This is a genomic window from Agromyces sp. CF514 (genome assembly GCF_900113185.1).
Lineage (GTDB): Bacteria > Actinomycetota > Actinomycetes > Actinomycetales > Microbacteriaceae > Agromyces.
Genome location: NZ_FOZD01000001.1, coordinates 627,500 through 685,170, shown reverse-complemented (window position 1 = coordinate 685,170; position 57,671 = coordinate 627,500). Strand labels below are relative to the sequence as shown.

At 71.0% G+C, this 57,671-nt stretch carries 49 protein-coding genes (2 of these 49 running past the window's edge); 15 read left to right on the top strand and 34 right to left on the bottom strand.

Annotated elements, in window-relative coordinates; all coding sequences use genetic code 11:
- The 6 genes from BM342_RS03020 to BM342_RS02995 form a co-directional block, all read right to left on the bottom strand.
- Positions 1-225, bottom strand: partial view of a TadE/TadG family type IV pilus assembly protein gene (locus BM342_RS03020; protein ID WP_092964028.1) — the 5' end (the start) only. The gene continues 255 nt to the left of window position 1, outside the view; the window shows 225 of its 480 coding nt (coding positions 1-225); it begins with the start codon at positions 223-225; its stop codon lies off the left edge, out of view.
- A 101-nt stretch (positions 226-326) separates the two neighbouring features.
- Positions 327-518 carry a Flp family type IVb pilin gene (locus BM342_RS03015; protein WP_092964027.1) on the bottom strand — a complete coding sequence of 64 codons (192 nt, stop codon included), beginning with the start codon at positions 516-518 and terminating at the stop codon, positions 327-329.
- Positions 519-746: 228 nt separating this feature from the next.
- Positions 747-1,403: a prepilin peptidase gene (locus tag BM342_RS03010; protein ID WP_177232036.1), complete on the bottom strand. Its 657-nt coding sequence runs from the start codon at positions 1,401-1,403 to the stop codon at positions 747-749.
- A 128-nt stretch (positions 1,404-1,531) separates the two neighbouring features.
- The gene (locus BM342_RS03005) at positions 1,532-2,911 is read right to left on the bottom strand and encodes an FAD-dependent oxidoreductase (protein WP_092964025.1); all 1,380 of its coding nucleotides are present in this window, start codon (positions 2,909-2,911) and stop codon (positions 1,532-1,534) included.
- A gap of 67 nt (positions 2,912-2,978) precedes the next feature.
- The gene (locus tag BM342_RS03000; protein ID WP_092964024.1) at positions 2,979-4,103 is read right to left on the bottom strand and encodes a polyprenyl synthetase family protein; all 1,125 of its coding nucleotides are present in this window, start codon (positions 4,101-4,103) and stop codon (positions 2,979-2,981) included.
- Between the two features lie 102 nt (positions 4,104-4,205).
- Positions 4,206-4,913 carry a class I SAM-dependent methyltransferase gene (locus BM342_RS02995; protein WP_092964023.1) on the bottom strand — a complete coding sequence of 236 codons (708 nt, stop codon included), beginning with the start codon at positions 4,911-4,913 and terminating at the stop codon, positions 4,206-4,208.
- A 188-nt stretch (positions 4,914-5,101) separates the two neighbouring features.
- Here BM342_RS02995 and BM342_RS02990 point away from each other — a divergent pair, with 188 nt between their 5' ends.
- Together BM342_RS02990 and BM342_RS02985 are read left to right on the top strand one after the other, a co-directional pair.
- On the top strand, positions 5,102-5,386 hold the full coding sequence (locus BM342_RS02990; RefSeq protein ID WP_092964022.1) for a DUF427 domain-containing protein: 285 nt from the start codon (positions 5,102-5,104) through the stop codon (positions 5,384-5,386).
- A gap of 46 nt (positions 5,387-5,432) precedes the next feature.
- Entirely contained in the window at positions 5,433-6,746 is a 1,314-nt protein-coding gene (locus BM342_RS02985) for an isochorismate synthase (RefSeq protein WP_177232035.1), read from the top strand.
- A gap of 24 nt (positions 6,747-6,770) precedes the next feature.
- On the opposite strand, the gene BM342_RS02980 is transcribed toward BM342_RS02985, so the two are convergent.
- The 3 genes from BM342_RS02980 to BM342_RS02970 form a co-directional block, all read right to left on the bottom strand.
- On the bottom strand, positions 6,771-7,625 hold the full coding sequence (locus tag BM342_RS02980) for a polyphosphate kinase 2 family protein (RefSeq protein WP_092964021.1): 855 nt from the start codon (positions 7,623-7,625) through the stop codon (positions 6,771-6,773).
- A gap of 148 nt (positions 7,626-7,773) precedes the next feature.
- Positions 7,774-9,567 carry a 2-succinyl-5-enolpyruvyl-6-hydroxy-3-cyclohexene-1-carboxylic-acid synthase gene (gene menD / locus BM342_RS02975; RefSeq protein WP_092964020.1) on the bottom strand — a complete coding sequence of 598 codons (1,794 nt, stop codon included), beginning with the start codon at positions 9,565-9,567 and terminating at the stop codon, positions 7,774-7,776.
- The gene (locus BM342_RS02970; protein WP_092964019.1) at positions 9,560-9,994 is read right to left on the bottom strand and encodes a PLDc N-terminal domain-containing protein; all 435 of its coding nucleotides are present in this window, start codon (positions 9,992-9,994) and stop codon (positions 9,560-9,562) included. Before BM342_RS02970 ends, menD begins: the two co-directional genes overlap by 8 nt.
- Positions 9,995-10,067: 73 nt before the next feature.
- Between BM342_RS02970 and BM342_RS02965 the strand changes: the two genes are divergently transcribed.
- Positions 10,068-10,391: a DUF4229 domain-containing protein gene (locus tag BM342_RS02965; RefSeq protein WP_255368477.1), complete on the top strand. Its 324-nt coding sequence runs from the start codon at positions 10,068-10,070 to the stop codon at positions 10,389-10,391.
- A 39-nt stretch (positions 10,392-10,430) separates the two neighbouring features.
- On the opposite strand, the gene BM342_RS02960 is transcribed toward BM342_RS02965, so the two are convergent.
- From BM342_RS02960 to BM342_RS02950, 3 genes are all read right to left on the bottom strand, one after another.
- Positions 10,431-11,453, bottom strand: coding sequence for a 1,4-dihydroxy-2-naphthoate polyprenyltransferase (locus tag BM342_RS02960; protein ID WP_092964018.1), 1,023 nt, complete (start codon positions 11,451-11,453; stop codon positions 10,431-10,433).
- A gap of 70 nt (positions 11,454-11,523) precedes the next feature.
- Positions 11,524-12,729, bottom strand: a complete 1,206-nt coding sequence (locus BM342_RS02955) for an AMP-binding protein (protein WP_092964017.1) — start codon at positions 12,727-12,729, stop codon at positions 11,524-11,526.
- 43 nt (positions 12,730-12,772) lie between these two features.
- Positions 12,773-13,699, bottom strand: a complete 927-nt coding sequence (locus BM342_RS02950) for a 1,4-dihydroxy-2-naphthoyl-CoA synthase (protein WP_092964016.1) — start codon at positions 13,697-13,699, stop codon at positions 12,773-12,775.
- Between the two features lie 81 nt (positions 13,700-13,780).
- On the opposite strand from BM342_RS02950, the gene BM342_RS02945 reads away from it, so the two are divergent.
- Positions 13,781-14,338, top strand: coding sequence for a hypothetical protein (locus BM342_RS02945; protein WP_092964015.1), 558 nt, complete (start codon positions 13,781-13,783; stop codon positions 14,336-14,338).
- 22 nt (positions 14,339-14,360) lie between these two features.
- Positions 14,361-17,558 carry an ATP-binding cassette domain-containing protein gene (locus BM342_RS02940; protein ID WP_092964014.1) on the top strand — a complete coding sequence of 1,066 codons (3,198 nt, stop codon included), beginning with the start codon at positions 14,361-14,363 and terminating at the stop codon, positions 17,556-17,558.
- On the opposite strand, the gene BM342_RS02935 is transcribed toward BM342_RS02940, so the two are convergent.
- The 3 genes from BM342_RS02935 to BM342_RS02925 form a co-directional block, all read right to left on the bottom strand.
- Positions 17,536-18,843 (bottom strand): hemolysin family protein, encoded by a 1,308-nt coding sequence (locus BM342_RS02935; RefSeq protein WP_092964013.1) that lies wholly within the window; start codon positions 18,841-18,843, stop codon positions 17,536-17,538. The genes BM342_RS02940 and BM342_RS02935 overlap by 23 nt on opposite strands.
- Positions 18,843-19,931, bottom strand: a complete 1,089-nt coding sequence (locus BM342_RS02930; RefSeq protein ID WP_143109737.1) for a TerC family protein — start codon at positions 19,929-19,931, stop codon at positions 18,843-18,845. Before BM342_RS02930 ends, BM342_RS02935 begins: the two co-directional genes overlap by 1 nt.
- A 193-nt stretch (positions 19,932-20,124) precedes the next feature.
- Entirely contained in the window at positions 20,125-23,712 is a 3,588-nt protein-coding gene (locus BM342_RS02925; protein WP_369823148.1) for a methionine synthase, read from the bottom strand.
- A gap of 170 nt (positions 23,713-23,882) precedes the next feature.
- On the opposite strand from BM342_RS02925, the gene BM342_RS02920 reads away from it, so the two are divergent.
- Entirely contained in the window at positions 23,883-24,866 is a 984-nt protein-coding gene (locus BM342_RS02920; protein WP_092964011.1) for an o-succinylbenzoate synthase, read from the top strand.
- Positions 24,867-25,018: 152 nt separating this feature from the next.
- A complete protein-coding gene (locus BM342_RS02915) occupies positions 25,019-25,663 on the top strand; it encodes a hypothetical protein (protein WP_092964010.1) in 645 nt (214 codons plus the stop codon).
- 52 nt (positions 25,664-25,715) lie between these two features.
- On the opposite strand, the gene BM342_RS02910 is transcribed toward BM342_RS02915, so the two are convergent.
- Positions 25,716-25,991 (bottom strand): hypothetical protein, encoded by a 276-nt coding sequence (locus BM342_RS02910; RefSeq protein ID WP_092964009.1) that lies wholly within the window; start codon positions 25,989-25,991, stop codon positions 25,716-25,718.
- A 79-nt stretch (positions 25,992-26,070) separates the two neighbouring features.
- On the opposite strand from BM342_RS02910, the gene BM342_RS02905 reads away from it, so the two are divergent.
- Positions 26,071-26,520 (top strand): MarR family winged helix-turn-helix transcriptional regulator, encoded by a 450-nt coding sequence (locus tag BM342_RS02905; protein WP_092966431.1) that lies wholly within the window; start codon positions 26,071-26,073, stop codon positions 26,518-26,520.
- 92 nt (positions 26,521-26,612) lie between these two features.
- Here the strand turns inward: BM342_RS02905 and pulA are convergent, their stop codons facing one another.
- Entirely contained in the window at positions 26,613-32,666 is a 6,054-nt protein-coding gene (gene pulA, locus BM342_RS02900) for a pullulanase-type alpha-1,6-glucosidase (protein WP_092966428.1), read from the bottom strand.
- A gap of 223 nt (positions 32,667-32,889) precedes the next feature.
- Between pulA and BM342_RS02895 the strand changes: the two genes are divergently transcribed.
- The gene (locus tag BM342_RS02895; RefSeq protein ID WP_092964008.1) at positions 32,890-35,001 is read left to right on the top strand and encodes a carbohydrate binding domain-containing protein; all 2,112 of its coding nucleotides are present in this window, start codon (positions 32,890-32,892) and stop codon (positions 34,999-35,001) included.
- Between the two features lie 99 nt (positions 35,002-35,100).
- Here BM342_RS02895 and BM342_RS02890 read toward each other — a convergent pair whose 3' ends face one another.
- The 7 genes from BM342_RS02890 to BM342_RS02860 form a co-directional block, all read right to left on the bottom strand.
- On the bottom strand, positions 35,101-35,295 hold the full coding sequence (locus tag BM342_RS02890; protein WP_092964007.1) for a hypothetical protein: 195 nt from the start codon (positions 35,293-35,295) through the stop codon (positions 35,101-35,103).
- A 141-nt stretch (positions 35,296-35,436) separates the two neighbouring features.
- A complete protein-coding gene (locus BM342_RS02885; RefSeq protein WP_092964006.1) occupies positions 35,437-38,004 on the bottom strand; it encodes an ATP-binding protein in 2,568 nt (855 codons plus the stop codon).
- 111 nt (positions 38,005-38,115) lie between these two features.
- Entirely contained in the window at positions 38,116-39,150 is a 1,035-nt protein-coding gene (gene ccsB / locus BM342_RS02880) for a c-type cytochrome biogenesis protein CcsB (RefSeq protein ID WP_092966426.1), read from the bottom strand.
- A 52-nt stretch (positions 39,151-39,202) separates the two neighbouring features.
- A complete protein-coding gene (locus tag BM342_RS02875; RefSeq protein ID WP_092964005.1) occupies positions 39,203-40,972 on the bottom strand; it encodes a cytochrome c biogenesis protein ResB in 1,770 nt (589 codons plus the stop codon).
- A complete protein-coding gene (locus BM342_RS02870; protein ID WP_092964004.1) occupies positions 40,956-41,711 on the bottom strand; it encodes a cytochrome c biogenesis CcdA family protein in 756 nt (251 codons plus the stop codon). The genes BM342_RS02875 and BM342_RS02870 overlap by 17 nt, the downstream gene beginning before the upstream one ends.
- Position 41,712: 1 nt before the next feature.
- Positions 41,713-42,363 carry a TlpA family protein disulfide reductase gene (locus BM342_RS02865; RefSeq protein ID WP_092966424.1) on the bottom strand — a complete coding sequence of 217 codons (651 nt, stop codon included), beginning with the start codon at positions 42,361-42,363 and terminating at the stop codon, positions 41,713-41,715.
- Positions 42,363-43,007 (bottom strand): histidine phosphatase family protein, encoded by a 645-nt coding sequence (locus BM342_RS02860; protein WP_092964003.1) that lies wholly within the window; start codon positions 43,005-43,007, stop codon positions 42,363-42,365. The genes BM342_RS02865 and BM342_RS02860 overlap by 1 nt, the downstream gene beginning before the upstream one ends.
- 157 nt (positions 43,008-43,164) lie before the next feature.
- On the opposite strand from BM342_RS02860, the gene aspS reads away from it, so the two are divergent.
- Positions 43,165-44,523 (top strand): aspartate--tRNA(Asn) ligase, encoded by a 1,359-nt coding sequence (aspS, locus tag BM342_RS02855; protein WP_092964002.1) that lies wholly within the window; start codon positions 43,165-43,167, stop codon positions 44,521-44,523.
- 61 nt (positions 44,524-44,584) lie between these two features.
- Here aspS and BM342_RS02850 read toward each other — a convergent pair whose 3' ends face one another.
- The 6 genes from BM342_RS02850 to BM342_RS02825 form a co-directional block, all read right to left on the bottom strand.
- Positions 44,585-46,249 carry a SulP family inorganic anion transporter gene (locus tag BM342_RS02850; protein WP_092964001.1) on the bottom strand — a complete coding sequence of 555 codons (1,665 nt, stop codon included), beginning with the start codon at positions 46,247-46,249 and terminating at the stop codon, positions 44,585-44,587.
- Positions 46,246-47,178 carry an HAD family hydrolase gene (locus tag BM342_RS02845; protein ID WP_092964000.1) on the bottom strand — a complete coding sequence of 311 codons (933 nt, stop codon included), beginning with the start codon at positions 47,176-47,178 and terminating at the stop codon, positions 46,246-46,248. The genes BM342_RS02850 and BM342_RS02845 overlap by 4 nt, the downstream gene beginning before the upstream one ends.
- A 65-nt stretch (positions 47,179-47,243) precedes the next feature.
- Positions 47,244-49,580 carry an arylsulfatase gene (locus tag BM342_RS02840; RefSeq protein ID WP_092963999.1) on the bottom strand — a complete coding sequence of 779 codons (2,337 nt, stop codon included), beginning with the start codon at positions 49,578-49,580 and terminating at the stop codon, positions 47,244-47,246.
- 149 nt (positions 49,581-49,729) lie between these two features.
- The gene (locus BM342_RS02835; protein ID WP_255368475.1) at positions 49,730-50,578 is read right to left on the bottom strand and encodes a TRIC cation channel family protein; all 849 of its coding nucleotides are present in this window, start codon (positions 50,576-50,578) and stop codon (positions 49,730-49,732) included.
- A gap of 180 nt (positions 50,579-50,758) precedes the next feature.
- Positions 50,759-51,028 carry a glutaredoxin family protein gene (locus BM342_RS02830; protein WP_092963998.1) on the bottom strand — a complete coding sequence of 90 codons (270 nt, stop codon included), beginning with the start codon at positions 51,026-51,028 and terminating at the stop codon, positions 50,759-50,761.
- Between the two features lie 77 nt (positions 51,029-51,105).
- Positions 51,106-51,204 carry a 30S ribosomal protein bS22 gene (locus tag BM342_RS02825; protein ID WP_003792170.1) on the bottom strand — a complete coding sequence of 33 codons (99 nt, stop codon included), beginning with the start codon at positions 51,202-51,204 and terminating at the stop codon, positions 51,106-51,108.
- 118 nt (positions 51,205-51,322) lie between these two features.
- Between BM342_RS02825 and BM342_RS02820 the strand changes: the two genes are divergently transcribed.
- A complete protein-coding gene (locus BM342_RS02820) occupies positions 51,323-51,832 on the top strand; it encodes a GNAT family N-acetyltransferase (RefSeq protein ID WP_092963997.1) in 510 nt (169 codons plus the stop codon).
- Between the two features lie 172 nt (positions 51,833-52,004).
- Here the strand turns inward: BM342_RS02820 and BM342_RS02815 are convergent, their stop codons facing one another.
- Positions 52,005-52,298 (bottom strand): GIY-YIG nuclease family protein, encoded by a 294-nt coding sequence (locus tag BM342_RS02815; RefSeq protein ID WP_092963996.1) that lies wholly within the window; start codon positions 52,296-52,298, stop codon positions 52,005-52,007.
- A 109-nt stretch (positions 52,299-52,407) separates the two neighbouring features.
- On the bottom strand, positions 52,408-52,848 hold the full coding sequence (locus BM342_RS02810) for an ArsR/SmtB family transcription factor (protein ID WP_092963995.1): 441 nt from the start codon (positions 52,846-52,848) through the stop codon (positions 52,408-52,410).
- A 73-nt stretch (positions 52,849-52,921) separates the two neighbouring features.
- Between BM342_RS02810 and BM342_RS02805 the strand changes: the two genes are divergently transcribed.
- Together BM342_RS02805 and BM342_RS02800 are read left to right on the top strand one after the other, a co-directional pair.
- Positions 52,922-54,367: a TrkH family potassium uptake protein gene (locus BM342_RS02805; protein WP_218154888.1), complete on the top strand. Its 1,446-nt coding sequence runs from the start codon at positions 52,922-52,924 to the stop codon at positions 54,365-54,367.
- Complete coding sequence (locus BM342_RS02800; RefSeq protein ID WP_092963993.1) at positions 54,360-55,028, top strand: potassium channel family protein; 669 nt, start codon at positions 54,360-54,362, stop codon at positions 55,026-55,028. Before BM342_RS02805 ends, BM342_RS02800 begins: the two co-directional genes overlap by 8 nt.
- Positions 55,029-55,077: 49 nt before the next feature.
- Here the strand turns inward: BM342_RS02800 and BM342_RS02795 are convergent, their stop codons facing one another.
- Positions 55,078-55,473, bottom strand: coding sequence for a hypothetical protein (locus BM342_RS02795; RefSeq protein WP_092963992.1), 396 nt, complete (start codon positions 55,471-55,473; stop codon positions 55,078-55,080).
- A 67-nt stretch (positions 55,474-55,540) separates the two neighbouring features.
- Between BM342_RS02795 and rlmC the strand changes: the two genes are divergently transcribed.
- Positions 55,541-56,692, top strand: coding sequence for a 23S rRNA (uracil(747)-C(5))-methyltransferase RlmC (rlmC, locus tag BM342_RS02790; RefSeq protein WP_092963991.1), 1,152 nt, complete (start codon positions 55,541-55,543; stop codon positions 56,690-56,692).
- Between the two features lie 126 nt (positions 56,693-56,818).
- A complete protein-coding gene (locus BM342_RS02785; RefSeq protein WP_092963990.1) occupies positions 56,819-57,526 on the top strand; it encodes a flavin reductase family protein in 708 nt (235 codons plus the stop codon).
- Positions 57,527-57,570: 44 nt separating this feature from the next.
- Here BM342_RS02785 and BM342_RS02780 read toward each other — a convergent pair whose 3' ends face one another.
- A protein-coding gene (locus BM342_RS02780; protein WP_143109736.1) for a DUF6596 domain-containing protein crosses the window boundary here: on the bottom strand, positions 57,571-57,671 show its end. 1,234 nt of this gene lie beyond the right edge of the window; the window shows 101 of its 1,335 coding nt (coding positions 1,235-1,335); the start codon falls outside the window, past its right edge; the stop codon is at positions 57,571-57,573.

Here is a 57,671-nt window from a genome sequence, read left to right as displayed (position 1 = left end):
GTCGTGTTCGTGCACCGCGTAGTAGCGGGCCGACTCGCGTGCGGCGTTCGACAGCGACACCTGCTGGTTGAAGATCCAGCCGAAGTCGATGATGCCGAAGAGCAGCGCCATCAACGGGATGACGACGAGCGCGAACTCGACGGCCGCGGCGCCGCGCTCACCGGCGCGACCGCGGGCACGGTCGTCGACGCCGGGGCGGGCGAGGCGCAGGGGGGTGGTGCGCACGATGCATCCTTCGGGTCTGGATGGCTGGGGCGGGGCGGAGCACGGCCGGGTGCCGTACCGCCCGGTGGCCCGACTGGTCAGGGCCACCGGGGGCTGGGGAGTTACGGCGCCTTGATGTCGCCGGCGACGCCGTTGAACATGGTCTGCAGGTTGCCGCCCAGGAGGGTGACGCCGGCGATGATCGCAACGGCGATGAGCGAGACGATGAGTCCGTACTCGACGGCGGTGGCGCCGACTTCTTCGGAGCGGAGGGAGTTGATGCGCGCCTGGATGCGCGAGTATGCCTTCAGCATGGTGGTGTGTCCTTCGGGTTCGGACCGTCGCAACCCAGCGACGGTGGTGGGGTTGACTCCCTGATCCGGAGATCAAGTGGGATCGACCGTAAGTCGCTTGGATGCGAACGCATATTCCCCACAAGAGGGGGTCCGCATTAAGGGGGACCTCCTGTGGGGGCCAACCGCGCATCCGGCCGTAATTGGCCGGTCCGGCGCGAAATCCACCCGCGATGCAGGCGAGGCGTCTCAGCCCGCGATGAGCAGTGCGACCAGCGCGCCGGCGAGCATCGAGGGCCCGAATGGGATCGATCCGCGCAGCGTGACCCGCCTCGTTGCAAGGCCGATCAGGGCCAGCACGCCGCCGATCACGAACGCCCCGAGCAGGCCGTAGAGCCACGTCTGGAGCCCGAACCAGCCCAGCAGCATGCCCAGCGGGGCCGCGAGTTTCACGTCGCCCATGCCCATCGACGACGGCGAGATGAGGGCGAGCACGAAGTACACGGCGAACATGCCTGTCCCTCCTGCGAGGGCCTGGAGCGGTCCCTGCCAGTTTCCCCCGAGCACGGCCGCGAGCAGCAGGAGCCCGGCCGTCACCGCCCCGAACCACCCGATCACGACGTTGGGCAGGCGTCGCTCGATCACGTCGACGACGCCGAGCACGGCGGATGCCGCGGCGAACGCCAGCAGCGCCGGCAGCTCGGCCGTCTGCCAGAACCGCCAGGTCAGCAGGCCGAATCCGGCGGCGGCGACCGCCGCGCAGGCGATGCGAAGCGTCGAGCGGCGGACCGACCGTCCGCGCTCCGTGACGAGCACGTGCGCAGACCACCGCGCGAGCGGCCACCAGCCGAGCACCGCGCCGACGAGTGCGGCGACGGCGACGGCGAGCGGCTCGGCGATGATCACAGGCTGCACACTAGTCGGTCGCGCCGCCGCGGCACGCGACGCTGCACAGCCGCGCCGTCACGCCCGGGCAGTCGCCTGCGCGAGCTGCGACTCGGCCGCAGCACGCGCCGAGGCCGCACGGACCCCGATCAGACCTCGCCGCGCGAGACCTGCACCATGTCGTCGCGGGGCACGACCTTGATGCGCACGCGACCCTCGGCCTCGCCGAGCGAGCGCTCGTGCTGGTCGAGGCGGTGCCATCCGTCGAGGTCGGTGTAGGCGATGCCGCGGGCGTCGAGCATCTCGAGCACCGACTCCTCGGAGGGCCACTCGGGGGTCCACCAGTTGCCGAGGTCGTTGATGACGTGCTTGATCGTCTCCATGGCGTCGGACTTCGTGTGCCCGATGAGGCCGACGGGCCCGCGCTTGATCCAGCCGGTCGCGTAGACGCCGTACATCTGCCGCGCCTCGCCCGTCTCGGGGTCTCGCGTGAGCACCTGTCCCTCGTGGTTCGGGATCACGCCGAACTGCTCGTCGAACGGCACGCCGGGAAGCGGCGAACCGAAGTACCCGACCGCGCGGTAGACGGCTTGGACCGGCAGTTCGCGGATCTCGCCGGTTCCGACGACGCCGCCCGCGCCGTCGGATCGCGTGCGCTCCCACCGGATCGCGCCGACGCGCCCGGTGCCGTCGTCGACGATCTCGAGCGGCTTGGCGAAGAAGTGCAGGTGGAGGCGCCGCGTCGCCTCGCCGACCTCGCGCCGACGCCACTGCTGCAGCACCTTGTCGATGACGAAGACCTGCTTGTTGCCTGCGACGGCCGCATGTGCGGCGTCGTCGTAGTCGAAGTCCTCGTCGTGGACGATCATGTCGACGTCGCGCAGCTCGCCGAGCTCGCGCAGCTCGAGGGGCGTGAACTTGACCGACGTCGGCCCGCGTCGCCCGAACACGTGCACGTCGGTCACGGGCGAGGCCGAGAGGCCGGCCGCGACGTTGTCGGGGATCTCGGTGACCATGAGGTCCTCGACGTGCTTCGCGAGCATGCGGGAGACGTCGAGCGCGACGTTGCCGTTGCCGATCACCGCGACCGACTCGGCCTCGAGCGGCCAGGTGCGGGGCACGTCTGGGTGCCCGTCGAACCAGCTCACGAACTCCGCGGCGCCGTAGGAGCCCTGAAGCTCGGCGCCCGGCACCCTGAGCGAGGCGTCCTCGACCGCACCGGTCGCGAAGATGACCGCGTTGTAGTGGCGCTTGAGGTCGTCGAGCGTGATATCGACGCCGAAGCGCACGTTGCCGAAGATGCGGATGTCGCCCCGGTCGAGCACCTCGCGCAGGGCCGTGATGATGCCCTTGATGCGCGGGTGGTCGGGCGCCACGCCGTACCGCACCAGCCCGTACGGGGCCGGCAGGTGGTCGAACAGGTCGATCGAGACGTCGAAGTTGCGCTCGGCCTTCAGCAGGATGTCGGCGGCGTAGATGCCGGCCGGCCCTGCGCCGACGATCGCGAGCCGAAGCTTGGTCCTGGTCACGTGCTCGATCCTCCCCGATTCGAACTCCGGATGCCCGAAGCGCCCCCGCGCGCGCCGGAATCGCGCCTCAGCTGGCCCGGTCGACGACCGTCTCGGCGAAGCGCACGAGCGCCTTCTTCACGGTGCCCTCCGGCAGCGGCGCGAGCGCCGCGACGGCCTCGCGCGCCCAGCGGTGCGCCTCGTCGAGCGTCGCCATGGTCGCCTCGTGCTCGCGGAGCTCGGCGACGATCGCGTCGACGGTCTCGCGCGAGGGCACGATGCGCGACGCGAGCGTGTTGGTGTCGTGCGGGTCACCGGCGTCGGCGGGGTCGATCAGCACCCGCACGTCGCGCTCGATGCGGCGCAGCAGGTCGGCCGACGCGGCATCGGTCTTCGCCATTTCGGCCAGGCGCAGCACCGGAAGCGTCACGACTCCCGCGCGCAGGTCGGTGCCGGGCACCTTGCCCGTGGTCTCGGGCTGGGGCGAGAGGTCGATGACGTCGTCGATGAGCTGGAACGCGATGCCGATCTTCTCGCCGAACTCGACGACCGGCGCCTCGTAGGCGGGGTCTGCGCCCGAGAACACGAGGCCCGACTGCGCGGCCGCCGCGATGAGCGAGCCGGTCTTGTCGGCGAGCACCTGGATGTAGTGCTCGATCGGGTCGTCGCCCTCGCCCGGGCCGACGGTCTCGTGCAGCTGGCCGAGCACGAGGCGCTCGAAGGTGCCCGCCTGCATGCGGATCGCACGCTCGCCGAGGCCGGCCATGAGCTGGCTCGCACGGGCGAACAGCAGGTCGCCCGTGAGGATGGCGACGGAGTTGCCCCACACGGTCTGCGCGCTCGGAACGCCGCGCCGACGTTCGGACTCGTCCATGACGTCGTCGTGGTACAGCGACCCCAGGTGCGTGATCTCGATCGCCTCGGCGGCCGTCACGACGTCGTCGGTGATGCCGGCGCCGAGCTGCGCGGTGAGCAGCGTCAGCATGGGCCGCACGCGCTTGCCGCCCGCGTCGAGCAGGTAGCGGGTCGAGGCATCCGCGATCGAATCGGCGAAACTGACCTCGCGCACGAGACCCGCTTCGACCCGGTCGATGCCGTCGTCGATCGCCTTCGCGATCGCCTTGTCGGCGGATGACGCGAACAGGCGTTCGCTCAGACCGAGGTTCGAAGCGAGCGCTGAGCCGCGACGTACGACCGGATGGCTCGGATTCACGATCCCGAGTCTATCTGGGCGGGCCTGTGTGCCCGATCGACACGGCTTCCACGGCGTGCCCTCCCGGTCGACACCGTGTCGAGCCGCCGATCAGGCCGGGTTTCAGGCGAGCGGCTTGCGGGCCCGGTGCAGCGCGACGATGCCGCCGGTGAGGTTGCGCCACGCGACGTCGGTGTACCCGACGCTGCGGATGAGCGCCGCGAGCTGCGGCTGCTCGGGCCATGCGTCGATCGACTCGTTGAGGTAGTCGTAGGCGTCGTCGTTCGAGCTCGAGAGTCGCACGAGCGTCGGCATGACGTAACGCTGGTAGGCGTGGTAGCCCTGCCGGATGAGCGCCGTCGGCGGCTGCGAGAACTCGCAGATCACGAGGCGCCCGCCGGGCTTGGTCACGCGGAGGAACTCGGCGAGCGCCTTCTCGGGTCCGTTGACGTTGCGCAGGCCGAACGAGATCGTCACGGCGTCGAACTCGGCGTCGCCGAATGGCAGGTTCGTGGCGTCGGCCTCGACGAACACGAGGTTAGGCACGCGCTCCTGGCGCGCGCGGCCGACCTCGATCATTCCGGGCGAGAAGTCGGCGGCGACGACGGACGCACCCGACGCGGCGAGGCTCGCGCTCGACGTGCCCGTGCCCGCGGCGACGTCGAGGATGCGCTCGCCCGGCTTCGGCGCGACGGCGCGCGTCGTGGCGATGCGCCAGAGCGGCGCGTTGCCCATCGAGAGCACGGTGTTCGTGCGGTCGTAGCGTGCGGCCACCCGATCGAACATCGCCGATACCTGGCCGGGATCCTTGCCCAGATCTGCGCGCGTCATCCTCCGATCCTATGCGGCGGATGCATCGCATGCGCTGGGAAGCATGCGGCCGGCCGTCTCGGCCCCGGACCGCGGTCGGGCGCACGGAATGCCCGAGCGGCCGACCGCGTTGGACCTCTCGGGCCGCAGTACGACACGCCGACCCGCCGGCCGGTCGGCCGGTCGATCCGAGAGCATGAGGAGCACGCATGAAGGCCATCTGGAACGGCACGGTCATCGCCCAGTCCGACGACACGGTCGTCGTCGAAGGCAACCACTACTTCCCCCGCGAGTCGATCGTCGACGCGCACTTCTCCTCGAGCGAGAACCGCAGCGTGTGCCACTGGAAGGGCACCGCCAGCTACTTCCATGTCGACGTCGACGGGTCGCGCAACCCCAACGCGGCCTGGTTCTACCCGACGCCGTCCGAGGCCGCCTCCGAGATCGCGGGGCACGTCGCGTTCTGGCGCGGTGTCGAGGTCGTCGAGGCCTGAGCACGGGCGCAGCCGCCGCACGGCACCCGAGTCGTAGGCTGATCCGGTGACGAACACGGATGCCGCGCGCGAGCGCTCCCGGTCGCGCCTCGTGGTGCGAACCGAGCCGGTCGACGAACTCGCGCCGCTGATCCCCCGCGCCGACCCCCGGCATCCGCTGCTCTGGATGCGCCGCGGCGAGGGCATCGTGGGCCTGGGCGAGACGCTCCGCATCGAGACGTCGGGCGTCGACCGGGTGGCCGACGCGGCCGCCGTCTGGACCGAGCTCTCGGCCGACGCAGACATCGACGATCGCGTCGGGTTGCCCGGCACGGGACTCGTGGCCTTCGGCGCGTTCGCGTTCGCCGACGAGTCCGCGTCCACGAGCGTGCTCGTCGTGCCCGAGCTCGTGCTGGGGCGCCGCGACGGCAGGGCCTGGGTCACCCGCATCGCGCTGGCCGAGCGCGACGACGACGCGTCCGCGCACGGCGACGACGGGAGTGCGGATGCCGCGGCATCCGTCGAGGTCGAGATCCCCGAGCCGGCGCCTCGCCGCCGCGTGCCCCGCGTGACGTTCTCGCCTGGCGCGGTGCCGCCCGAGCGCTACGAGGCCGCGGTGGCCGAGGCCGTGCGGCGAATCGACGGCGGCGAGCTCGCGAAGGTCGTGCTCGCACGCGAGCTCGTGGGCGAGCTGCACGAGGAGGACGGCCTGCGCGCCACGATCCACCGGCTCGCCGAGGATTATCCCGACACGTGGGTGTTCGCGGTCGACGGCCTGATCGGCGCGAGCCCCGAGACCCTCGTGCGCGTCGACCACGGCACGGTCTCGGCCCGTGTGCTGGCCGGCACGTCCGCTCGGGGTGCCGGCGAGGCATCCGATCGCGAGCGTGCCGTCGCCCTGAGCGAGTCGGCGAAGGACCGCGCGGAGCACGCCCTCGCGGTGGCGAGCGCGGTCAAGCGCCTCGAGCCGCACACCGCCCGCCTCGACACCAGCCCCGAGCCGTTCACGCTGCAACTGCCGAACCTCTGGCACCTCGCCACCGACCTCAAGGGCACGCTCGGCGACGGCTCGAGCGCACTCGACCTCGTGCGCGCCGTGCATCCGACGGCCGCGGTCGCAGGAACCCCGCGCCGGGTCGCCCTGTCGGTGCTCGCCGAGCTCGAGGGCTTCGACCGCGGGCGCTACGCGGGCCCCGTCGGCTGGGTCGACGGCGACGGCGACGGCGAGTGGGCGATCGCGCTCCGCTGCGCGCAGATCGACCCCGACGGCACGGTGCGCGCCTACGCCGGCTGCGGCATCGTGCACGACTCGGTTCCCGCCGACGAGCTCGCAGAGACCGTCATGAAGTTCCGCCCGATCGTCGAGGCGTTCGGCGGGTAGGCGCGAGCGACGCGTCCGCGCGGGTCAGCTCGCGGCGAGCCTGGCCTTCTGCTCCTCGACGTCGAAGTCGGCCTTCGGCCAGTCGAGCCGCATGCGCTCGAGCGCGTCGATCAGCAGGTGCTGCACGGCGAGCCGCGCGTACCACTTGCGGTTCGCGGGGATCACGTACCACGGGGCGTCCGTCGTCGCCGTGCGCTCGAAGACGACCTGATAGGCCTGCTGGTACTTCGGGGCGAGCAACCGCTCGTCGATGTCGCCGGGGTTGAACTTCCAATGCTTGTCCGGCCGGTCGAGGCGCTCCTGCAGGCGCTCGCGCTGCTCGTCGGGCGAGATGTGCAGCATCACCTTGATGATGGTCGTGCCCGTCGCGGCGAGTTCGCGCTCGAAGTCGTTGATGGCGTCGTAGCGCCGCTCGATCTCGGCGGCCGGGGCGAGCTCCCGGACGCGCCCGATGAGCACGTCCTCGTAGTGCGACCGGTCGAAGACCCCGATCATGCCCGGCTCGGGAGCCTCCTTATGGATGCGCCAGAGGAAGTCGTGGGCGAGTTCCTCCTCGGTCGGCTTCTTGAAGCTCGCGAGCTGCACGCCCTGCGGGTCGACCGACCCCATGACGTGCTTCACGATGCCGCCCTTGCCCGCGGTGTCCATGGCCTGCAGCACGAGCAGGATCCGCCGCTCGTCGCCGAGTCGGCTGCACGCGAAGAGCTGTTCCTGCAGGTCGGCGAGCCGGGCGACTCCGTCGGCGAGCGCCCGCTGTCCACCGGACTTGCCCCCGTCGAATCCGGGCTTCCCGTCGGGGTCGACGTCGGCGAGCCGGAATCCCTCCCCCACCCTCAGCAGGTCGAGCGGGTCTGCGGTCCAGTGCGGCGCGTGGTTCATGCTGGCTCCCCTCGCGCGGCGCGGCACCGCGCACGCCTCCATGATGTCGAGCGAGCGGATGCCGCGGCAAGGGGTCGCCGGCTCGGCGACACCTCGGCGGGTGCCGGTCTCGAGACGGCGCCGGCGCGCCTTCTGGACCGGCGACCGCTCAGCGCGGCAGCGGCACCTCGAGCAGGGTCGGCCCGTCGACGGGCGCTGCGAGCGCGTCGCTCAGCTCGCCGCGGGTCGTGGCACGCGCGTAGCCCCAGCCGTAGGCCGCGGCGAGGGCCGCGAGGTCGACCGCCTGCGGGGTGTACTGCACTCGGTCGAACTCGGCCGCGTCGGCCGAGCCCGCGACCTCGAGCGCGTCGAAGATCGTGCCGCCTCCGTCGTTGCCCACGATGACCTGCAGGCGCGGGCGCGCCTCGCCTGCGGCGAGGAGCAGCGACCCGACGTCGTGGAGCAGCGTGAGGTCGCCGATGACGGCGCGCGTGACGCCTCCGCTCGCGATCGCGACGCCGAACGCGGTCGCGACGGTGCCGTCGATGCCCGCGAGACCGCGGTTCGCGTGCACGGTGATGCGTCGGCCCGGCACCGCGCGGTCGGCGTCGCGGATGAGCCTCGACGCACCGAACACGAGCCGGTCGTGCGGCCACGTCGCCGCCCAGACGGCGTCGACGAGCATGCGGCGGGAGACGGGTTCGCGCACCGCGGCGAGCTGCGCCTTCATGTACTCGCGCTGCGCCGCGTAGTCGGAGACGTGCCCGGTCTCGTCGACCCCGCTCATGAGGCCGAGCGTCTGCGGCAGGCCGGCATCGACGATCGAACGGCTCGCGTGCACCCAGCGCCCGAGCCACTCGCGCGCCTCGGGCGGCATCGGCGTGGACGCGGGCTCCGCGTGCACGGCCCGCTCGAAGCGTCGGACGCGCCGCCCCGGGTTGTACCACTCGATGCCCGACGGGGAGACGACGATCGCCTCGACGTCGGAGCGCTGCACGAGCGCCGGAACCTCGCGCGACAGCGTCGGATGCCCGAAGACCACGACCCGCTCGACGCGATCGCCGAAGCCGGGCTCGTTCAGGAGCTCGCGAGCCGCGACCACCAGGTTCGGGCCGAACCTGGCGCCGCTCGTGACCTCGGCGAGCAGCGGCCAACCGCCCTCGCGTGCGAACTGCTCGGCGCCGGGACCTGCTCCGGCGCCGGCGACGACGACGGTGCGCGGGCCCGCTGCGATGAGCGCGCCCTTGCGGTCGGCCCCGGGCACGGCGACGGCATCGGCGGATTCCGGAGTCGCCGCAGAGGCGTCGGCCCGCCGGTCGTCGACCGTGGGCGCCTCGTCGAGGTGCACCGGGGTCGAGAGCGGCTCGGAGAACTGCAGGTTCAGGTGCACGGGGCCCGGCCCGGGATGGGCGGCCGGATCGCCCCGCTCGTCGCGGCCGAGCGAGACGGCGACTGCGGTGCGCGCGAGGCTCGCCGCGGCATCGGGCTCGCCTGCGTCGCCGACCGGCGCGGGGACGTCGCGTTCGAGGCGCACGGCGTCGGCGAAGATGCCGGGCTGCACGGTCGTCTGGTTCGAACGGATGCCGCGCAGCCCGATGGGCCGGTCGGCCGAGCACACGATCAGCGGCACGCCCGAGTGATGCGCCTCGAGCACGGCGGGGTGCAGGTTCGCGACGGCGGTGCCCGAGGTCACCACGACGACCGCGGGGCGGCCCGACTCGACCGCGAGGCCGAGCGCGAGGAACCCGGCGCTCCGCTCGTCGATGCGGACGTGCAACCGGATCGCGCCGACGCGCTCGAGTTCGGCCGCGACCAGCGCGAGCGCCTGCGAACGGGAACCCGGAGCGACGACGACGTCACGGACCCCCGCGCGCACGAACCCGGTGAGGAGTGCGAGCGCCGAAGCGGTCGCGGGACTGCGCTGGAGGTTCGAGGCCGGGCGTTCGCCCGATGCCTCAGCCATTCGGCCGGCCGGAGGCCCCCGCCTCGCCCGTGGCGTCAGGGCCGTCGTGCCGCTTCGGCTCGTGCGGTTCGGGACGCGGGGCGCCGTCGTCGTCGCCCGCGGCCGCATCGCCTCCGTCGAGATCGGCGAGCTCCTGCTCGAGGCGGCGGATGCGCTCGTCCTGGTCGGCGTCGGCCTTGAGCCCGCGCAGGAACTCGGGGTCGTCGTCGGGTGCGACGGTCTTGCCGGCGCGACCGCGCCACGCTCGACCTCGACCGATGAGGAACCAGAGGATGCCGCCGATCACCGGCAGCAGGATGATGATCGCGAGCCACCACCCGCGGCTCACTCCGCGGATGCGGGACCGATCGAAGAACGCGCAGTCGGCGATCGCGTAGATCCAGAAGATCACGGCGACGATGCCGCCCACGAACCAGACGCGTACCATTCCGCCAGTCTAGGCGCGCCGAGCGGGTTCCGGGCTGGGAGAGCGCTCAGGCTGCCCGACCTAGACTGGCAAGGTGAAGTCCGTGCCCGTCTGGATCTGGTTCACCGCGTTGCGCATCCTGCTCTTCGCGGTGCCGCTCGTCGTGCTGCTCGTCGTCGGCGTGCCCGGCTGGATCGCGGCCCTCGTGGCCGCCCTGTTCGGGCTGAGCGCGTCGCTCCTGTTCCTGCGTCGCCCCCGCGAATCGATGTCGAGCGACCTCTACGCCGCGCGCCATCGCGAGAAGCCCCTCGTGCACGAAGACGACGCCGAAGAGGATGCCGCGGTCGACGCCGCGCCTGCGCAGCCGGCTCCGACGACGACCCACGACGGCCCCGCGGGCGAGACCTCGCGCGGCTGAACCCGGCCCCACGCGGCATCCGCCGGCCGGATCGGCCCGTCAGAGGGCGATCGCGAGCCCCAGGCCGATGCCGTACAGGAGCGCCGTGAAGCTCGCGAGCTGCAGTGCGAGGATCAGCTCGCGCGGCGTCTTCGCCGTGATGACGATGAGGCACGCCGGCAGCGCCAGCAGCAGCGCGAAGAACACGAGCACCGCGGTCGGGTAGAGCAGCGCGAACACGCCGACGATCGCGAACGGCACGAGCATGAAGACCGTGAACAGGATGCGGCCGCCGACGGGTCCGATGAGCACTGCCAGCGTGCGCTTGCCGGCGAGGCGGTCCTGGTCGACGTCGCGCAGGTTGTTCGCCATGAGCACGGCGCACGCGAGCAGGCCGACCCCGACACCGCCGAGCCACGCCTCGAGGTTGACCGTGAGCGCCTGCACGTAGGCCGAACCCGCAGTCGCGACGAGCCCGAAGAACACGAAGACGAAGACCTCGCCGAGTCCCGCGTAGCCATAGGGCCGCTTGCCGCCCGTGTAGAACCACGCCGCGACGATCGCGACGGCACCGACGGCGAGCAGCCACCACTGCTGCGTGATGACGGTGAGGCCGAGGCCGGCGAGCGCGGCGACGCCGAAGAACGCGAGCGCGACGCCGAGCACGACCTTGGGGTTCACGAGGCCCGAGGCCGTGAGGCGGGCCGGGCCCACGCGGTGGTCGTCGGTGCCGCGGATGCCGTCGGAGTAGTCGTTGGCGAAGTTCACGCCGATCTGCAGTGCGAGCGCGACCACGAGCGCGAGCACGAACCGCGTCGGATGCCACAGCACGTCGTCGGGGATCGCGACGGCCCCGGCCCCCGTGCCGAGCGCGACGGGTGCGATCGCCAGCGGAAGCGTGCGCAGGCGGGCGCCGGCGATCCAGTCGCGCGGCGTCAGCCGGGTGCGGCCGGCGAGCGCCGGTCCGGCCTGCGCCGCTGCGGCGGCTCGCGCCGGGTTGCCGGATCGGCCGTTCGTCTTCGCCGGCTTCGCGGCGGGCTTGGCGGCGGGCTTGGCCGTCGACTTCGCATCGGCCTGGTTCATGCGCTGGGGGTTCGTGCGTGCCACACCCACATGCTAATTCGGGTTTCCTATGGGCGGGCTTCGCGTGCGCTCAACCCGGGACGAGCTCGGCGAGCGCACGGCGGTCGGGCTTGCCCGAGGCGAGCAGCGGCATCCGTTCGAGCACGAGCACGCGCACGGGTCGCCCGGCGGGCGGGAGGCCGGCGGCGTCGGTCGCGGCGGCCAGCAGGGCGAGTTCGTCTGGGATGACGGATGCCGCGGCATCCGCTCGCTCGACGACCACCGCCGGGCGTTCGCCCCACTCCGGGTCGGCCACGGCCAGCACGACGGCGCCCGCGTACCCGGCGACGGAGCGCACGGCCCGCTCGACCTCGCCGAGGGCGACCTTGACGCCGCCCGAGATGATGACATCGTCGGCGCGGCCGGTGATGCGCAGGCGTTCGAACGCCCGGTCGCCGGGTGACTCGGCGTCGGGCACGAGCTCGCCGAGATCGCCCGTGCGATACCAGCGCGTGCCGTCGCCGTCGGTCGTGAACGCGGCGGCCGTGCGCTCGGGGTCGTCGAGGTATCCGGATGCCAGCATCGGACCGCTGAGCTGCACCTCGCCGTCGACCACCCGCACGCCGACGCCGGGCAGCGCATGCCCGTCGTAGACGCAGCCGCCCGCGGTCTCGCTCGAGCCGTAGGTGCGGTGCACGCGGGCACCGAGATCGGCCGCGCGCTCGACGAGCCCGGCGGGTGCCGCCTGCCCGCCGAGGAGGATGCGCTCGAAGGAGCCGAGCGCCGCGCGCACGCTCCGGTCGTCGGCCGCCGCCTCGACGAGCCGCGCGAGCTGCACCGGCACGAGCGACGTGAGCCACGGCAGGTCGGGGTCCATCGTGCGAGCCGCTTCGACGAAGGCGTCGGGCGTGAAGCCGCCCTGCGGCATGACCGCGGGCGTCGTTCCGCCGACGAGCGAGCGCACGAGCACCTGGACGCCCGCGATGTACGTCGCCGGCAGCGCGAGCAGCCACTGGCCGGGCGATCCGCCGAACCACCGTTCGGTCGCGCCCGCGCTCGCCCGCAGCGCCGCGCTCGTGAGCATGACGCGCTTCGGGGCGTCGGTCGATCCGCTCGTCTCGACGACGAGGGCGACGTCGTCGGGCACGAACGCGGCGACGTGCTCGTCGGCCGTCGGCTCGGCGGTGCCCGCCACGGGGAGCACGGCGAGCGCGGCCTCGTCGAAGAACAGGGCGTCGCGCAGTTGCGCGGTGAACGCGGGCACGTCGCCCGCCGGGACCCGGATGAGCGGTTTCATCGCGACATCCGGAACCTGATCGGCCGGTTACGCGTAACCCCCATCAGTAGTGCCAGGGATAGGGGCCCCAGTCGGGGTCGCGCTTCTCGAGGAACGAGTCACGGCCCTCGACGGCCTCGTCGGTGCCGTAGGCCAGGCGCGTGGCCTCGCCCGCGAACACCTGCTGGCCGACCATGCCGTCATCGACGGCGTTGAACGCGAACTTCAGCATGCGGATCGCCGTCGGCGACTTCGTGAGGATCGTGCGGGCCATCGCGATCGCCTCGCGCTCGAGCTCGGCGTGCGGCACGACCCGGTTCACGGCACCCATCTCGTAGGCGCGGTCGGCCGAGTACTCCTCGGCCAGGAAGAACACCTCGCGCGCGAACTTCTGCCCGATCTGGCGCGCGAAGTACGCGCTGCCGTAGCCGGCGTCGAAGCTGCCGACATCGGCATCGGTCTGCTTGAAGCGCCCGTGCTCGCGGCTCGCGATCGTCAGATCGCAGACGACGTGCAGCGAGTGCCCGCCGCCCGCAGCCCAACCCGGCACCACGGCGATGACGACCTTCGGCATGAAGCGGATGAGCCGCTGCACCTCGAGGATGTGCAGGCGGCCGGTGCTGGCCGCCGCGGCCGGGTCGCGCACGACGTTCGCTTCGTCGGCCGAGTACTGGTAGCCGTCGCGCCCCCGGATGCGCTGGTCGCCGCCCGAGCAGAACGCCCAGCCGCCGTCCTTCGCGCTGGGGCCGTTGCCCGTGAGCAGCACGACGCCGATGCGCGGATTCGTGCGGGCGTCTTCGAGGGCCCGGTAGAGCTCGTCGACCGTGTGCGGGCGGAACGCGTTGCGCACCTCGGGCCGGTCGAACGCGATGCGCGCGATGCGCCCGTCGGTCGAGTGGTGGTAGGTGATGTCGCTGAGCCCCGCGTCACCGGCGACGGCGGCTGCCGCGTCGACCCACTCGCTCGCATCGAACAGTTCGGAAACGCTCACCGCACCAGCCTAACGACCGCCGGTCGTACGCACGGCGACACACGTCCGGCCGCGGGAACGTGCGCGCCCTACCCTTGGGGGGTGACCAAGACTTCGCGCGCCCTCGGCGCCTCCGCAGCCCTGCTCCTCGCACTCGCCCTCGCCGCATGCGCGCCGTCCGGCGGGGGTGCGACCGACGAGCCGGTGGCCTCCGCGTCCGCCTCCGCCGACGCGAGCGGCTCCGACGGCGAGTGCGCCGGCGTCGAGGTCGTCGTCGAGCTGCCCGCCGACCTCGACGTCTCCGACTCGCCCGCGGGCACGACCTGCGTCGAGGCCGACGAGCCGATCCTCGCGAGCGACGCCGTCGCCGAGGCCGGCCTCACCACCGAGGGCACCGACGAATACGGCGACCAGGTCGTCTGCCGTGTGAACGGCGTGCCCGCCGAGGACTTCGCCCTCCCGGCCGAAGACGGCTCCGACTACTTCGAGACCTGCGCCTCGATGCCCGCCGCGTTCGCGTACTGGTCGCTCTGGACCAAGGCCGCCGGCGGCGAGTGGGGCTATGCCGAAGAGGGTCTCTCGACCCTCGAGGTCTCGCCCGGCGAGAGCATCGCGCTGCTGTTCACGGTGAACGGCGAGCCGGCCGCGCCGAGCGTGTGACCCTCGCGTCAGCCCAGATGTCATGACCATCCGACCCGCGCCCCTGCGAACCGCGGCGATCATCGCCGCCGGATTCGTGGGGGCGCGGGTCGTCTACCGGGTGCTGTTCCACGGGGCCGACGGCACGGGCCCGGTCGTGCTGCCGCTGCCCGAGATCCCGCTGCCCCGACCGTTCTCGCACGTCGTGCTGCTCGGGCCCGCAACGGTCGACGGACTCGCGGATGCCGCGGCGAGCGCCGTGCCGATCGCGCTCGCGATCCTCGCGTTCGGCGTGCTGAACGCCGTGCTCGACGTGCCGCGGCTGCTCGTGCGCGGCGCCCGGCGCGGACCCATGCGGGGCGTCGCCCGTACCCTCGCCGTCGCCTGGGCCGGCCTGCCCGCACTCGCCGACGCCGTACGCCGGGTGCGCTTCGCGCAACGCCTGCGCGGCGAGCGCGGCGGCCCGCGCCTGCTCGCGCCCGTGCTCGAACGCACGCTCGAACGCGCGACCGCCGTGGCCGCCGCGCTCGAGCTGCGCGGCCTCGCCGGGCGCGCCGACGACGCCGTCGACGGTGCATGCGAACGCCCGGTCGAGGCGCGTCACCTCGCGATCGTGCACCGCGACGCGCAGGGCGCGACCGTCGTGGTCCCGTCGCTCGAGCTCGCGCCTGGCACGCTCACCCTCGTCACGGGCGCGACCGGAAGCGGCAAGTCCACGCTGCTGCGCACGCTCGCCGGCCTGCACGCCCACCTCGATGGAGGCACCGCGCACGGCGAACTGCTCGTGGTCGGACTCGACCGATCGGTGACCCCGCCCCGCGACACGGCCCGCACGGTGGGCGTCGTGCTGCAGCATCCGCGCGAGGGCTTCGCCACCGAGCGGGTCGACGACGAGATCGGGCTCGCGCTCGAACTGCGCGGCGTCGACCCGGTCATCGTCAGGGCGCGCGTCGACGAGGTCGCGGCGCGGGTCGGCATCCGCGCACTGCTCGGTCGTGAACTGCGCGGGCTGTCGGCGGGCGAGGCGACCCTCGTCGCGATCGCGGCGTCGATCGCCGAACACCCCATCCTGCTGCTCGTCGACGAGCCCCTCGCCGACCTCGACCTCGCCATGCGGCAGCGCATCGTGGCCCTGCTCGACTCGCTCGCACACGAAGCGGGCATCTGCGTCGTCGTGGCCGAGCACCGGCAGGCCGAGTTCGCGGCGGTGGCCGATGCACGCGTCGCAGTCGCGGACGGGCTCGCCCGACCGGTCCGGCATGAGGCGACGGGCACGGTGCGAACACCGACGGCGACGTCCGCCCCGAGTGCGACGTCCGCCCCGGCCACCGCCGCGACCTCGGCCGCCGGATCGTACGAGACGGCAGCCGAACCGCTCGCATTCGACCGGCGGGCGCGCGAGACGCACGGGGAGGTCGTGCTCAGGGCTCGAGCCCTGACCGTGCGCCACGGCGCGACGATCGCGGTCGACGCGGCCGACCTCGACCTGGCCTCCGGCGAGATCGTCGCGCTCACCGGCCCCAACGGCGCGGGCAAGTCGAGCCTGCTCATCGCGCTGGCGACCGGCCGAACCGCGGCCGTCACCATGCGCGGGACGCCATCGCATCGGATGCCCCCGCACGGGATGCGTGCGCGCTGGACGTGGGCGCATGGGGCATCGCCCGACGGCGCGTCCGCGCACCGCGGACGCCGCGACGAACCCCGCGACATCGTACTCGTGCCCGACACCTCGGACGACCTGTTCGCCGCGACGACCGTCGCAGCCGAGTGCATCCGCGCAGATCGGCGGGCACGCCTCGAGCGGGGCACGACGGCGGCGAGGTTCGCCGCGTTCCTCGGATCCGCACCGGGCGACGCCGACCTGGCCGCTCGCCTCGAGCGGCATCCGCGCGACCTCTCGGTCGGCGAGCGGCGGTGCCTCGCGATCGCGATCCAGTCGGCGGGCACCCCGAGCGTGGTGCTCGTCGACGAACCGACGCGGGGTCTCGACGCGCACGCGCGACGCCTCGTGGCCTCGGCACTGTGCCGAGCGGCCGACGAGGGCGCCGCCGTGCTCGTCGCGACGCACGACGCGGGATTCGTCGAGGCGCTCGCGGATCGCAAGCTGCCCATGGACGGCGGACGCCTCGGGCGTTCCGAGCCCGCCGCGAGCTGGCTCCGCCGACCCGGCGGCGACGCGGCGACGAGCCCGGCCAGCCCGGCGAGCCCGGCCAGCCGGATCGGGTCGACCGCGCAGGCCGAAGCGGCCGACGATGCGCCTTCGGGATTCGAGGCCGAGGAGCGCCGGGGCGCCGGCGCACCACGGTCCGGATCCGAGGAGCAGTCGGCCGGGGACGCCGAGCGCGCGCGCACGACCTCGCCGCGTGCGGCGACCCGGGTGCCCCCTTACGTCGGCTCGCGGTCGCGCAGACGCGGGGCACGCGGCATCCGCTCGGCCGCCCTCGTGCTGACGATCGCGAACCTCGTCGCCCTCGCGGCCTTCACCTGGCCGCTCGTGGCGACCGCGCTGCCCGAGCAGGCGAGCGCCGCCGTTCCGGTCGCCGCCCTGGCCCTCGCGCCGCTCGCAACACTCGTGGTGCTCGCCGCGCTCGACGGATCGGTGCGCAGCGCCCATACGCTTGCGCTGCTCGGCACGCTCGCCGCGATCGGGGCGGCCGTGCGCATCGCGGGCACCGGCGTCGGTGGGGTCGAGGCCGTGTTCATCCTGTTGATCCTCGCGGGTCGCGCGTTCGGGCCGCGCTTCGGCCTGCTGCTCGGACTGCTCACGATCGCGCTCTCGACGATCGTCACGGGCACGTTCGGGCCGTGGACGCCGTTCCAGATGTTCGCGTGCGCCTGGGTCGGCGCGGGCGCTGGGCTGCTCCCCCGGCGGCTGCCGGGCCGCGCCGAGATCGCCATGCTCGCCGTCTACGGCGTGCTCGCCTCGTACGCCTTCGGCCTCATCATGAACCTGTGGTTCTGGCCGTTCGCCATCGGCACGGCGACGAGCATCGCGTACGAGCCGGGAGCCCCGCTCGGGCAGAACCTCTCGAGCTTCCTGCTGTACTCGCTCGTGACCTCGTCGCTCACCTGGGACACGCTTCGCGCGATCACGACCGTCGTCGGACTCACCGTGATCGGCTCGGCCGTGCTCGCGTCGTTCCGACGCGCGAAGCCGGTCGGTGCCGGCGCCGGCCGTTCTCCCGACGGACTCACCGCCCCCGCGACGGCTCGACTCGTCAACGCACCGACGAGCCGCTGACCGCGTCCGATACGCCGGGTGCCGACGTCGGCGTCACGCGCACGCCCGCGATGCGTCGGCGATCGAGCGCGGTGACCCGGATGCCGGCACCCGGCACCTCGATCGCGTCGCCGACGACCGCCAGTCGGCCGAGGCGCTCGGTCACGAATCCGGCGATGGTGTCCGACGAGCCGCGGGGCAGGTCGAGCCCGGTGACGGCCTCGAAGTCCGAGAGGTTGAGGCGTCCGTCGAGCTCGTCGCCCACGGCGGGCGGCTCGGACGCGGTGTCGTACTCGTCGAAGATCTCGCCGACGACCTCTTCGACCAGGTCCTCGAGCGTGACGATGCCGTCGGTTCCGCCGTACTCGTCGACGACGACGCCGATGTGGTGGCCGTCGGCGCGCAGGCGCGTCAGCGTCGGCAGCACGCCCGCCGTCGCCGGCAGGTACGGGATCGGGCGCACGAGCCGTTCCACGGCGCCGTCCGGGTCGACGGCCGCCGCATCGAGGAGGTCGCGCACGTGCACGAAGCCGGTGATGTCGTCGATGGACCGGTCCACGACCGGGTAGCGCGAGAACGGGAGTTCGCGCACCTGGCCGACCGCGTCGGCGATGCTCGCCGTCCGGTCGATGGCCACCACCTCAGGGCGGGGGCGCATGACCTCGCTGATCTGACGACCGCGAAGCGAGAGCACGTCGTCGAGGATGCGGCGCTCGTCTTCGGGGAGGCCCTGATGGGTGGCGACGATGTCGCGGATCTCCTCCTCGGTCATCTCGTCGCCCGTCTTGTGCGGGTCGGCGCCGAGCAGTCGCACGAGCGCATTCGTCGAGATCGAGAGCAGCCAGATGACCGGACGCATGACCTTCGCGAACCCGTCGAGCACCGGGGCGACGGCGTAGGCGAACTGCGCGTTGCGCTGGATCGCGAGCCGCTTGGGCACGAGCTCGCCGAGCACCAGCGACAGGTACGCGATCACGAGCGTGAGCAGCACGGTGGCGAGCGTCATCGCGAGCGGCGGCGCCACGCCCCAGAGCTCGAACAGCGGGGCGACCGAGGGCGCGATCGACGTCGCGCCGTACGCCGCGGAGGCGAAGCCGGCGACCGTCACGCCGATCTGCACCGCCGAGAGGAACGTGTTGGGGTTCCTGGCCAGCGCCGCGACCTTCGCACCGCGGCGACCGCGCGCGGCGATCGCATTGATCTGGCTCTCACGCAGGGTGACCAGGGCCATCTCGGTCGCCGCGAACACGCCGCCGACCAGGACGAAGACGACGACCAGTGCGACGTTCCAGAGCAGGTCGGTCATCAGCGGGCCTGCTCGCCGGGTGCGCGTCCGGACGTTTCGCCGGACGCGACGGCGGACGCGACATCCGCCTCATCGACCGCGCCGTCGCTCGCACCAGCCCCATCGCCAGCGACGACCGACGACGCGCGATCGCCCCGGGTCTTGATGAGGCTCGCCACGGTCGCGACCGCGATGGTGGCGCCGATGAACAGCAGCGAGAACCAGATCGGGATCTCGGGGGCCCACAGCATCGGCTCGCCGCCGTTGACGAAGGGCAGCTCGTTGACGTGCATGGCGTGCAGCACGAGCTTCACGCCGATGAAGGCGAGGATGACGGCGAGGCCCTGCGCGAGGTACACGAGGCGCTCGAGCAGCCCGCCGATGAGGAAGTAGAGCTGGCGAAGGCCCATGAGCGCGAACGCGTTGGCGGTGAAGACGAGGTAGGCCTCCTCGGTGAGCCCGTAGATCGCCGGGATCGAGTCGACGGCGAAGACGAGGTCGACGAAGCCGATGGCGATGATCGTGAGCAGCATCGGCGTGACGAACCGGCGGCCGTTCTTGCGAACCGTGAGGCGGTCGCCGTCGTACTCGTCGCTGACCGGCAGCACGCGGCGCACGAGGCGCATGAACCGCCCGTCGGCGGGGTTGGAGTCGCCGTGCGCGAAGGCCTGACGGTACGCGAGCACCAGCAGCAGGGCGCCGAAGAGGTAGAAGACCCAGGAGAAGTTCTCGATCAGGGTCGCCCCGACCGCGATGAAGATGCCGCGCAGGATCAGGGCGATCACGATGCCGATCATCAGCACCTTCTGCTGGTAGATCTTGGGCACCGCGAAGCCGGTCATCACGATGAGGAACACGAAGAGGTTGTCGATCGACAGCGCCTTCTCGGTGAGGTAGCCCGCGAAGTACTCGCCGCCGTACGTCCAGCCCGAGACGACGCCCACGCCGATGCCGAACAGCACGGCGAGGCCGATGTAGAACGCCGACCACCTCGCCGATTCGCCTATGGACGGCTCGTGGGGCTTGCGCACGTGCGCGAAGAACTCGTAGACGAAGAAGGCGATCGTGACGGCGATCGTGATGATCCACACGAGTGGGGTGACGTTCAACGGGGCTCCAGACCTCGGCGTCGCTGATGGACGTCAAGGTCTCTTCCATCCTCGTGACGAGGACCGGTGGCCCGGGATGCGACCTGCATCCGTAATGACGAGCCGACCGTGTCGGAGTACTCCCCTTGGACTTGCGAGCCTACGGGTGCAGGCGCCCGGCTTCCTGTGAAGATGCCGGGCGCTGCGGCATCCGTCAGACCGAGAAGTACTTCGCCTCGGGGTGGTGGAACACGAAGGCGTCGGTCGACTGCTCGGGGTGCAGCTGGAGCTCCTCGCTGAGCTCGACGCCCATGCGCTCGGGCTTCAGGAGCTCGACGACCTTTCGGCGGTCCTCCATGTCGGGGCACGCGGGGTAGCCGAGCGAGAAGCGCGCGCCGCGGTACTCGAGCTTGAAGAGCCCGGCGGTGTCGGCGGGATCCTCGCCCGCGAACCCGAGCTCGTCGCGGATGCGCGAGTGCCAGTACTCGGCGAGCGACTCGGTGAGCTGCATCACGAGCCCGTTGAGCTCGTAGTAGTCGCGATAGCGGTTCTCGGCGAAGAGCTTCGCGGTGACCTGGTCGATGTGCGCGCCTGCGGTGACGAGCTGCACCGGCAGCACATCGACCTGTCCCGACTCCTTCGAGCGGACGAAGTCGGCGAGGTTCAGGTGGCGGTCGCGTCGCTGGCGCGGGAAGTGGAAGCGCAGGCGCTCCTCGCCGAGCGGGCCGCCCGAGCCGCCGTCGGGCGCGAGCAGCCCGGGCCGGCCGAGCACCCCGGTCGGGTCGTCGCCGTGGTGCAGCACGACGAGGTCGTCGCCCTCGCTCACGACCGGGAAGTAGCCGTAGGCGACCGACGCGTCGAGCATGCCCTCGCCGAGGATGCGGTCGAGCCAGTACCGCAGGCGCGGGCGCCCCTCGGCCTCGACGAGCTGCTCGTAGGTCAGGCCGTCTTCGCCGCGACCGGGCTTGAGGCCCCACTGCCCCATGAACGTGGCGCGCTCGTCGAGGAACGCGGCGTAGTCGGCGAGCGCGATGCCTCGCACGATGCGCGTGCCCCAGAACGGCGGGGTTGGGATCGGGTTGTCGGATGCCACGTCGGACCGCCCCGGCATGGCCTCGGGTTCGGTCAGCGTGAGCTTCGAGCCGGCCGCGTGGATGCGCTTCTTGAGCGCCGGCAGGCCCACCTCGGCCGGGTCCGCGCCGCGCGCGACCTTCACGAGCGGCTCCATGAGCGTGAGGCCCTCGAAGGCATCGCGGGCGTAGCGGACCTCGCCGTCGAAGAGTCCTGCGAGGTCGTCCTCGACGTAGGCGCGCGTGAGCGCCGCGCCGCCGAGGATCACGGGCCACTTCTTCGCGAGGCCGCGGGCCTGCAGCTCCTGGAGGTTCTCCTTCATCACGACGGTCGACTTCACGAGCAGGCCGGACATGCCGATGACGTCGGCATCGTGCTCCTCCGCCGCAGCGATGATGTCGGCGATCGGCTGCTTGATGCCGAGGTTGATCACCTTGTAGCCGTTGTTCGTCAGGATGATGTCGACGAGGTTCTTGCCGATGTCGTGCACGTCGCCGCGCACCGTGGCGATGACCATGGTGCCCTTGCCCGAGGCCTCGGTCTTCTCCATGTGCGGTTCGAGCAGCGCGACGGCGGCCTTCATGGTCTCGGCCGACTGCAACACGAACGGCAGCTGCATCTCGCCAGAACCGAAGCGCTCGCCGACGATCTTCATGCCCTCGAGCAGGTGGTCGTTGATGATCTGGAGCGCCGACAGCCCGCCCTCGCGCGCGAGGTCGAGGTCGTCTTCGAGGCCCTTCGAGGCGCCGTCGATGATGCGACGCTCGAGGCGCTCGCCGACGGGCAGCGCGGCGAGCTCGGCCGCGCGCTGGTCGCGGAGGGCCGCGGTGTCGACGCCGGCGAAGAGGTCGAGCATGACCGCGAGCGGGTCGTAGGTCGTCGCGCCGTCGGCGTCGTACTCGCGGCGGTCCCAGACGAGGTCGAGCGCGACCTTGCGCTGCTCCTCCGAGAGCGAGGCGAGCGGCACGATCTTCGCGGCGTCGATGATGCCCGAGTCGAGTCCGGCCTCGACGGCCTCGTGCAGGAACACCGAGTTCAGCACACTGCGGGCGGCGGGGTTGAGGCCGAACGACACGTTCGAGACGCCGAGCGTGGTGTGGATGCCGGGGTACTTCGCGTTCAGGCGACGGATCGCCTCGATCGTCTCGATCGCGTCGCGGCGGGTCTCCTCCTGACCGGTCGCGATCGGGAACGTCAGGCAGTCGACGATGAGGTCCTCGACGCGCATGCCCCAGTCGTCGACGAGCGCGTCGACGAGGCGCGAGGCGATGCGCAGCTTGTCGTCTGCGGTGCGGGCCTGGCCCTGCTCGTCGATCGTGAGCGCGATCACGGCCGTGCCGTGCTCCTTCACGAGCGGCATGATGCGCCCGAACCGGCTGGTCGGGGCGTCGCCGTCCTCGTAGTTGACCGAGTTCACGACCGGGCGACCGCCGATGAGCTCGAGACCGGCCGCGATGACGGCCGGCTCGGTCGAGTCGATCACGAGCGGCAGCGTCGAGGCGCTCGCGAAGCGCGACACGACCTCGCGGATGTCGGCGACGCCGTCGCGGCCCACGTAGTCGACGCACACGTCGAGCAGGTGCGCGCCCACGCGGATCTGGTTGCGCGCGATCTCGACGCACTCGTCCCATTCGCCGGCGAGCATGGCCTCGCGGAAGGCCTTCGACCCGTTCGCGTTCGTGCGCTCGCCGATCGCGAGGTACGACGCGTCCTGGTGGAACGGCACGTGCTGGTAGAGGCTCGCGACGCCCGCCTCGGGCACAGCCGCCGGTCGAGTAGGCGCGCCAGCGCCGTATCGAGACCCAGCGTCGTCGGCATCCTGGTCTCGATACGCTCCTTCGTCGCTACTCGACCACCGGGGGGCCGGACGCAGTCGCTCGACGACGGCGAGCATATGCTCGGGCGTCGTGCCGCAGCATCCGCCGATCAGGCCGAGGCCGAACTCGCGCACGAACTGCTCGTGGGCGGTCGCGAGCTCGGCGGGTTCGAGCGGGTAGTGCGCGCCGTTCGCGCCGAGCACGGGCAGGCCCGCGTTCGGCATGCAGGCCACGGGCACGCGCGAGTGCTTCGACAGGTGCCGCAGGTGCTCGCTCATCTCGGCCGGGCCGGTGGCGCAGTTCAGGCCGATCGCATCGACGCCGAGGGGCTCGAGCGCGGTGAGCGCCGCACCGATCTCGCTGCCCATGAGCATGGTGCCGGTGGTCTCGACGGTCACCTCGACGAAGATCGGCAGGCGGATGCCGCGGCTCACGATGGCCTGCTTGCATCCGTTCACGGCGGCCTTGGTCTGCAGCAGGTCCTGCGACGTCTCGATGAGGAACGCGTCGGCGCCGCCGTCGATGAGCCCCTCGGCCTGGAGGGCGAACGTCTGCTTGAGGTGGTCGTAGGTCGTGTGGCCGAGGCTCGGCAGCTTCGTGCCGGGGCCCATCGACCCGAGCACCCAGCGCATGCGGCCGTCGGCCGCCTCGGCGGCCTCGACGCGCTCGCGTGCGATGCGCGCACCGGCCTCGGCGAGTTCGGCGATCTGGTCGTCGATGCCGTAGTCCGACAGGTTCGACCAGTTCGCGCCGAACGTGTTGGTCTCGACGGCGTCGATGCCGGTCGCGAGGTACGCATCGTGAATGCCGCCGATGACGTCGGGCCGGGTGCGGTTCAGCACCTCGTTGCAGCCCTCATGGCCCTCGAAGTCGGCCTCGAGCGAGAGCTCGTGCTGCTGCAGCATGGTTCCCATCGCGCCGTCGGCGATGACGACGTTCGCGTGCACCGCATCGAGCAGCGCCTGCGACCGCGCAGGGCGCGCGACCCCGTCGACGTCGAGCGGGAAGCGGGGTTCGATCAGCGTGCCGGTCACTCGCGCGAGTCTAATCAGCGGCGACCGCGGCCGCAGGCGATGATGTGTTCATGACATCGCCGTCGCTCGACGACCTGCTCTCCACCGCGCGCGTGGTCGCGCTTCCGCTCGTCACGCGGTTCCGCGGCATCGACGTGCGCGAAGCGCTGCTCATGGAGGGCCCGCACGGGTGGACGGAGTTCAGCCCCTTCGTCGAGTACGACGACCACGAGGCATCCGTCTGGCTCCGAGGCGCGATCGACTACGGCTGGAACGAGACACCGGCGGCGCTGCGCGACCGGATCCCGGTGAACGCGACCGTGCCGGGCGTCGACCCCGACAGCGTCGCCGCCGTGCTCGCGCGCTTCCCCGGCTGCCGCACCGCGAAGGTGAAGGTCGCCGCAAGCGACCAGACCCTGGCCCAGGATGTCGCGAGGGTGCGCGCCGTGCGCGAGGTGCTCGGCCCCGAGGGCCGCATCCGCGTCGATGCGAACGCCGGGTGGAACGTCGACGAGGCCGAGCACGCGATCCACGCGCTCGCGGAGTTCGACCTCGAGTACGTCGAGCAGCCGTGCCCGAGCCTCGAGGACCTCGTCGAGATCCGGCTGCGCACGAAGTACATGGGCATCCCGATCGCGGCCGACGAGAGCGTGCGCAAGGCCGACGACCCGCTCGCGGTCGCCGAGGCCGGTGCCGCCGACCTCCTCGTGATCAAGGCGCAGCCGCTCGGCGGCATCCGCCGGGCGCTCCGCATCATCGAGACGGCCGGCCTGCCCGTCGTTGTCTCGAGTGCGCTCGACACGAGCGTGGGGCTCGCGATGGGCGCCGCGCTCGCGGCATCCGTCGCCGACCTCGACTACGACTGCGGGCTCGGCACGGCCTCGCTGCTGGCGGCGGATGTCACGGGCTCGCCGCTGGTGCCCGTCGACGGCGCGATCGAGGTGCGCCGGGTCGTGCCCGACTCCGAGCTGCTCGACCGCCACGCCGCCTCGCCCGAGCGCACGGACTGGTGGCTCGAACGCCTCGGCCGCTGCTTCGCGGTGCTCGACGGCTGACCCGCGCCGACGGCTGACCAGCGTCGACGGCTGACGCGGCGCCTCGCGTGACCCGGTGCATCGTGCGACGGGTGAATCACCGGGTGAGAGAATGCACGCACCCGCTCGTCACCGTGCGGGTACACGGAGTATCCCCCCTACAGGAGGCATGCATGCAGGCTGGTCCGCGACTCGTCATCACCGGCACCGCCATCGCCCTGGCTGCCCTGACCCTCGCCGGGTGCAGCCCGGCTTCCGACGGGGCGAAGACCGCGGCGTCCGCGAAGCCGAAGGCGTCAGCAGGGGTCGAGTCGACCGGCGCCGCCGACGACGCCGACGCCGACGCCGAGGCGGCCGCAGCCGCACCGGGCGCGTGCCTCATCGGCGACTGGGTGCTCGCCGACGACCAGATGCAGGCCTTCTACGACCAGGTCAACGCCGATCTCACCGAGTACGGCATCGTCTACGACCCGACCGGCACGGCCGGACTCTCGTTCGCCGACGACGGCACCTACGCCTACACGCCGAACCTCACGCTCGCGGTCGACATCGCAGGCCTGCCGGCCGCTGCCACGATGTCGGGAACGCTCGCCGGGCAGTACACCGCCGACGCCACGACCGTCACGACCGATCACGACACGAACGGGCTGACCATGGACGTCACCGTCGACGGCGTGGCCATGGACGGCACGCCCGTGACCGAGCAGATCCTCGCCTCGCCGATCGCCTCGTCGGCCTACGACTGCTCCGGCGACACGCCGGTGGTGCAGTTCTCGACCGGGCCGGCCACGGTGCCGCTCACACTGACCCGAGGCTGACCGCTCGGGCGACGCGGCCTCGTCGGTCGCCACGACGCCCTGAGCGCCGTGGTCAGGCGACTTCTCCCGCTTCCGAGCTGATGAGGTCGTCGATGGCTGCGAAGAATCGTTCGATGCCGGGGCGGTTCGCACCCTTCGCCCGGGATGCCGTGAGGTCGGCGTCGCTTCGCCATTCGACGATGTCGAGCCACTCGTCGCCGGCCAGTCGCACGAGGCGGGCATCGGTGAATCCGTCGCGGTCGGCGCGGAAGTCGGCGAGCATCTGCGGCCGCGCCGCGAGCAGTGCTCGGGCGTCGCTCGCCCGGAATCGCGTGAGTTCGATCGTCATGTCGTGCCACCCTTCGTCGAGCCACGAGGATATAGTAAGTTTTAGTGATCGTCAATGAAACTTACTAATGAGGAGCACGATGCGGCGCAGCGAACGCAAGACCCTCGATCCCGACCTCGGCATGCTGACGGCCCGGCTGCTGTTCCGGGTGCAGCACGAACTCACCGCGTCGCTGCCTGAACGCGAGCACACCGACCTGAAGCCCAAGCACGGCGCGATCCTCGCCTACCTCGATGCCGAAGGCAGCCGGGCGACCGACCTCGCCCGGTTCTCAGGGCAGCACAAGCAGGTCATCGGCACGCTCGTCGACGAGCTCGTCGAACTCGGCTACGTGCGCCGCGAACCCGACCCGGCCGACCGGCGCGCCAAGCTCATCGTGCCGACCGACCGCGGCCTCGCCGAGATGCGGGCATCGGATGCGATCCTCGAGCGGATCGAGCAACGCTACGCCGACGCGATCGGAGCCGCGGAGTTCGCGCAGTTCAAGGCCACGTTGCGTCGCATCGCCAGCGCAACGCCGGTCGAGTAGGCGCGCCGGCGCCGTATCGAGACCCCGCGCAGGGTGGGTCTCGATACGGCCGCGAGCGGCCTACTCGACCGGCGGACTGGCCACCGGGTGCGTCAGTAGACGAGCACCGGGATCGGCAACGACGTCGAGTCGCTGAACCCCTCGCCTCCGTCGAACGACGTGCGGATCAGGTGCAGCCCCTTGCCGAGCTTCGGCAGGTCGACCTGGAAGCGGCCCTTGTCGGACGCCTTCAGGGTGACCGTCGCGACCGCCTTGCCGCCGTCGAGCACGGTGACCGTGCCCACCGGACGGCCGCCGTCGACCGCGAAGGTCTGCCCGACGACCTTGACCGCGGATCCGGCCTTGACGAGCAGCTTGTTCGGCGCGGCGACGGTGACGGTGGCCACCGCGGGCGGCGGCTGCTCGTCGACCAGCACCGCGACCGAACGTGCCGGGATGGTGACCGTGCCCGTCGCGGTATCCCACTTCGTGGTCTTCACGATCGCGTCGGAACCGGATGCCTGCGCCTTCGCGAGGGCGAATCCGCGGCCCTGGAGGCCGTCGACCCGCTCGGTGATCGCCTCGGGCGAGGCGTTGAACACCACGAGGGCGCCGTCGAGCTCCGGGTCGACGTCGGCGCCGACCAGGTCGTCGACGAGCATCGTGATGAGGCCCGGCGTGGCATCCGTTCCGCTGTTCGGGAACGAGACCTTCTCGTCGATCAGCGAAGCCGAGCCGAGCTGGAGCAGGTCGACCGACGACCGCACACGGAGCAGGTCGAGGGCGGATGCCTCGGCTGCGGCCATGTCGGCCGCGGCCGGCTTCAGCGCGGCGTTCTCGAGCAGCGGCGTCATGATCGGCCACTTGTCGCCGTTGTCGGCCTCGTTCGGCAGGCCCGACCCGAAGGTCGACTCCTGACCCGTCCAGTCGATGCGGTTGAACCAGTCGCCCGAGTTGTAGCTGTTGCGGTCGAGCGACTTCGAGCGCAGGAGCTCGGTGCCGGCGTGCCAGAACGACGGCGACTGCGACAGGGTGACGGTCGCGAGCTCGAGCGTGTTCATGCGCACGCGGTCGGCCATCGACGTGTCGGTCGGGAGCTTGAACACCGAGAGGTCGTAGAGCGTCTCGTTGTCGTGCGCGTCGACGTAGTTGATCACCTCGTCGGGCTGGTCGGCGTAGCCCGCCGGCGAACCCCGGTAGTCGAGCTCGTCGCCGCGCACGGTCTCGCCCGAGGCATCCGTCAGCTCGTACGCCCGCAGGTTGCCCGCGAGGCCGAGCTTCACGAGATCGGTCTGGTGCCCGAGGTCGACGAGCTGGTCGGCCTGCGACGGGGTGCCCGGCTGCCCGTTCGGGTCGGTGCCGAGGCCCGTGCCGAAGCCCTGCTGGAAGGTCGAGGTGCCGTCGACCGGGCTGCCGCCGTGCACGGCGTCGCGCAGCCGGTCGTTGAACGTGCCGATGCCCGTGCCGCCGAGCTGGCCCTGCGTGGCCTGCTCGAAGAGGGCGTTGTTCGCGACCTCGCCGAAGTTCCAGCCCTCGCCGTACAGGTAGACCTTCGAGCCGTCGACGCCGTCCTCCTTCAGCGTGAGCTCGTCGAGCGCGGCGCGGATCGCGAGCATGTTCGCCTTGGAGTGGTGGCCCATCAGGTCGAAGCGGAAGCCGTCGACCTTGTACTCCTTGGCCCACAGCACGACGGAGTCGACCATGAGCTTCTCGGCGACCTCGTGCTCGGTGGCCACGTTCTGGCAGCAGGTCGAGGTCTCGACCGCGCCGGCCGCGTTCAGGCGCTGGTAGTAGCCCGGCACGATGCGATCGAGCACCGACTTCTGGCCCTGACCGGCCTCGGCCGTGTGGTTGAACACCTGGTCGAGCACGACCTGGAGTCCCATGCCGTGCAGGGCGCCGACCATGTCGCGGAACTCCGCGACCCGCGCGCCGCCGTCGGCGTCGACCGCGTACGAGCCCTCGGGCGCCTGGAAGTGGAACGGGTCGTAGCCCCAGTTGAAGCCGTCCGCGTCGCGCACCGCATCGATGCAGGCCTGCTGCTCGGGCGACGCCGGCCCGAACGACGCGAGGTCGCAGTCGGGCGTCGCCTGCGCGGCGCGCTCCTCCTCGATGGTCGCGATGTCGAACGTCGGCAGCAGGTGCACGGTGTTGATGCCGGCGCCCGCCAACTGCTTCAGCTGCGCGGTTCCTGCCGAGTCGGCCGTGAACGCCTCGTACGTGCCCCGCTCGGCCTCGGGCACCGACTCGTCCGTGATCGAGAAGTCGCGCACGTGCAGCTCGTAGATCGCGCGGTCGACCGCACGCTCGACGACGGGAGCCTTCGCCTTCGTCCACTGCTTCGGTGCGAGCTTCGGGTCGTCGAGGTCGACGACCACCGTGCGGGCCGAGTTCGTGGTGAGCGCGACCGAGTAGGGGTCGGTCACCGAGTTCACCTCGTACGCGCCCGTGGTCGGCGCGAACACGTCGACCGACCAGCGGTACTCGTCGCCCTTCTTCAGGCCGTCGACCGTCCACGTTCCGTCGGCGGCGTGCCACTCGGCATCGAGCCGCTGGGGGTCGCCGGTCGCGCCGGCAGCCCAGCGCTCGAGCACGACGTCGCGGGCGGTCGGCGCCCAGAGGGTCGCCGAGGCCTGCTTGCCGTGCCACCCGGTTCCGAGCGCAGCGGATGCCACCGCGTCGGCGTAGAGGTCGTCGAGCACGCCGGGCAGCTGCACGCCCGTGAAGGCGGTCAGCTCGTCGCCGGTCGTCTGCGCGACGGCCAACTGCCGGGTGAGGATCGCCTGCACGTCGGAGCGGTCGAGGCCGACCGGGTGCAGCGCGATGAAGCCCTCGAGTGCCGGGAACTTCGCGAGCTGCGCGTCGGTGAGGCCCGCGGGATCGCGTTCGAGCTCGATCGGCTCGCCGCCGCCGGTCACCGCGCCGTCGACGACCGCGAGGGTCGCGTCGGCGGAGTGCTCGAGCGTCCAGGTCGTGTCGTCGGCGTCGGCCGCGCCGAGCAGTTCGGCGGGCCACGCGAGCGTGTCCTCGCTCACCCAGTGCGCGCGGGTCTGGCCCGTGCCCGCGAGCGGCGGGTCGCTGACCACGATCTCGAGCACGTGCGTGGCGAGCGTGTACCGGAACTCGACGAGCTTGCCGCCGGTCGCGGTGAACGAGTAGTTGGCTCCGCCGGGAGCGCCGCCGACACCATAGTTCTCGTCCCAGCTGCGGCCGTGCGCGACCTTCACCTCGTACGCGCCGTCGGGGATGCTCGACGTCGAGAAGGTGTAGACGCCGTCCTTGTCGCCGTCCTGCATGAGCGACGCGAGGCACTCGGGCTGCCAGTCACCCGCGCAGCCGACCTCCGATTGGAAGCTGCCCGGCAGCGTCACGACGGGACCTTCGGCGGTCGACGAGACGACGTGCGTCACGGGGTTCCAGAAGAAGGTCACCGGCTTCGTGCCGTCGGTCGAGTACGAGACGTTGCCGCCGTTCGGCTCGCCGTTCGCGCCGTAGTTGAGGTCCCAGCTGCCGTTGATCGCGACCTTGTACTCGTAGTCGCCCGCCGGGATCGCGAACGTGCCCTCGTAGATGCCGTCGGCGCGCTTGGTGAGCTTCGCGACCTCGCAGCCCGGAGCCCAATCACCCGCGCATCCCATCTCGGAGTTGTGGTTGCCCGGCACTGTCACCAGGTCGATCGGCTGCTCGGGCTCCTCCTCCTCGACGAGGTTCACGGCGTCGCCCACGCTGGCGTAGGTGCTCGCCGCGGTGCGGTTGCCCGCGGCATCCGTCGACACCGCGCGGTATTCGAGGAGCGTGCCGTTCGCGAGACCGGCCGTGTCGTGGAAGACGCGGGGGCTCGTGTCCTCGGCCGTGCCGAGCGGGTGCCAGGCGTCGTCACCCGTCGCACCGGCGACGCGCCACGCGAAGCTCGTCTCCTGCCAGGTCGCGTCGTCGACGTCTGCCACGACGGGCGTGATGCCGGTGACGCCCGCGCCGGCGGCCGGGGTCGCGACGGTGATGGCCGGAGCCGCGTCGGGCGCGCTCACCTCTCGGTCGGCCTGCAGCACCACGGCGCCGAGCGCCGGCACGGTGACGGACGCCACGCCGTCGGCGTCGGCCGTCACGCTCGCCCCGCCGCCGAAGATCGGCGTGAAGACGCCGCCGTCGGTGAGCGTGGAGACCTGCACCGTCTTCGCGGCGTTCGAGTTGTTCGCCGCGACGAGGTACTCGACCTTGTCGGCGCGGTCGACGCGGCTGAAGGCGTAGACGCCTGCGCCGTTGTCGACGTAGCGCTCGATCTGGGCGCCCGTCGAGAGCGCCGGGTGCGCCTGCCGAAGGGCGGAGAGCGCGGAGATGTGCTCGTAGAGCGGGGCATCCGTGTCGTAGCGGTCGACGCTGCCCGCGTTCTCACCCGTGATCAGGTTCTGGTTCTGGTACTCGGCCACCTGGCTCGCGAACAGGGTCTGGCGTGCGCTCTGGTCGCCGCCGAGGCCCGCGAAGCCCTGCTCGTCGCCGTAGTAGACGACGGGCTGGCCGCGCGTGAGGAAGAGCAGGTCGTGCGCGAGTTCGTCGCGCTGCAGCGGGGCATCCGTGTTCTGCAGGAACGAGCCGACGCGGCCCATGTCGTGGTTGCCGAGGAAGGTCGGCAGCGCCGTCGCCGACGAGTCGGAGGTCGTGTAGTAGTCGTCGCCCGCGAAGAGGGACTGCAGGTTCTTCGCCGAGTTGCCCGCGGCGAAGCTCACGGCCTGCGACTGGAACGTGAAGTCCAGCACCGAGTTCATGTCGGTCTTGCGCACGTACGGGCTGAGCTTCTGGGGGTCGGCGTCGTAGACCTCGCCGAACATGAAGAAGTCGGGCTTGCCGTGCTCGTGCGCGTAGTCGAGCACCTGCGTGGTCCACTGCTGCCAGAACTCGAAGTTCACGTGCTTGGCGGTGTCGATGCGGAACCCGTCGATGCCGAGGTCGATCCACTGGTCGTAGACGTCGACGAAGCCGTTCACCACGGTCGGGTGCTCGGTCATGAGGTCGTCGAGGCCGACGAAGTCGCCGTACGTGACGGACTCGCCCTCCCACGTCGAGTCGCCGCGGTTGTGGTACAGCGTCGGATCGTTGAGCCAGGCGGGCACCTTGAGGTCGGCGTCCTCGGGCCGCACGACCGGCGTGTACGGGAAGCTCGTCGCCGCGTCGAGGGCGGGGAACGGCGTCGTGCCGTCGGCGTAGTCGGCGAGGTCGATCTCGTTGCCGTCGGCATCGGTGTACGGGCTCGTCGCCTGGTCGATGTACGAGTACTGCTGCTGCTCGTAGTCGATGACGTCGGCCGTGTGGTTGGTGATGATGTCGAAGTAGACCTTGATGCCCTTGTCGTGGGCCTCGGCGATGAGCGCCTCGAGCTCGGCGTTGGTGCCGAGGTGCGGGTCGATCTGGGTGAAGTCGGTGACCCAGTAGCCGTGGTAGCCGGCGCTCGTGTTCACGCCCTCGCCCTGCACCGGGCGGTTCTTGAAGCTCGGCGTGAGCCAGATCGCCGTCGTGCCGAGCTCGTCGATGTAGTCGAGCCGGTCGCGCAGGCCCTGCAGGTCGCCGCCGTTGTAGAAGGCCTTGCTCGTCGGGTCGTAGCCCGTGGTGAGCGCGCCGCCGGTGAGGCCGCCCTCGTCGTTCGACGTGTCGCCGTTCGCGAACCGGTCGGTCATCACGAAGTAGAACTGCTCGTCGCTGCCGGGCTGGCGCACCGGGTCGGCGACGAGCGCCGTGTCATCCGCCTCGGTGTAGCCGGCCCGCATGCTGACGAGCTCGAGCCCGACCTTCTTCTGGTTGTCGTCGAAGACGAAGCGGATGCTGCTGGGGCCCGCCACCGACAGCGTCAGGTTGTCGCCGCCGGGCGCGCTGCCCTTGCCGTACGCCTCGTCCCAGCTGTCGTTCACGGCGACCTTGTACTGCCAGTCGCCCGCCGGCACCTCGAACTCGGCTGCGAAGACGCCGGGGGTGGCGGTCGCGAGCAGTTCGGACTCGGCGCAGTCGGGCGCCCAGTCGGCGGCGCACCCCACCTCGGTCTGGAGGTCGCCGACGAGCGCGAACGTGCGCTCCTCGGCCGAGGCCGCGAGGCCGGGTAGGAGGGCGAGAGCGGATGCCGCGACGGCACCCGTCACCCCCATGGCGATCCAGCTGCGCGCGCGTCCGCGTTGCGTCATCGTCGACTCCTGCTGTTCGGGCACGGCGACGTGCCTGGGGACATGTGCGGCGAACCTATCAGCGCCGTCATGGTTAATGCAAGCGCTTGCAATTCTTGCGGCGATCCCCCTATCTTGAGGGTCACGCGCCGTTCACGGCGTAGCTGCCGCATCGGCGCGGCAGATTCGCGGACCACGGGGTTCCCGGCTTGTGATCTGCGTGAGGACACGAGGAAGAGCTCCCATGTCAGCCACCATTCATCAGCGGGACGCCGTGCCCGCAACGCACCGCAAACGCTTGCGATTCCTTGCGAGCGCAGCACTCATCGCCCTCATCGGCACCCTCATCTCAGCCACCGCCTTCGCCGCGCCGGCGACCGCCGCGGCCCCCGGTCCGAAGGACACCACGGCCGTGCTGTTCTCGTGGACCTGGAACGCCATCGCCCGCGAATGCACCGACAACCTCGGGCCGGCGGGCTACGGGTACGTGCAGACCTCGCCCCCGCAGGAGCACGTGCAGGGGCCGGAATGGTGGACGTACTACCAGCCGGTCAGCTACAGGATCGAATCGCGGCTCGGCACCCGCGCCGAGTTCAAGGCCATGGTCGACACCTGCCACGCCGCCGGCGTCAAGGTCATCGCCGACGCCGTCATCAACCACATGTCCGGCAAGAGCGCGGGCGGCACCGGCTGGGCCGGCTCGTCGTTCCAGCACTACGACTACCCTGGCATCTACCAGTCCCAGGACTTCCACTCCTGTCGGCGCGACATCTCGAACTACCAGAACCGCACCGAGGTGCAGGAGTGCAACCTCGTGAACCTCTCCGACCTGAACACGTCGTCCTCGTACGTGCAGGGCAAGATCGCCGGATACCTCAACGACCTCGTCTCGCTCGGGGTCGACGGCTTCCGCATCGACGCCGTCAAGCACATCGCCGCGAGCGACATGCAGGGCATCCTGTCGAAGGTGAACGACCGGGCACGGCTCTACGTCGTGCAGGAGGTCATCCGCGCGAACGAACCGATCCAGCCCGAGGAGTACACCTCGTACGGCGACATCCACGAGTTCGCGTTCGCGCGCAAGCTCAAGGAGGCCTTCGGCGGCGGCACGATCAACTGGCTCGTGACCGGCAGCGGCATCGGGCCGAGCTGGTCGGGATTCCTGCCGCAGGCCAGTGCCGCGGTGTTCGTCGACAACCACGACACCGAGCGCAACGGCGAGACGCTGAGCTACAAGGATGGCACGACCTACGACCTCGCGCAGATCTTCACGCTCGCGTGGAACTACGGCTCGCCCTCGATCCACTCGGGCTACCAGTTCTCCGACAAGGAGGCAGGGCCCGCACTCGCCGGCAACGGCGAGGTCGTCGACCCCGTCTGCGGCCAGAACGGGTGGACCTGCAAGCACGCGCAGACGAACATCGAGAACATGGTCGGCTTCCGCAACGCCACATACGGAACCGCGATCACCAACAAATGGGACAACGGCTCGAACGCGATCGCCTTCGGCCGAGGCGACAAGGGCTTCGTCGCGATCAACCGCGGCGGTTCGCTCACGCGCACGTTCCAGACGTCGCTTCCCGCCGGCGACTACTGCAACGTCATCGTCGGGCTGCCGACGGCGAGCGGATGCTCCGCGGGAGGCGTCGTGACCGTGAACGCCGCCGGCCAGTTCACCGCGACCGTCGACGCGAACCAGGCGCTCGCGCTGCACGTCGGTGCGAAGGCCGGGTCGAGCACGGACCCCGGAACCGACCCCGGCACGAACCCCGGCACCGGCGACCTGACGGTCTACTACTCGACCTCGAAGGGGTGGAGCACCTACAACGTGCACTACCGCGTCGGAACGGGTGCCTGGACCACCGCACCCGGCGTCGGAATGGCCGCGGCGTGCACGGGCTGGGTGTCCAAGACGATCCCTGGCGGCGGGACGGGCATCACCGCGGCGTTCAACAACGGGTCGGGCACCTGGGACAACAACGGCACGCGCGACTACACCCTGTCCGGCGCGGTCGCGACCGTGAACGGCGGGGTCGTCGGCTCGACGAACCCGTGCGGCACGACGCAGCCGACCACGACGACGACCGTGTACTACTCGACCGGGTGGGCGACCGCGAACATCCACTACCGGGTCGGTACCGGTGCGTGGACGGCCGTGCCGGGCGCGGCCATGGCCGCCGCATGCACCGGTTGGAAGGTGAAGACGATCGAGCTGGGCGGCGCGGCCGGCATCACGGCCGCGTTCAACAACGGTTCGGGCTCGTGGGACAACAACGGCGGCAACGACTACGCGATCGGTTCCGGGGCGGTGAGGGTGTCGAACGGCACCGTCACCCCGGGCAACCCGTGTAGCTGACAGACCTCGCATCGCCGGGCACTTCGGCGGTGCGAGCCGGGAAGGGGGCGGCGTCGGTGCTCCGGCGCCGCCCTCTGACGTTCTCGCGCGAGCCCGCGGTCACATCAGGCGGCCGATCGCGATCGACGCGTACTGCTCGTCGCGCAGCCGCGCGGCGGTCATGCGGCGCTCGTGCAGTTCGGCGAGGTCGGCCCGGCTCGGAAGGCGTCGAGGCCGGCGGCGCAGGTGCGCGGCCAGCCACGCGCTCAGGGGGCGTGCGGGTGCGATGTCGGTCACGACGAGTGCGGTGTTCATGATGTCCTCGATTCCTCGGCTCGCGCCCGGTTCCAGGCACACCCCAGTTCTACGGCGGGCGCCCGGCCCGCTCATCCGCACTCGCTACCGAGATCTCTGCTGCGCACCACCGAGATCTGCGGATGCCGCTCGCAGACGCACTCAGTCCGCGAGGACCCCGAGCCGATGCGCCGCAAGCACCGCGTCCTGCCGCGACGACGCGTCGAGCTTCTGCAGGATCGCCGCCACATGGCTCTCGACCGTGCGCACCGAGAGCACGAGGCGATCGGCGATCTCGCTGTTCGTGAGCCCGTCGGCGAGGAGTGCGAGCACGTCGACCTGTCGATCGGTGAGGCCGACGGGGTTCCGGCGTGTGGCGCCCGACGGCCCACGCGGAACGCTCCGCGCGCCGCGGGCGCGGAGGTCGGCCCGCACCGCGTGCGCGAGCGGGAGGGCACCGAGCCGGTCGAGGATCGCGAGCGCCTCGAGCAGGTCGGCTTCGTGCGGGCTCTCGGCGAGGGCCGCCGCTTCGTGGTACGGCGCACCGAGGGAATGCCAAAGCCCGGCGGCCGCGCGCCAGTCGCCGCGGGCCTGCACGGCGAACGGATGCTCCCCCTCGGGCGCCGCGACGCCGAAGGCGCCGGCCCTGCGCAGCAGGGACGCCAGTTCGGCCTCCTCGTTGCCCGCACCCAACCGGCGGGCCTCCTCGTACGCGCTGCCGGCGATCGCGACCGCCGCAGCCCGGTCGTCGCGCAGGAGGGCCGCCTCGGCTCGCGCGGCCGCAACGGGCCCGGTGCGCTGGAACTCGCCGAGTCGCGCCGCGACCTCGGCGGCTTCGGAGAGCGTGCGCTCGCCCGCGGCATCGCCGGTGCGCACCTGCACGAGCCCGATGACCGTGAGGGCGACGCAGTGGGCGTGCGGAAGCGCCTCGCGTCCGTGCGCGGCGGCGACGAGCGCCTGCTCCCACTCGGCACGGGCGAGGTGGAGCCTCGCCCGTTCGACCTGCTGGTAGGTCCAGAGCCCCATCACCTCGGCACGCGACGAGGTCTCGAGCGCCGCGTCGAGGTGGCGTTCGGCGAGCTCGAGCCGGTACTGGTCGAGCAGGCTCCACACGAGGTTGACGTGCGCGCGGGCCGCGTCGTCCATGAGGTTCGCGGCCGTCGCGACGTCGGCAGCCTCGACGAGCTCAGCGATGCCCTCGTCTCGGTTCATGAGCAGGTGCGCGGTGCCGAGGTTGTTCAGCGAGTGCGAGAGCGCCCGGCGATCACCGGTCTCGCGGGCGATCGCGACGGCCTGCGGCGCGAGTTCGAGCGTGCGCGCCAGGTCGTGGGCGAGCATGGCGAGCTGCGCCTCGTTGCTCAGCGCGAGCGCGAACAGCGAGCGGTCCTCCGACGTCGCCAGGCAGGCGGATGCCTCGCGCGCGGCGGCCTCGGCCTCTCGCCGCTGCCCGGCGAGCCAGTGGAAGCGCGACGCCCAGCGCAGGCTCGCGCCGAGCGCCGTCGGATCGCCGCCTGCGCGTCGGGCGCCGATGACGTCGGACTGCACCTGCACCGCCTCCTGATCGAACCCGAGCGTGTACAGCTCGATCGCGTACGCCTCCATGAGGTCGACGCGCTCGGAGTCGTCGCCGCCGTGCTCGAGCGCCGCCCGGTAGTGCGCCGCCGCCTGCCGATGGGCTCCGCTCACGGCCGCGTCGCGCGCCGCCGTGGGCGCCCAGGCCGCGACTGCGTCGCCGTCGCCCGCTTCGACGGCGTGCGAGACGATGCGCGCGGGATCGGCGCCGAGTTCGAGCAGCACCGCCAGCACGCGGGTGTTCAGCTCGATGCGACGCGCCGTCGGCATCGCATCGACGATCGCCCGTCTCGTGAGTTCGTGCCGGAACGCCACGCCGCCCGGACGCACGGTGAGCAGGCCCCGCTCCTCGGCCGCTCCGAGCGCCGCCGCTCCCCCGGCGACGAGACGCGCGACCTCCGCGGAGTCGACCGCCGACGGGATGACCGCGAGCTGCTCGACCTGCACCCGTACGTCGGGCGGCAGGCGGTGCAGGCGGCCGGTGACCGCGTCGACGACCGAACGCGGCACGTGGTCGGCGTCGGCCGACGCCACCAGCTCGCCCACGAAGTACGGGTTGCCCAGCGTGAGGTCGAACACCTGCTCGGGATCGAGACCCCGGTCGGCGGCGATCCCGGCGACGGCGGCACGTGACAACCTCGCGATCGCGAGATGCCGCACGTTCGCATGCACGTCGCCGAGCAGCCGGGCGAGCGGATGCCCCTGGTCGACCTCGTCGTCGCGGTACGTCAGTACGAGCAGCACGGGCAGCGCATCGATGCGACGCGCCACGAAGGTCAGTGCGTCGAGCGTGCCCTCGTCGGCCCAGTGCACGTCCTCGACGACGAGCACGGTGCCCGGCGATCCGGCGAGTTCGTCGCGCAGTGCGTCGAAGACCTCCTCGCGATCCCCGGCCCTGAGCGCCCCGGCGAGGCGCGCACCGACGAACGGCGCCAGGTCACGCAACGGACCGAGGGTCCGCGGCGTGGCGAGGGCGTCGCACGACCCGACCAGCACGCGGCATCCGTTGGGCGGATCCGCCCGGAGCGCCGCGACGAGGCTCGACTTGCCGATGCCGGCCTCGCCGTGCACGAGCACCACTTCGCCGTGCCCGTCGAGGGCGGCACGCGCGGCGGTTGCGAGGTCGCCGAGCTCGCGATCACGCTCGAGCAGCGTCATAGAGCGATCGTGCTCCCCATGCGGCGCGCGCGCAATGCCCTCGCCCGTACGCGCCGAACGGGGCGCCGCCGATCGGCGACGCCCCGTTCGATGCGAGGACGGTTCGGCGGCTCAGAGCCCCGAGTAGGCGTGCAGTCCCTTGAAGAACAGGTTGACGACGGTGAAGTTGAACATGACCGTCGAGAAGCCGATGATCGCGAGCCATGCCGAGCGGGAGCCGCGCCAGCCGCGCGTCGCGCGCGCGTGGATGTAGCCGGCGTAGACCACCCAGATGATGAAGGTCCACACCTCCTTGGTGTCCCAGCCCCAGTAGCGGCCCCACGCGGCCTCGGCCCAGATGGCTCCGGCCATGAGCGTGAAGGTCCAGAGGATGAAGCCGATGATGATGACGCGGTACGCGAGGTTCTCGAGGGTCGCCGAGTCGGGCAGGGTCGCGAGGAACGACCGCTTCACGTCCTTCGCGGTGGCGAGCACGGTCTCGCGTCGTGCCTGCATGAGCTGCACGACCGAGAGCGCGAACCCGAGCGCGAGGAACCCCGTCGCCGAGGTCGCGACGAACACGTGGATGATCAGCCACGCGCTCTGCAGCGCCGGCGGCAGCGGCACGACGCTGACGTAGAAGTTGACGGTCGCGACGCCGAGCAGCACCAGCACGAGCCCGGTGATGAACGTGCCGAGGAACCGCAGGTCGTGCTTGGAGACGACGAGCACGAGCAGGTACACGGTCGTGATGATGAGCGTGCCGGTGAGCGCGAACTCGTACATGTTCGCCCACGGCACGCGGCCTGCTGCGAGACCCCGGGTGATGTCGGCCGCGAGGTGCAGCGCCCACGCGAGCACGGTCATGGCGACGCCCACGCGCAGCGACGGCGAACGGCCGTAGGCGACCGAGGCCCCCGCGATCGCCGAGGCGGATGCCGCGCCGCGGCCTGCCTTCGCCGGTGCACCGGGTGCCCTGCCGGCGCCCGAGACGGCCGCACCCACGGTGGCCGGAGCCCCCACGGTGGCCGGCGCGCCCACGGTCGCCGCGGCCGGCGAGGATGCGTCGCGGGCCGCGTTCGCGGCATCCGCTGCGCTGGCGGCGACGGCCGAACGGCGCGCGAGGTCGATCGCGTAGGCGATGAACGCGATCGCGTAGACGGCCATGGCCGAGTACACGAGGGTGATGGAGATCTCGTCGAGCGTCACGACTACAACCTTACGTCGTCGGTTTCGCCGGTTCACCGGCGGATTCGGGGCCTTCGGGGGCGGCGTCGCCGGGCTCGTCGGCGTCGTCTGCCTCGTCGAGCGGCGCGGCACCGCCGTGCCTGTCGGCGAACGAGGCCACCGCGTCGTCGAGTCCGGGGTCCTCGCCGCGGGCGAGGCCCGCGTACTCGAGCACGACGCCGCCGTCGGGGCGCTTCGCGGCCTTCACCCACACGCGGCGGCGCGGGATGAAGAGCGAGACGAGCAGCCCGCCGAGGATGAGGATCGCGAACACGAGCACCCAGGCCTGCGACGGGTCGCGGTGGATGTCGAAGCTCGCGAACCGGTCGACGCTCTGCGAGTAGTCGCCGTCGGCGGCGTTCGGCTCGCCGGCTGGCGTCACGTCCTCGAGCGTGACCGTTCCGAGGCCGTTCGGCAGGTCCTGCGTCTGGCCCGGCATGAGCTCGATCGAGTCGACGCCGGTCGTGCCGCCCGTGAGCTGCTCCATCGTCGACGGATCGAGCGTGTAGACCGAGGTCGGCTTGCCGCCGTCGATGCCGAGATCGCCTGCGTAGACGTTGAGCGTCAGCACCGGGTAGACGAGGTCGGGGTAGCTCGACGAGTAGGCGCCCGAGTCGAGCGTGGTCTGCGTCGGGTAGAAGAAGCCGACCATGCCGAGCTGCTCGGGCATGCCGTCGGGCACCTTGACGACGCCGATCGAGGTGAGGTTGGCGTCTTGCGGCAGGAACGGGATGGCGTCGGTGAACACGACCTCGCCGTCGGCGTCGCGCACGGTGATCGTGGGCGCGTAGCCGTTGCCGAGCAGGTAGACGTCGGTGCCGTGCACGCGCAGGGGGTGGTTGACCTTGACCTCGCCCTCGACCGTCTCGTCGCTGTCGCGAGCCGTGATCTCGACGCTCGCCGTGAAGTCGACGGGCTGCCCGAGGGCCTTCTGGTTCTCGGTCTCGTAGACCGCATCGAGGTCGGTGAGGGTGAGGCGGTAGGGGTCGAGGTTCGAGTCGCTGAAGAAGCGCCCGGGATTGAAGGAGTCGAACGAGGCGAGCGTGTTCACGAACGACTGGCCCTCGACGACGACCCGCTGCCCGGCGAAGCCGAACCCGCCACCGATGCCGACGGACACGAGGATGCCGAGCAGCGCCGTGTGGAACACGAGGTTGCCCGTCTCGCGCAGGTACCCGCGCTCGGCGGAGACCGACGGTTCGCCGCGCAGCTCGTAGCGCTCGACGCGGTAGCCGGCGCGCTTGAGGTCGGCCGCGGCGCGCGTGATCGCGGCATCCGCCGTCTCGCCCTCGGGCAGCGCGCGCTCGGTGTACCCGGCCAGTCGCGCGAGGCGCACGGGGGTGCGGGGCGGGCGCGCCCGCAGTGCGTCGAAGTGGTGCTTCGTGCGCGGGATGATGCAGCCGATGAGCGACACGAACAGCAGCAGGTAGATGGCCGAGAACCACGCCGACGTGTAGACGTCGAACATCTGGAGGTTGTCGAGCACGGGTGCGAGCGTCGGGTTGTCGGCGAAGTACTGCGTGACGCCGTTGGGGTCGCTCGACCGCTGCGGCACGAGCGAACCCGGGATGGCCGCGATGGCGACCAGCAGCAGCAGCAGCAGCGCGGTGCGCATGCTCGTGAGCTGGCGCCAGGCGAAGCGCAGCCACCCCACGAAGCCGAGCTTCGGCTGCGTGATGGATGCCGCGTCGTCGCCGGGTTCTGGCGAATCGATGTGGTCGTCGGGGCGCGAGAGCGCACCCGGGTCAGATCGCGGGGACAAAGCCGGAGATCACCGCCTGCAGTTCGTACATCCAGATGGTCCAGAGACCCGAGAGCATGAGGAGGCCGATCACGATGAGCAGCGACCCCCCGATGATGTTGATCGTGCGGATGTGGCGGCGCACGAACGCGAGCGAGCCCGTGACCCAGCCGAAGCCGAGGGCGACGAGCAGGAACGGGATGCCGAGGCCGACGCAGTACGCGAGCCCGAGCAGCACGCTCCGCCACACCGAGCCCGAGTCGGCGCTGAGCGTGAGCACCACCGCGAGCGTCGGGCCGATGCACGGCGTCCAGCCGAGGCCGAAGACGACCCCGAGCAGCGGCGCACCGGCCAGCCCGGTGGCCGGACGCCACGAGGGCTTGATCGTGCGCTGCAGGAAGGTGAACTGGCCGATGAACACGAGGCCCATCACGATCAGCACGACGCCGAGCACCTGCGTGATGACGTCGCCGTAGGCGTTGAACCACGCGCCGGCGACCCCCGCGAGCAGGTTGAACGTGACGAACACGAGGGTGAAGCCGGCGATGAACAGCAGCACGCCGAAGACGAGCCGGCGACGGTACCGACGCTCCTCCGCGGCATCCGCCGACGCCTCGACGAACCCGCCGATGTAGCCGAGGTAACCCGGCACGAGCGGCAGCACGCAGGGCGAGAGGAAGGAGACGACGCCCGCGAGCATCGCGATCGGCACTGCGGCGAGCAACTGCCCGTTCAGGACGATCTCGCCGATGCCCCCCACGTCAGGCCTGCTCGTCGAGCACGCGGTCGACGAGCGACTCGAGGATCGACGCCTCGGTGAGCTGGCCGAGCACGCGCGCCGCGACCCGACCCTGCTGGTCGAGCACGATGGTCGTCGGCACGGCTGCGGGCGGCACGGGCCCGGCGAACGCGAGCTGCGCCTCGCCGGACTCGACGTCGAGGATCGACGGGTACGTGACGCCGTACTTCTTCTCGAAGGATGCCGCGGTGCCCGGCTGGTCGCGCACGTTCACGCCGACGAAGGCGACCTCGGCGTCGTCGTCGAGGTAGCCCTGCGAAACCTCTTCGAGGATGGGCGACTCGACCCGGCACGGCGCGCAGCCCGCGTACCAGAAGTTCACGACCGTGACCTCGCCGAGCGTGTCGGCCGAGTCGAACGCGTCGCCCTCGACGGTCTCGCCCGAGAACTCGATCGGCTCGCCGCGGTCGGCTTCGGCGTACTCGCTGATGCTGCCGTCGCCCGCGATGTAGTTCTTGCCGCTGCCCTCGCGGAACTGGTCGGCCAGCGGGTCGCTCGTGCACCCGGTGAGCAGCAGGGCGGATGCCGCGGCGAGCGCCAGAGCGCCGGTCGAGTAGCGAGCGAAGCGAGCGTATCGAGACCCTGCGGCCTCGGTCGATCGGCGGGTCTGCATCACACGGCTCCCACGTCGGTGGCCTGCGCGGCGAGGCCGGAGGCGGGGTCACGGTAGTCGACCTCGACGTACCGGTCGCCGCGGCGCTCGAGCGTCGTGATGCTCGAGAGCGCGCAGCGGCGACGGCGCGGGTCGTGTGCGAGCGAGGCGCCCGCGAGCTTGCGGTGCACCATCCAGATGGGCAGCTGGTGGCTGACGATCACGACGTCGCCGCCGTCGGCGGCCTGCCAGGCGTCGTCGACGGCGAGCAGCATGCGCTTCGCGATCGACCCGAACGGCTCGCCCCAGCTGGGCTCCCACGGGTTGATGAGGAAGCGCCAGTTGCGCGCGTCGCCGAGGGCCCCGCCCGGGCCGGTCATGCGCTTGCCCTCGAAGCGGTTCTCGGGCTCGATGACGCGGTCGTCGAGCATCGGCTCGAGGCCGAACGCGACCGTCATGGGCTCGGCGGACTGCTGCGTGCGCTGCAGCGGCGAGGCGACGAGGCTCGTCACCGGCCGGCCGACGCGCACGAGTTCATCGGCAGCGGCCTGCGCCATGCGCCGCCCGAGGTCGGACAGGCCGTAGCCCGGGAGACGACCGTAGAGCACGCCCTGGGGGTTGAACACCTCGCCATGGCGCACGAGATGGATCTGCTCGGCAGGCACGGTCTCCAGTCTAGGGATCGCGTTCCTTTGAAACCGCCGTGCGTCGGCCTTCCGGCGCTGGCGGGGAGGCATGCCTCGGCGACGTGCGGCACCCCTCGCTACCGCATTGACCGGTTAGCCGGATCGCACCGGCGCGACCCCAGTAGGATGGACCCTCGTGAACGAACGCACCCTCGTCAAGAACCTCGCCGCGCTGCCCGACGGCCCCGTCACGATCGCCGGATGGGTCGAGACCGTCCGCGATCAGAAGAAGGTGCAGTTCGTCATCCTCCGCGATGAGACCGGCGCCGTGCAGGTCGTGAACCCCGCGCTCCGCGAGCTCCCCGAGCCCGGCGAAGACGGCGTGGTCGACGAGACCGCGCCCGCTCGCCTCGCGACGACCGAGGCGATCTCGGCACTCGCGCACGGCTCGTTCATCCGCGTGACGGGCGAGCTCAAGCACGACGAGCGCGTGAAGCTCGGTGGCCTCGAGGTCAAGCTCGCGACCCTCGAGGTCGTCTCCGAGGCGAACCCCGAGACGCCGATCGCGGCCGACTCCAGCCTCGACAAGCGCATGGACTGGCGCTTCCTCGACCTGCGCAACCCGAAGCAGGCCCTCATCTTCCGCATCCAGACCACCTTCCTGCACGCGCTGCGCGGGGTCTGGGTCGAGAAGGGCCTCATCGAGATCCAGACGCCGAAGCTCATGGCCTCGGCATCCGAGTCGCGCGCCGAGCTCTTCGAGGTCGACTACTTCGAGGGCAAGGCGTACCTCGCGCAGAGCCCCCAGTTCTTCAAGCAGATGGCCCAGGCCGCAGGCTTCGGCGGCATCTTCGAGGTCGGCCCGGCCTTCCGCGCCGACCCTTCCTTCACGAGCCGCCACGCGACCGAGTTCACGTCGGTCGACACCGAGATCAGCTGGATCGACTCGCACGAAGACGTCATGGCCCTGCACGAGGAGCTGCTGGTCGCGGGCTTCGAGGCCGTCGTCGCCAAGCACGGCGCCGAGATCCAGGAGCACTTCGGCATCGAGCTGGCCGTGCCCTCGCGCCCGTTCCCGCGCATCCCGCTCGCCGAGGCGAAGCAGATCGTCGCCGACCACGGCTACGTGGTGCCGCGCGCCGACGCGGACATGGACCCCGAGGGTGAGCGCCAGATCTCCGCGTACGTCAAGGAGACCTTCGGCCACGACTTCGTGTTCCTCACCGACTACGCGTCGAGCATCCGGCCGTTCTACCACATGCGCCACGAGGGCGACGCGAGCCTCACCAACTCGTACGACCTCATCTACAACGGCGTCGAGATCTCGACGGGCGCGCAGCGCGAGCACCGCGTCGACATCCTCGTCGAGCAGGCGAAGGAGAAGGGGCTCGACCCCGAGGAGCTCGAGTTCTACCTCGACTTCTTCCGCTACGGCGTTCCCCCGCACGGCGGGTTCGGCATGGGCCTCGCGCGCGTGCTGATGCTCATGCTGGGCGAGAGCTCGATCCGCGAGACCACGTACCTGTTCCGCGGCCCGACGCGCCTGCTCCCCTGACAGAGGCGGGCGCGGCTCGCGCCCGCCGGACGGACGCCCTCTCGGTCGAGCACCGGCGCGGCTATTCGGCCGCGTCGGCGCTCGCGGATGCGGGCGACGGGGCGATGGGTGCCGCGACGGCCTCGGCGAGGGTCGGGTAGACCCGTCCCGACCGCTCGAGCCCGGCGAACCATCGGCCCTTGCGCGCGGTGACGGCGCCCGATTCGGGCACCGCGGCGAGCCGCAGCTCGACGCCCTGCCCGGCCAGTTCGCGGTCGAGGTCGGCGAGCGTGTCGAGCACGGTCACCGAGACCGCGCCCTGCCTGGTGAGCTCGAGTGCGACCGCGCGGACGCCCGGATGCTCCTCGACGGCGGCGAGCACGGCGTTCTCGTGGGCGAGCACGTTGGCCGTGTACAGCGGCGCGATCAGCCGCACGGGCAGCACCTCGCCCACCTGCTCGTCGATGTCGACGCGCACGCGGTTCAGCTCGTGCAGCACCAGGCCGAGCGTCGCGATGATGCCGACCGCGACCGCGAGGAGCAGGCCCGCGCTGAGGCCGACGGCGGCCGTCACGACCGCGATCCAGAAGTCGTCGCGGCTGATGCGCCAGAACCGCACGAGCGAACCGATGTCGATGAGCCCGACGACGGCGACGAACACGAGCGACGCCAGGGTCGCCTGCGGCAGCAGGCTGAGCACCGGGCCGAGGAACAGCACGACGAGCACGGCGAGCACGACCGTCACGATCGATGCGAGCTGCGTGCGAGCGCCGGCGCCCTGGTTGACCGCGCTCTGCGAGAAGCCGCCGGCGGCCGGCACGACCTGGAAGAACGAGCCGATCGTGTTGGCGGCACCGGTCGCGAGCAGCTCCTGGTTCGAGTCGATCTGCGTCTCACCGGGCTTGCGGATGCCGCGGGCCACCGCCGCGGACTCGAGGAACGCCATGATCGCGATCGCCAGCGCACCCGGCAGCAGCTGCGCGACGTGCGCGAAGCTCGGCAGCTCGGGGGTCGGCACTCCCTGCGGAACGGCCGCGATGAGCTCGACGCCGGCGTCGTCGATGCCCGCGAACGCCACGAGCAGGATGCCGGCCGCGACCACGATGAGCGGGCCGGGCACGCGCGGCAGGAAGCGCTTCAGCACGAAGAGCGTCGCGATCGACCCGGCGGAGAGGGCGATCGTGGCCCCGTTCGCGGCCGGAAGGGCGGCCCCGACGGCCTCGAGCGATCGGAGGAAGCCGTGCGCCGAGACATCCGTCGTCTCACCGAGGAGCTTGGGCAGCTGCCCGACGGCGACCGTGGCCCCGACGCCGATCTGGATGCCGACGATCGTGGCCCGCGAGATGTTCTCGACGAGTGAGCCGAGTCTCGCGAGGCGGGCGACGAGCAGAAGCACGCCGACGAGCAGCGTGAGCGCCATGAGGTCGGGGATCGGGTCGTCGCTGCCCGAGGCGACGCCGGCCGCCACGAGCGTGGTCGCCGTGAGCGTGGCGATCGTCGACGTCGTCGACACGCTCATCGCCCGGGAGCCGCCGAGCATCGCGTAGACGAGCATCGGCACCATGCACGTGTAGAGACCGACCTGCACGGGGAGGTTCGCGATGGTCGCATAGGCCATCGCCTGCGGGATGACGACGGCGCCCGCCGAGAGCCCGGCGAGCAGGTCGGGCCCGAGCCATCCGCGCCGGTAGCCGACGAGCGTCGGGAAGAGCAGGCGCCTGCGATGCGCCGTCGCGGGAGCGCTCATCCGGCCGCGGGGTCCACGAAGACGTGCGACCAGTCGTCGCGGACGCTGACCACCGTGTACCCGCGCTCCTCGGCCGCGGCGAGCGCGGCATCGGCCCCCTTGTCGTAGGGCTCGTCGCCCCGGGCCGTGTCGTCGTCGTGGTGCACGAGCAGTGCGAGGCCGTCGCCCTTGCGCGTGAAGTCGAGCATCTGCATGTCGCCGTTCGAGTTGCCACAGGCGATGAGCGGGCGGCGGCCGATGCGGCTCCAGATGCGCACGGGCTTCTCGGGTCCGTCGTCGAAGAAGTCGAGGCCCGCGGTGTAGCGCACCTCATGCGAGTCCTCGTCGTAGGCGAGCCCGAGCGCCGAGCCGACGACGTGCTCGGGCGGGATGCCGTAGTACTCCTGCGTCATGGGCCGCATGAAGTCGCGTTCGCCCCCCGAGACGATGTAGACGGTGAACCCGTTCGCCTCGAGGTACCGCAGCAGCTCGACCATCGGGCGGTACACCGCATCGGCGTAGGGCGTGCCGAGCGTCAGGTGTCTCGCATTCTCGTAGAACTCCGAGACGGATGCCGCGTAGTCGTCGACGCTCATGCCGGCGGTGATGCCGACGAGCGCGCCGATGAGCACCTTGAGGTCGCTGTCATCTCCCTCGTAGTGCTTGTCGACGGCACCGCCGAGCCACGCGAAGTCTCCGGTGACGGCGGCCTTGTACGGCTGGCGATCGGCGATCGACGGATCGGCCTTCGCGGCGGCCGCCCAGCGCTGCACGATGTAGTGCAGCTGGGTCGGCATGGGCTTCTCGCTCCACAGCGTGCCGTCGTTGTCGAAGACGGCGACGCGCTCGCCCTCGGGCACTGCGGCCGGGCCCGACGAGACGCGTTCGACGAAGGCGGTGATCGCCCGGCGGGTCGGGGTGTCGCCCCACGAGGGCAGTTCGTTCGGCATGCGGATCCCTTCGAGGGAGCGGGGGTGCGCGGCATCCGCACACCCCCGCCCGGTGGTTCGACCGGTCAGTCGCGGGCCATCGCGGCGGCGAGGTGGGCCTCGAGGTCGAGGTACACGTCGTCGGCGATGTCGAAGACGACGCGCGCGATCTCACCACCGGTGAAGTCGAACCCGTACCCATAGAGCGACGACACGGGGTCGGCGCTGTCGCGGCCGATCGTGAGGCCCTCGCCGCAGAGCGAGAAGTGGCCGAGCACCGTGCGGATCTGCTGCTCGCCGACCTGCTGGTCGTCGATGTACAGCTTCACCGGTCCGATGCCCTCGCGGTTCGGGCCCATGCCCTCCTTCGTGAACTCCACGCCGATGATGTGCTTGCCCGACGTGGGCACCGGAGCGGAGACGCGATCCTCGGGCGGGATGCCGAGGAAGTTGTAGATGTAGTGCACCTGGCCGTCCTTGACGACGAGCGCGTGCCCGCCGAACCTCGACCCGTGCGCGAAGATCACGCCCTGGCTGTCGGGCGTGAGCTCGACCTCGGCCGCGATCTTGTACGAGACGCCGTGCACGTTCGCGGCGCTGCGCTCCGGCACCTCGGACGTGTCGGGGTAGTAGACGAACTGCCCGCTGGGTGGGACCGGCTGGTGGAACTCCATGGCGACGAAGGTCTCGAAGTCCTTCGGGTTGCCGATGATCTGCAGGTCGTTCAGCGGCAGCACGTCGTTGGCCTTCGCCTCCTCGAGCCAGAGCGCCTTGAGTTCCTCGAGCTTCTCGGGGTGCTCGGCCGCGAGGTCGTGGGCCTCCGCCCGGTCGACATCGGTGTGGAAGAGCTGCCAGACATCCTGGTCGAACCCGCTGATGCCGCTCACCGGCCCGTGCACCGCGACCGCCTTCCACCCCTCGTGCCAGATGCCGCGGCTGCCGAGCATCTCGTAGTACTGCGTCTTCTTCTCGGTGGGGCCGTCGGCCGCGAAGGAGTACCCCATCGAGATACCCGACAGCGGCGTCTGCTCGACGCCCGCGTAGACCTCGGGCATCGTGACGCCGCACGCCTCGAGGATCGTCGGCACGATGTCGGTCGAGTGGTGGTACTGCGACCGCACCTCGCCCTTCGCCTCGAAGCCCGCCGGCCAGTGGATGACCAGCGGGTCGCAGACCCCGCCCTGATACGAGTAGCGCTTGAACATGCGGTACGGCGTCGAGAAGGCCATCGCCCACCCGGTCGGGTAGTGGTTGTACGTGTCGGGGCTGCCGAGCTTGTCGACCATCGTGAGGTTCTGGGCCTCGTCGTCGGGGTAGCCGCCGAAGATCTTGCCCTCGTTGACCGAGCCGTTCGGGCTGCCCTCGCCAGATGCGCCGTTGTCGGCGCAGTACAGGATCAGGGTGTTCTCGAGCTGGCCCGACTCCTCGAGGTAGTCGACGATGCGGCCGACCTGCGCGTCGGTGTACTCCGAGAAGCCGGCGAACACCTCCGCCATGCGGCAGAACATCGCCTTCTCCTCATCGGTGAGCTCGGCCCACGGCCGCACGAGGTCGGTCTGCGTGAACGTGCCGTCGGGCATCGGGTTCACGTCGGTGAGGTCGGTGTCGGCCGGGAGGATGCCGCGCTCGATCATGCGGGGCAGCACCCACTCGCGGTACGCCTCGTAGCCGTCGTCGAACCGGCCCTTGTACTTGGCGATGTACTCCTCGGGCGCGTGGTGCGGCGCGTGGTTCGCGCCGGGACAGAACCACAGGTACCAGGGCTTGTCTGGCTCGGTCTGCTTGACGTCGCGGATCATCTTGAGCGCCTGGTCGGCGAGGTCCTTCGACAGGTGGTAGCCGTCTTCGGGCAGGTACGGCTGGTCGATGTAGTGGTTGTCCTCGGCGAGCGAGGGGTACCAGTTGTTCGTCTCGCCGCCGATGAAGCCGTAGAACCGGTCGTAGCCCTGGGCGAGCGGCCAGTTCTTCTTCGAGGCTCCCGCCGTCCACTCGTCGATGGGCACGTTGTGGTTCTTGCCGACCCAGAACGTCGACCAGCCGGCATCGCGCAGGATGTTCGCCATGGTGGCGTTCGACGGCGGGATGTGGGAGTTGTAGCCCGGGAACCCGGTCGACGACTCCGAGATCGTCGCGAAGCCGTTCTGGTGGTGGTTGCGGCCCGTCAGGAAGGTCGACCTGGTGGGCGAGCACAGCGCCGTGGTGTGCCACTGGCTGTACGTCAGGCCGCCCTTCGCGAGGCGGTCCATCGTGGGCATGTCGATGCGCCCGCCGTACGGCGACCAGGCTGCGGTTCCGGTGTCGTCATAGAGCACGACGAGCACATTGGGAGCGCCCGCAGGAGCCTTCTCGGACAGGAACGCGTCCCAGTCCGCGGTCGAATCCCGAACATCGAGCTTGATCTCACCCTTGAACTCGCGAACCATCCGATATCCCCCATCGTCGCGCCCAGGCCGCCCGCACCGTAGCGGACGACTCTTCCGACCCTGTCATACCCGCATGAACGTCACAATGAACAACACGAGGGGATCGCAGCCGAGCACGCGAGGCCGACCGTGATCGAGCCGGCGTCCTGCTAACGCGAATCGGCCCCGGCGCTCCGGCCCTCAGCGTCGTCGTCGCCCACCGCCAGGCCGAGCGAACGGAGCTCAGCGCTCGACCTGTGGGCCAGCTTGCGTCCGAGCAGGGGTCGTGCGTCCTCATGCATGCGCACGCCCTTCGGCTCGGCCGCGAGCGGCTCCTCCCATCCCAGGTACAGCGCGGCGACCCGGAACGAGAAGGCGATCGCGAAGGCGATGAGCCCGGCCGCCCAGAACGGCAGGCCTGCGGCGTCGCCGATGATCCACACGACGGCGGCGATGATCGCCGTCACGACGAACCACTCCCCCCGCACGAACTGCTTCGGTGGCACTCCGCTGATCACGTCGATGAGGAAACGCCCCGTCGTGGCTCCGATCACGCCGATGGCGACGGCACCGATGACGGGGAACCCGGCCTCGATCGACTTCTGGGCTCCGACGATGGCGTACCACGGAAGTGACATGCTCGTCATGAACTGGAAGAGCCCCTCGCGGAAGAGCTGGCCCTTGCCGTACGCGAGCGCGTAGCCGAGCACCCCGGCGGCGACGCACAGGGTGAGGTAGGCCGGATTCATCAGGGCGGCGGGGGGCTCTCCGAGGATGACGTCGCGGGTGACGCCGCCTGCGATGCCGCCCACGATGGCCATCAGGATGATGCCGACGAAGGTGAAGTTCCGGAAGTGGTCGGGGCGACGTGCGAGGAGGGCGCCGTTCAACGCGTTCGTCGTCGCCGCGATGAGATCGAAGAGCGTCTGGTCGCCGTAGAACGACCACGTCCCGAAATCGATCGCTGCCGAACCCGTCATGGCCGACCCGAGCTCGTCGACGACCGCGATGCAGTGCAACGAACGGATGCCATGTGCCTTCCCGAACTCCCTGCAGCAGACGCGCCGCCCCCCGGCGACGCCGATCCAACCGTTGCACGGGGGTCGGGGAAAGACAAGGGTGCCCGACTCGGCTCGGACGCGACCTGCGGGCACGGCGGGATGCGGGGCGGAGCTCCGATCAGAGCGCCGGGGAACGGCTCAGCCGGCGCGCAGCGCCTGCTTCAGGCGCTCGGCGTCGATGCGCCAGTACGCGTGCATCTCGCCGTCGACGAGCAGCACGGGGATCTCTTCGGCATAGCGATCGGCGAGTGCGGGGTCGTCGAGGATCGACTGCTCCTCGAGCACCGGCGCGACACCGGCATCCGTCGCCTCGAACTCGGCGATCACGCCCTGCACGACCTCGCGCGCGTCGTCGCAGAGGTGGCATCCGGGCTTGCCGATGAGGGTGAGGTGGATGTCGCGGGTCATGCGACCAGCCTACGCATCCGGGTACAGCGAAAAGCGCCAGGCCGGGGGCCTGACGCTCTCAGCGGTGAAGCAGCGGACTACTTCTTGTTGCGACGCTGGTGACGCGTCTTGCGAAGCAGCTTGCGGTGCTTCTTCTTCGCCATACGCTTGCGGCGCTTCTTGATGACGGAACCCATCAGAACCTCACAGAAAAGATCGTGTCGGCCGCGCGAGTCGCAGCCGCAGGCAGAAAGCCTCGGGATAGTCTAGCCGATTCGCGCCGCGCCCCTGATCACGGTGCGTTAGCGTCGAGGGATGCGCCACCGCGAGCCCACCATCCGCACCACCCGCGAAGAGGACTGGCGTCAGGTTCGCGAGCTCCGCCTCGAGATGCTGCAGGACACGCCCCTCGCGTTCGGCGAGACGTACGAGCACGCGCTCGGCGTGTCCGAGGCTGTCTGGCGCATGCGGGCCGCGCGCGGCACGACGCCCGGGCAGACCTCGGTCGTCGCGATCGACCGCGACCGGTGGGTGGGACACATGGGCGGATGGGTTCCGGATGCCGCGTCGGGCCCGCTGCTCGTCGGCGTCTACGTGAGCCCGGCGTACCGCGGCGACGGGCGAGGCGTCTCGCGTCGGCTGCTCGAGGCAGTCGAGGAGTGGGCGCTCGGCCACGGCGATGCCCTGCGCCTCGAGGTGCACGAGCAGAACCCGCGCGCGATCGCGTTCTACGAGAAGCTCGGGTTCAGCCTCACCGGGCACTCGCGGGCGTACGAGCTCGAGCCCGGCGGCCTCGAGCTCGAGATGATCAAGCGACTGCGCTGACCGGGTCTCGATACGCTTCGCTACTCGACCACCCGGTTGTGCGCGTATCCGCCGAAACCCGGTGGTCGAGTAGCGAGCGCAGCGAGCGTATCGAGACCCCGCCCCGCCCTGCTCCCGGTGGTCGAGTAGCGAGCGCAGCGAGCGTATCGAGACCCCGCCCCGCCCCTGCGACTCACTCACGCGCAGACCTCGGCCGCTTTCGGCTCAGCCCGTTGAGGTCGGAGAACCTGCCCTCGATCAAGGCTTGACGCTTCGCGCGACCCCAGCCCTGCACCTGCTTCTCCCGCGCGAAGGCATCGTCGATCCGCAGATGTTCTTCGGCGTACGCGAGCCGCACGGGCCGCCGCCGTGCGGTGTGATTCGCGGCGTCGCCAGCCTCATGCTGCGCGAGGCGCCGCTCGAGATCGATGGTGCTCCCGACGTAATAGCTCCCGTCGGCGCATTCGAGGATGTACATGTACGGCATCGGCACATGATGTCGAACGCTGACGGACCGAGTGACGACGTGTCCACAGGGATGGGTCTCGATACGCTTCGCTACTCGACCACCAGGTTGTGCGTCTCGGGTCTCGGAGCTACTTGCGCTTGATGGGCGCGACGACCGAGCTGACCTGGTGCGCGGTCTCGGCGAACGCCTTGCCGATCGCCGACGCGAAGGCGCGCTGCTCGGCCCGGAGGTTCTCGGCCTCGGCTCCGGCGACGCCGGCGAGCGTCGCGGCGTCGGCCGCGGCATCCGACGACGTGAACGGGATCAACCAGTCTTCGAGGGTCTCGAGCGGGGCGCGGTCGAGCCGGTAGTAGCGGTGCTGGCCCTCTTCGCGCACGCTCACGAGGCCGGCTTCGCGCAGCACCTTGAGGTGCTTCGAGACGGTCGGCTGGCTGAGCCCGAGGGAGGCGACGATCTCGGAGACGCTGATCTCGCCATTCGACTCGGGCGAGACGGATTCGCGCTCGAGCAGGACCGCCAGGATGTCGCGTCGGGTCGCGTCCGCCACCACGTCGAAGATGTCCGCCATGGTGCAAGGCTAGTCATTCCGGGCGGGGAGTACCATGACTCACGCGTTGCGACGAGGACACTGAGGGGGGTCGATGCGCGTTCAGCCGATGGGCCGCGGGGGTCGCTACGACCAGCGGTCATGGCTCGGACGCCTGCGCGACGGAGTCGACTCCTTCGTCAAGCACTCGCCGTCGCGATTCGCCATCGTGATCTTCGCGGGCCTGATCCTGATCTTCACGCTCCTCTTCTCGCTGCCGGTCGCACGCGCCGGCGATGCCGGCAACGCCCCGCTTCACGACGCGCTCTTCACCGCGGTCTCGGTGATCTGCGTGACCGGTCTCGCGACCGTCGACATGGCGACCTACTGGTCGCCGTTCGGCAACGCTCTCGTGTTCATCGGCGTCAACATCGGTGGCATCGGCGTGCTGACGCTCGCCTCGATCCTCGGCCTGGTCATCTCGAGGCGTCTGGGGCTTCGCTCGAAGCTCCTGGCGGCGAGCGACACGAACCCGTCGCGCATCCACGTCGGGCCGGTCGCCGAGCGCCAGGCGGTCAAGCTCGGCGAGGTCGGCGGGCTGCTCGCGACGGTCGCGATCAGCGCCCTCGTCATCGAAGGCGCCATCGCCATCGCCATGATCCCGAGCATGCTCGCGGCGGGATACGACGGCTTCCACAGCATCTGGTACAGCTTCTACTACTCGGCGATGGCGTTCACGAACACCGGATTCAACCCGAACCCCGGAGGGCTCGCGCCCTTCGAGCACGACTACTGGATGCAGTCGCTCCTCATGATCGGCGTGTTCCTCGGCAGCCTCGGCTTCCCCGTGATCTTCGCGCTTGCGCGTGCCTGGCGGCAGCCGCGCAAGTGGAGCCTGCACGTCAAGCTCACGATCACGACGACCGTGATCCTCTTCGTGCTCGGCGCGGGCATGTTCGTGCTGCTCGAGCACAGCAACCCCAAGACCTACGGGCAGCTCGACGCGGGCGCCACGGTGTTCCAGTCGTTCTTCATGTCGGCGATGACACGTTCGGGCGGGTTCGCGACCGTGAACATGCACGACCTGTACGGATCGAGCCAGCTCGTGAGCAGCATGCTCATGTTCATCGGCGGCGGCTCGGCCTCGACGGCCGGCGGCATCAAGGTCACGACGCTCGCCGTGCTGTTCCTGGCCGCGGTCGCCGAGGCGCGCGGCGCGCCCTCGATGGAGGCGTTCGGCCGCCGCATCCCGCGCGACATGCTGCGGCTCTCGGTCAGCGTCGTGCTCTGGGGTGCGACGATCGTCGCCGCGTCGTCGATCGTCATCCTGCAGATCACGAAGGCGCCGTTCGAGAACGTGCTGTTCGACGTGATCTCGGCGTTCGCGACGTGCGGCCTCTCGACGGGGCTCACGGCCGACCTGCCGCCAGAGGGCGTCTACGTCATGGCGGGCACGATGTTCATGGGTCGCGTTGGTACAGTGACACTCGCCGCGGCCCTCGCAGCGAGCCAGCGACGACAGTTGTTCAAGCGTCCGGAAGAGAGGCCCATCGTTGGTTGATCGCATCAAGCACGACGCCCCGGTGCTCGTCATCGGACTCGGTCGCTTCGGCGCCGCCACGGCCGGCCAGCTCGATCGCCTCGGCCGCGAGGTGCTCGCCGTCGACACCGACGAGATCCTCGTGCAGAAGTGGTCCGAGCGGGTGACGCACGCCGTCGTCGCCGACGCCAAGTCGATCGACGCGCTCCGCCAGATCGGCGCCCAGGACTTCTCGATCGCGGTCTGCGCGGTCGGTTCATCGGTCGAGGCGTCGGTGCTCATCACCGCGAACCTCGTCGACCTGAAGATCCCCCAGATCTGGGCGAAGGCGATCTCGGCCTCGCACGGCAAGATCCTCGAGCGCATCGGCGCGAACCACGTGATCTATCCCGAGCGCGAGGCGGGCGAACGCACGGCCCACCTGGTGTCGGGCCGCATGCTCGACTTCATCGAGTTCGACGACGACTTCGCGCTCGTGAAGATGTACCCGCCGAAGCCGATCCGCGGCAAGAACCTCACCGAGTCCGGCGTGCGCTCGAAGCACCGCGTGACGGTCGTCGGCGTGAAGAGCCCCGGCAAGCCGTTCACCTACGCGACCGAGCAGACCGTGGTCTCCAACCACGACCTCATCATCGTCTCGGGCACCGAGGGCGACATCGAGAAGTTCGCCGCACTCGAGTAGGGCGGATGCCGCGGCATCCGCCCGTTCGCACGACGACGCTGCTGCGCGATCAGGCGACGAGCATGGCGATGACGCCGACGATGCCCGCGACCACGGCGAGCGCCAGGAACACGATGCCGAGCAGCCGCAGCACCCGGCGACCGGCGGGCGGCTCGTGCAGGCGCAGGTGCTCGGGTTCGCGCTCGCGGTAGAACGCCGGTTCCTGCTGCGGATCGGCGACGTGGTGCCGCTCGTCGGCGCTGAGCCGACGCGAGTGGAACTCCCCCTCGGCGAACCACCGCACGACGCTGCCCTCCGCGCCGTCGACGACGAGTGCGTCGGTCGGCAGCCACCGCCCGTCGGCGATGCGGATGAGCAGGACGAGCAGCATGCACGCGAGCCCCACGGCGAGGCCGACCCAGCCGATGACCTCGGCGATCGCCCCGACCGTCTCCCACGCGCTCATGACGAGAACGCTACCGGCGAGCGGGTGCCGGGGCGAACGACCAGCCGGAACTGCGTAGCCTTGCATCGTGGACTGCGCGTACTTCGACGCCGGGCGATGCCTCTCGTGCTCGCTCATGGGCGAGCCGTACCCGGCGCAGGTCGTGGCGAAGCAGGCGAGGGCCGAGCAGCTGCTCGCGCCGTTCGGCGTCGGCACGTGGCATCCGCCGGTCGCGAGCGGCGAGCGCGACTACCGCAACAAGGCGAAGATGGTCGTCGGCGGCACGGTCGACTCGCCGACAATCGGCATCCTCGATGCCGACGGCCACGGGGTCGACCTGCAGGCGTGCGGCATCTGCTCGCCCGGGCACCGTGCGGCGTTCGGCCCGATCTCGCGGTTCATCACGCTCGCGCGCATCACGCCGTACGACGTGCCGACCCGCACGGGCGAGCTGAAGCACCTCATCGTCACCGAGTCCCCCGACGGCGAGCTCATGGTGCGGTTCGTGCTGCGCTCGACCGAGCCCGTGGCCCGCATCCGCAAGCACCTGCCGACTTTGCTCGCCGACCTGCCGAACACGCGGGTCGTGAGCGTCAACGTGCTGCCGGAGCACAAGGCCGTGCTCGAGGGCGAGCACGAGATCGTGCTGACCGAGGCGCAGACCCTGTCGATGCGCCTGAACGACGTGACGATGCACCTGCGCCCGCAGAGTTTCTTCCAGACGAACACGGCGATCGCGGCGGCGCTCTACGCCGAGGCGCGCGACTGGATCACCGATCTGGCGCCGGCCGCGGCGTGGGACCTCTACTCGGGCGTCGGCGGCTTCGCACTGCACCTCGCGAGTAACGACCCCCACGCGGGGCCGACGGTCACGGGCATCGAGACGAGCGTCGAGGCCGTCGCGAGCGCCGAGCTCAGCCGAACGGATGCCGCCCTCCACCGCGTGCGCTTCGCCGCCGGAGACGCCACGCGCTTCGCGCTCGAGGCGCCGGAGGCCGACGTCCCCGACCTGGTGGTCGTGAACCCGCCGCGGCGCGGCATCGGCGCAGATCTCAGCGGGTGGCTCGAGACATCCGAGATCCGTCACGTGCTCTACTCGAGCTGCAACGCGGCCTCGCTCGCGAAGGACCTCGCGGCGATGCCGTCGCTGCGCCCGGTGCGGGCACGGGTGTTCGACATGTTCCCGCAGACCCCGCACTTCGAGGTCATGGTGCTGCTCGAGCGGGTCGGCGCGGCCTGAGCCGCCGCCCCGATCCGACGCACGGATCCGTCGCACGGATCCCCAGCCGCACGCGAGGTCCGGAACCCGCGAGAACGCACGCCGGCCGCCCGCGAGGCTGGAGGTCTCCTACGGAAGGCGGTCACCTTGGGCGACCTCAGCACCCTCGTTCCCCCGTCGCGGCGCCACGTCGCGATCACCCCGGCGATCCTCTACTTCGGCACGCCCGTCTCGGTGCTGTCTACGCTCGACGAGCACGGCCACCCGAACCTCGCGCCGAACTCGTCGCTGTGGTGGCTCGGCCAGACCGCGATGGTCGGCGTCGCGGCACGGAGCCGCACGGGCCGAAACCTCGTCGCGACGGGCGAGATCGTCATCAACCTGCCGTCGGTCGCAGAGGTCGACGAGGTCGACCGACTGGCGCTCACCACGGGCAACTCCCCCGTCTCGGCGCGCAAGGCGAAGGCCGGCTACCGGCACGTGCGCGACAAGTTCGCGGCGGCCGGAGTGCGCGAGCTCGCCTCCGAGACGGTGGCGCCGCCTCGGATCGCCGAGTTCCCGGTGCACGTCGAAGGGCGCGTGCGAGCGATGCACCCGCTCGGCGGGATCGCCGTCGGCGCCGCGGGGGCGGCAGCCGGCACGCCCGACGTGAGCACGGCCGACGTGATCGCCTTCGAGATCGAGGTGACGCGGGTGCACGTGCTCGAGGAGCTTCGGATGCCGGCGCACGCGAACCGCATCGACCCTCGTCGGTGGCGTCCGCTCATGATGAGCTTCCAGCACTTCTTCGGCTTCGGCCCCGAGCGGATGCCGTCTCGGCTCTCGACGATCGACGAGGAGTGGTACCGCGGCTGAGGCGGGCGCCGGTCCGCCGCGGCCCCGCAGCGGCGCAGATCGCGTCAGGCCCGGCCGGGGCTAGCAGCGGAGCGCGCGAGGCAGAACCTCCGCACCGGCTCGGTCGGCACGAGGTCGGCGAGCAACGCGTACTCGACGGCGGCCT

What these genes read in the sequence shown, in the direction of transcription:
- BM342_RS03015 (WP_092964027.1), bottom strand. Translation starts at nt 518, where the DNA reads ATGCTGAAGGCATACTCGCGCATCCAGGCGCGCATCAACTCCCTCCGC.
- BM342_RS02995 (WP_092964023.1), bottom strand. Translation starts at nt 4,913, where the DNA reads ATGACGCGCGCAGATCTGGGCAAGGATCCCGGCCAGGTATCGGCGATG.
- BM342_RS02990 (WP_092964022.1), top strand. Translation starts at nt 5,102, where the DNA reads ATGAAGGCCATCTGGAACGGCACGGTCATCGCCCAGTCCGACGACACG.
- BM342_RS02980 (WP_092964021.1), bottom strand. Translation starts at nt 7,625, where the DNA reads ATGAACCACGCGCCGCACTGGACCGCAGACCCGCTCGACCTGCTGAGG.
- menD (WP_092964020.1), bottom strand. Translation starts at nt 9,567, where the DNA reads ATGGCTGAGGCATCGGGCGAACGCCCGGCCTCGAACCTCCAGCGCAGT.
- BM342_RS02970 (WP_092964019.1), bottom strand. Translation starts at nt 9,994, where the DNA reads ATGGTACGCGTCTGGTTCGTGGGCGGCATCGTCGCCGTGATCTTCTGG.
- BM342_RS02960 (WP_092964018.1), bottom strand. Translation starts at nt 11,453, where the DNA reads ATGAACCAGGCCGATGCGAAGTCGACGGCCAAGCCCGCCGCCAAGCCC.
- BM342_RS02955 (WP_092964017.1), bottom strand. Translation starts at nt 12,729, where the DNA reads ATGAAACCGCTCATCCGGGTCCCGGCGGGCGACGTGCCCGCGTTCACC.
- BM342_RS02940 (WP_092964014.1), top strand. Translation starts at nt 14,361, where the DNA reads ATGACCATCCGACCCGCGCCCCTGCGAACCGCGGCGATCATCGCCGCC.
- BM342_RS02935 (WP_092964013.1), bottom strand. Translation starts at nt 18,843, where the DNA reads ATGACCGACCTGCTCTGGAACGTCGCACTGGTCGTCGTCTTCGTCCTG.
- BM342_RS02925 (WP_369823148.1), bottom strand. Translation starts at nt 23,712, where the DNA reads ATGGGAACCATGCTGCAGCAGCACGAGCTCTCGCTCGAGGCCGACTTC.
- BM342_RS02920 (WP_092964011.1), top strand. Translation starts at nt 23,883, where the DNA reads ATGACATCGCCGTCGCTCGACGACCTGCTCTCCACCGCGCGCGTGGTC.
- BM342_RS02915 (WP_092964010.1), top strand. Translation starts at nt 25,019, where the DNA reads ATGCAGGCTGGTCCGCGACTCGTCATCACCGGCACCGCCATCGCCCTG.
- BM342_RS02910 (WP_092964009.1), bottom strand. Translation starts at nt 25,991, where the DNA reads ATGACGATCGAACTCACGCGATTCCGGGCGAGCGACGCCCGAGCACTG.
- BM342_RS02905 (WP_092966431.1), top strand. Translation starts at nt 26,071, where the DNA reads ATGCGGCGCAGCGAACGCAAGACCCTCGATCCCGACCTCGGCATGCTG.
- pulA (WP_092966428.1), bottom strand. Translation starts at nt 32,666, where the DNA reads ATGACGCAACGCGGACGCGCGCGCAGCTGGATCGCCATGGGGGTGACG.
- BM342_RS02895 (WP_092964008.1), top strand. Translation starts at nt 32,890, where the DNA reads ATGTCAGCCACCATTCATCAGCGGGACGCCGTGCCCGCAACGCACCGC.
- BM342_RS02890 (WP_092964007.1), bottom strand. Translation starts at nt 35,295, where the DNA reads ATGAACACCGCACTCGTCGTGACCGACATCGCACCCGCACGCCCCCTG.
- BM342_RS02885 (WP_092964006.1), bottom strand. Translation starts at nt 38,004, where the DNA reads ATGACGCTGCTCGAGCGTGATCGCGAGCTCGGCGACCTCGCAACCGCC.
- ccsB (WP_092966426.1), bottom strand. Translation starts at nt 39,150, where the DNA reads ATGGCCGTCTACGCGATCGCGTTCATCGCCTACGCGATCGACCTCGCG.
- BM342_RS02865 (WP_092966424.1), bottom strand. Translation starts at nt 42,363, where the DNA reads ATGCAGACCCGCCGATCGACCGAGGCCGCAGGGTCTCGATACGCTCGC.
- BM342_RS02850 (WP_092964001.1), bottom strand. Translation starts at nt 46,249, where the DNA reads ATGAGCGCTCCCGCGACGGCGCATCGCAGGCGCCTGCTCTTCCCGACG.
- BM342_RS02845 (WP_092964000.1), bottom strand. Translation starts at nt 47,178, where the DNA reads ATGCCGAACGAACTGCCCTCGTGGGGCGACACCCCGACCCGCCGGGCG.
- BM342_RS02840 (WP_092963999.1), bottom strand. Translation starts at nt 49,580, where the DNA reads ATGGTTCGCGAGTTCAAGGGTGAGATCAAGCTCGATGTTCGGGATTCG.
- BM342_RS02830 (WP_092963998.1), bottom strand. Translation starts at nt 51,028, where the DNA reads ATGACCCGCGACATCCACCTCACCCTCATCGGCAAGCCCGGATGCCAC.
- BM342_RS02825 (WP_003792170.1), bottom strand. Translation starts at nt 51,204, where the DNA reads ATGGGTTCCGTCATCAAGAAGCGCCGCAAGCGTATGGCGAAGAAGAAG.
- BM342_RS02820 (WP_092963997.1), top strand. Translation starts at nt 51,323, where the DNA reads ATGCGCCACCGCGAGCCCACCATCCGCACCACCCGCGAAGAGGACTGG.
- BM342_RS02815 (WP_092963996.1), bottom strand. Translation starts at nt 52,298, where the DNA reads ATGCCGTACATGTACATCCTCGAATGCGCCGACGGGAGCTATTACGTC.
- BM342_RS02810 (WP_092963995.1), bottom strand. Translation starts at nt 52,848, where the DNA reads ATGGCGGACATCTTCGACGTGGTGGCGGACGCGACCCGACGCGACATC.
- BM342_RS02805 (WP_218154888.1), top strand. Translation starts at nt 52,922, where the DNA reads ATGCGCGTTCAGCCGATGGGCCGCGGGGGTCGCTACGACCAGCGGTCA.
- BM342_RS02795 (WP_092963992.1), bottom strand. Translation starts at nt 55,473, where the DNA reads ATGAGCGCGTGGGAGACGGTCGGGGCGATCGCCGAGGTCATCGGCTGG.